Source organism: Paenibacillus sp. BAC0078 (genome assembly GCF_054483875.1).
On sequence record NZ_JBTLRW010000001.1, the window covers coordinates 57,672 to 115,342 of the forward strand.

Consider the following 57,671-nt stretch of genomic DNA (forward strand, 5'->3'; position numbering starts at 1 on the left):
AATGGGATTAGAGAGACAAGTGTCCCTTTTATCATGAAGGGGGCCGGTTTAACGCATGGGGGATTTTATTCGCATTTCGCAAGCAAAGAACAACTGATCGCTGAAACGTGCAGCAGTATTGTAAATGATACAATGGATACTTTGCGGACAGTTGCGCTGGAGGAGAATGATAATTCGAAATTTGATGCGGTTATTAATCAATATTTGAGTGCAGCTCATAGGGATAATATCGAGGGAGGCTGTATTATACCGACGCTGTCTGGAGAAATAGCCCAGTCTTCGGAAGAGATACGTGAAGTATTTAGTCAAGAGCTGGAGCGGTTTATTGACTTCATCTCAGAGATTGCAGGCTGTGACAAGTCTTCCGGTGGGGAAGTGCTCAGTATTATGATTGGATCGCTTATACTCGCCAGAGGTATAAAGGATCCCGTAGTGAGTGACAGCATTCTTGAGTCAGGGAAAAAACAGGCCAAGAGTGTATTGGGACTCCATTGAATTTAATGGAGGAAATTATTGGTCTCCCGTCGAAATCACTATTGAGCTGCTCCGGCATTCAGCCGGACAGCATACATCATTGGGGGAAGGAAATAGAATACCTATGAAAAAAATTGTAATGCTGCTCACCGCCCTGCTGCTCGTAGTAGGATTGGGCTATCCTGCGGGTACCGGACGGGCCGCTGCAGCCGTTGCACCGTCGTATGACGAAATCTCAACGTTTGTAGACGGTAAGCTCATCATCTCGGCGTCCAAGTCAGTGCTTGTCAACGGTTCTTCTTATGTGCCGGTGAAGCTTTTGAATCAGATCCCGGACATTTCTGTTGCCTCTGCAGGCTCTGCTGTAACCATTAGTGGCAGCAAAGGAAGCGCCAAGCTAAGCAAGGACAACTCAGTTCTGTACAACAACTCTAATTATGTCGCCTTCAAAACGCTGCTTAAGCTCGGAGCCATTGACGGCAAATACGCATCCAGTGCGATATCTTTGTTCATCTGGAGTACAGAGGAGGGCAAGACAAAGAGCAATAGCATGCTGTACGCGATCAGTAAGCTTCCTGGAACCATGGGCCTGGTTGTAGGTAAAAAAGTCTATATGTACGGGCATCCAGGAAGCCACTGGGTAACGGACGTCCAGTATGATGAGATTAGCCCGACCTTCACCTTGCAGAATGAAGCAGGAACCATTTGGACACTGGATTTGGATACTTATGAAGACCATACCCTCTACAGCGAAGATATGCTCCAAGCACTGAGGAAGGTCTTTAACGGGCAGCCTGTATGGGCGAGAAACTCGGAAATTGCCAACAGTCCTTATAAGAATATGGAGAAGGCCTCGGTCAAAGACTTCCGCTCCAATCCGAATAACGGAAATTTAGAGATCATCATCCGTCGGGCCAATGGTCAGGAAATCAATATGAAGATAGAGCCGAGCGGGAACCCAGCTGAATACATCACCGGACTTTTTTATTTCAAAAATCCGCGCAATATATTTGACATCAGTGACAAAGCATGGGTGGCTATCCGTGAAGAGAGGGTAATCGTTGGCATGAAGCCCGAGGAGGTTTTCCTTTCCTGGGGCGACGCGGACAGCATTAACGAAGATTTGGGATATCTCGTTTACGGTAACGTGTACTTATACTTCATCAATAACAAGGTCAAATACATTTATCAAATGTAGCTTTAAAGGAACATAAGGTAGCGTAAAAAAGTGACCCTCTTTCGTTGAGAGTCACTTTTTGCATTTCTATCATTATGTTGCTATCGACGCAGCTCACATGATATGTTATCATGATAACCTGATAACGTGTTAACGAACTAAAGCGTATGATACTGTGTGTTACTTACTAGGGGGATTAGAGAGATGAAGAGAAAAGGCTTAATGGTTCTATTAATAGTTATGGCAATTGCAGCAATAGCAGGCTGTTCCAGTTCAAGCGGCCATGACGGCAAGCTGGTAATTGGCATAGATGATAAGTTTGCCCCGATGGGCTTCAGGGATGATAACAATGAAATTGTCGGTTTTGATATTGATTACGCGAAAGCGGCGGCTGAGAAAATGGGTAAAGAGGTTACCTTCCAGCCGATTGACTGGTCGTCCAAGGAATCGGAGCTGAACAGCGGACGCATTGATATGATTTGGAACGGATACACCATTACGGACGAGCGTAAGGAGAAGGTGCTGTTTACAAAGCCTTATCTTGAGAACAGCCAGGTTGTTGTCGTGCTGGCGGATTCATCGTTAACGAAGCTAGATGATCTGGCCGGAAAAGAAGTCGGACTGCAAAGTCTCTCATCGGCTGCCGACGCCCTGAATTCCAGCCCGGTCAAAGCGAAGATTGCGAATGTATCCGAATTTCCGGACAATGTGCTTGCCCTGACGGATTTGAAGTCCAAACGGCTGGATGGAGTCGTCATCGATGAAGTGGTGGCTAAATATTACATGTCCAAGGAACCGGGCACTTACAAGCTGCTGGCTGAATCGCTTGCACCTGAGCAATACGGCATCGGGATAAAGAAGGGCAATGCAGCACTGCTGACTGAGCTGCAGAAGGCTCTGGATGAACTGAGCAGTGACGGAACGGCCGCCGAAATATCCAAGAAGTGGTTCGGAGAGAACAAAGTACTGAACTAAGATTGTTACCCATAGGAGTCGGTTGTAGAAATGAATATGGATTATATTATTAAAATTGCCGGACCAATGCTGGAGGGTGCGCGGACGACCGTTCTGCTGTTCCTGATTGTCATCGTGCTGTCCATTCCGCTTGGGATGCTGGTGACGCTGATGGCCAAGAGCACCATCAAACCGCTGGCCTGGATTGCACACACTTATATTTACGTCATGCGCGGAACTCCGCTTTTGCTGCAGCTGCTGTTCTTCTGCTTCGGATTGCCGCAGATTCCGGTGATTGGTCAGTATCTGGTCATGGACCGCTTCGTCGCGGCCAGTCTTGGTTTTATCCTTAATTATGGCGCTTATTTTGCCGAGATCTTCCGCGGCGGGCTGCTCTCGATTGATAAAGGACAACATGAAGCGGCCAAGGTTCTCGGACTCAGCAAATGGCAGACCCTGCGCAAGGTAATTCTCGCCCAAATGTTCCGAATTGCTTTGCCCGCGGTAGCCAATGAGTCGATTACCTTGGTCAAGGACACCGCTTTGCTCTATGCCGTAGCCGTACCGGAGCTGCTGAATTACGCGAAAACGGCGGTGAACCGTGATTTTACGGTGACCCCATTTGTAGTAGCTGGCGTTATTTATTTGCTGGTGACACTAATACTGACGCTGTTCTTCAAGGCACTGGAGAAACGTTTCAAATTTGAGTAGAAGGGCTGTCCAAATATGAGTAGTATGATTGAAGTCAAACAATTGCAGAAATCCTTCGGCAGTCTCGATGTGTTGAAAAAGATTACCTTTGATGTGAGCCCGGGAGAGGTTGTAGCGGTGATCGGGCCTTCCGGCTCCGGAAAGAGCACGATGCTGCGCAGTCTTGTCCATCTGGAGGAGGTTACCGGCGGAAGCATCTTTATTCACGGCAAGCCGCTGGTGGACAACGGCAGATATGCTAGTGGTGCGGACATAAGAAAGATTACTGCAACTATGGGTATGGTGTTTCAGCATTTTAATCTGTTCCCTCACTTGAGCGTGCGGGGAAATCTGGAGCTTGCCCCAAGAACACTCAAGCGGGAGAGTGTTCAGGATATTACCGCCAAAAGCATGGAATTGCTCTCCAAGGTGGGCCTTGCCGATAAGGCGGACGTGTATCCTTCCATGCTGTCGGGCGGGCAGAAGCAGCGGGTAGCTATCGCCAGAGCGCTGATGCTGAACCCGGACATTCTGCTGTTTGACGAGCCGACGTCGGCGCTTGATCCCGAGCTGACCGGCGAGGTGCTGCGGGTTATCCGCCAGCTTGCAGAGGAGAACATGACGATGATGATCGTCACGCATGAAATGAACTTCGCCCGCGATGTAGCGGACCGTGTATTCTTCATGGACAACGGGGAAATTGCCGAATCGGGAACACCGGAGCAGATCTTCGGCAGCCCGCAGCTTGAGCGGACCCGGACGTTTTTACAACAGGATTAGAAGTAGAAGAATATGAGAATCTGGAGGTGCATGGCGGCGGCTATGCACTTTTTTTGCGGGCTTCTTTTGTATGAGGGTATATTAATCCTGATGACACAACACCAAGTGGTCGCCTATAATCAAAGTGTGACAAAATAGTGTCCATTAACACTACCCGGAAGGATGTTGACATGAGCGAATCAAATCAGGAGTATATCGTAATTTCGGGTGCGAGAGAGAATAATCTTAAGAACGTATCCTTGCGCATTCCGAAGCGGAAAATCACGATCTTCACAGGAGTATCCGGGTCCGGCAAGTCATCAATCGTCTTTGATACGATTGCTGCAGAATCCACGCGATTGCTGAATGAGAACTTCAGCATGTTTGTGCGTAATTTCCTGCCCCGCGTTCCGCAGCCGGATACAGACGCGATTGAGAACCTGAGCATGGCGGTTATTGTAGATCAGAAGCGGCTCGGAGGTGGTTCCCATTCCACGATGGGCACGATTACCGATATTTCTCCTATTCTCCGTCTTCTTTTCTCCCGAGTAGGTCAGCCCTATGTTGGACAAGCGAACATGTTCTCATTCAACGATCCGCAAGGCATGTGTCCTGAGTGTAGCGGCATCGGCCGCAGGCTCGGCGTTGACATGAGCAAAGCGCTGGACATGTCAAAGTCGCTCAATGAAGGGGCAATTCTGTTGCCGGATTATTCGATGGGCGGCTGGGAGTTGAACATGATCTTGCAGTCGGGGGACTTCGATCCTGACAAGAAGCTGAGCGATTATTCGGATGAGGAACTGGAGCAGCTGCTGTACGCCAAGGCAAGGAAAGTGAAGATGGATTTTGCCGGGAAGGCAACGAATATTACAGTGGAAGGCGTCATTGAGAAGTTCACCAACAAATACATCAAGCAGGATGTGAAGATGAAGTCCGAGCGCACACAGAAAGCTGTTGCGCCGTACATCTCCGAGGGTCCCTGCTCCAGCTGTCACGGCGCGAGACTCAGTCAGGCCGCGCTCAGTTGCCGGATCAATGGACTAAATATTGCAGAGCTGTCCTCCATGGAGGCTGGATCGCTTATCCGCGTCATTCGGGAGATTGACGATCCTGCCGCCGCGCCGGTCGTCAAATCGCTGACGGAGCGGCTACAGCATCTGGTGGATATCGGACTTGACTACCTGACGCTGGACCGCGAGACGGATACTTTGTCCGGCGGCGAGTCACAGCGCGTCAAGATGGTGAAGCACCTGAGCGGCAGTCTCGTAGATGTCACTTACATCTTCGATGAGCCTAGTATTGGCTTGCACCCCCGTGATGTACACCGGTTAAATGAATTGCTGCAGAAGCTGCGTGACAAGGGCAATACCGTAATTGTTGTCGAGCATGATCCCGATGTAATCAAGCTGGCGGATCATATTGTCGACGTCGGGCCCCATGCAGGCAGCCACGGCGGTACCATCGTGTATGAAGGAAGCTTCCAGGGACTGCTGGATGCAGGTACGCTGACAGGCAACTATATGAAGAGACCGCTCCAGGTGAAGCACGATTTCAGGCAGCCAACCGGCAAGCTACCTATTAAGGAAGCTACACTTCACAATCTGCAGAATGTGAGTGTGGATATCCCAACAGGAGTACTGACAGTAGTTACAGGTGTCGCCGGCTCAGGCAAAAGTACGCTGATTAACGACGTGTTCCTCAGCCAGCACCCGGATGCGATCGTTATCGACCAATCGGCGATAGGAGTGTCAACCCGCTCGAACCCCGCGACCTACACGGGCATTATGGATGATGTGCGCAAGGCGTTTGCTTCCGCGAACAAAGTGAATCAAGGCTTGTTCAGCTTCAACTCCAAGGGGGCTTGCGAGAACTGCCAAGGGCTGGGTGTTGTGTATACAGACCTGGCATTCCTCGAGAGTGTGAAGCTGCCATGCGAAGTATGCGGAGGCAGACGGTTCAAGGAAGAGGTGCTTGCGTACAGACTGAACGGCAAGTCAATTGCAGATGTGCTGGAGATGACGGTGGAACAGGCACTGGACTTTTTTCAGCTAAAAGAGGTTGTGCGCAAGCTCCAGGCGATGAGCGATGTGGGACTCAACTATATTACACTCGGCCAGCCGCTCAGCTCGCTCTCAGGAGGGGAATGCCAACGCATCAAGCTGGCAAGTGAACTGCATAAGCAGGGCAGCATTTATGTAATGGACGAGCCGACGACCGGCCTTCATATGTCAGATATCGGGCACCTTGTAGAGATCATGAACCGCCTCGTGGACACCGGCAATACGGTGATCGTCATCGAACACAACCTCGATGTGATCAGCCAAGCGGATTGGATTATCGATATGGGTCCGGATGGAGGCAGCAAGGGCGGCCAGGTGGTGTTCGAGGGCACACCTTCGCAAATCATCCATTCGAAGCAGTCGATAACGGGAAGATACTTAATATAATACATTAAAAAAAGGGGCCAAGTCCTTCTCCTTTGACGGGACAAGAACTTGGTCCAAAAAACAGGCTATTTAGCCGAAATAAGTGTACCTATCCCTGTGATAAAGTTTTGCTGCTCGCAGGGATGATTTATACAACCCGCTTGGTCAATGTTCTAGATTTGCTCTGTGCGACTCTGATGAAAATGCCACTTACACGAACAATAATCATTGCAGTAGCCATTAGTATAAAAATCGGTCCAAGCAGATTAAGATCAAAATGGTGTTTTATTGAGAAATTGTAAGCTTCTTGTCCATTGTGCGTGACCCACTCGATTAGAATAACACGCAGAAATACAGGTCCTATCGGACTTCTGGCTGATAAAAAGTCGCTACACATCCAAGCCTGCGGCGGAGTTTACTCTGAAGGTCCTGCCGCTTCCCTTGAGTCCGGTCATAGTTATATTCGCACAATTATGCAGTTCATGGGAGTAGCTGATAATACTAAATTGTTCGTTGAGGGAATGGCGGATCGGCTTTGCGAGGTACTTAGACACCATAAGACTATTCTACTGGACTTGTGTTAAAATAACACCATACTTCACGTTTTCACCACACAAGGAGGCTGCCATGCAACTGATTCATCCCCCAGAGATACAAGCTCGGATTGACCGCCTTGCCGGTCAGGATTTATACGTACACCTTGAAGTCACAACAGGCGCCTACACCAGTCACCTGGACAGTACCCGTCACCCGGCGTCAGCGTTTATATCCAATGCGGTTGTCCGATATACACATGGCTCCATCTCCGGCACTGGTCCATACCGGGTAGGCTTAAAGACAACACAGGGCTGGATTTATGCCGAGGGCCTTACACATGTAGATGAGTCAGAAACCGGGAGACTTATCATGGCTGGGCACGACGATCAAGGAAAGTTAATGGTTGCATTGCAACTAAGCCGGGAAAAGTTCTGATGATAAGCAGAGGAGAAGCCATGAATACTACACGAGCTGAACATCAGCGCATTTTAGTTGTGTTCCCCCATCCCGACGACGAATCATTCGTTGCAGCAGGGACATTAGCAATGTACATACAAAGCGGTGCTCAAGTTACCTATGCTTGTCTGACCTTAGGGGAGATGGGGCGAAACATGGGAATTCCGCCGTTCGCAAACCGTGTCACCTTACCGGGCATCCGTAAGGAAGAACTTACAGCATCTAGCAATGCGATTGGCATCCAAGACTTAAGGATGCTTGGCTTCCACGATAAAATGGTCGAGTTCGAAGACCAGCAATTGCTGGACAATACGGTCAAAGCGCTACTCAAGGAACTGAACCCGTCGCTAGTTATCACATTTTATCCAGGGTATAGTGTGCATCCTGATCACGATGCCACAGGAGCCGCTGTCATCCGGACGATCAGCCAACTCCCGGAGGAAGAACGGCCGCTTGTATACTGCAACGCGTTCTCCAGCAATCACGAGCAGATGATCGGGAAAGCAGATGTAACAGTAGACGTGACCGCATTCCTTTCGAAGAAAATGGCCTCAATTCAAGCACACCGTACGCAATTCCAGGCAGCGGAGCTTGTCGGGAACCGGGAACTGACAGATGAGGAGATCCGGAACCGTTTCGGAACAGAACAATTTTGGACATACCAGTTCGATTAAATCAAAGAGAGCGTCCCTAACCGGGCGTTCTCTTTTAATTTCTCGGCGCTTTACATTAATCAATGATTTCATTTCTATAATTCCGGAATCCCGAGGTGTTTTTTCATGATGTTTTTTAAAGGATTGGATGAAGTGGTTTACATGATGGAACCCGACCTTTTGGGCTATTTCGGTTATTGTATAATCGGTTGAGATCAACATTTCACTGCTTTTCTTAATATGGTACTTAATCAAGTAATCGTAAGCTGTCATATGAATAGTTCTCTTAAAACTGCGATTGCATTCCGAAACACTTAGATGTGCGGACGAAAGAGAAATATTAGAGATTAAGGTTAACCATAATTGTACGCTTTTGATCGAAACCTCATATTCCCATTCAGCAGTACCCTTGATTACGTATGCCAATAAGAAAGAATTTGTATAAGGGTGTACATACTTTTTTTCCATAGTAGGGGTACCGACAAGGATCCCGCCAACAAAACGCGGAAATCGTACGCTAAGGTATAGCTCTGCATCCTCTCTCGGGGTGGTGTAGTACATAGAGTGGCTTTTCCTGGTTCGGGAGCAATACGGCACCCTGAAAGCAGTTTCTAACAGCAATGCCAGCTGGAGAGATTGGATTAGTTATGAGGAGAATTTAGTGGCTACTGGGGAAGTGTAGACAACGAGTAAAAAACTTAAGCCCGCGAGCGACGCGGGCTTTTTGTGTTGAAGGATTTCTCAACTATGCAAACTGTACAGCATGGGCTTACCTAATGAATGACGATTACAAAGCGGAATTACCCAACACTAAATAATGCTCCAAACGGGATTTTGTTGCAGTAAGCGGTATATAGATCATGATCCGTCGATCCGGGTCATTGGGGAATTGAAGGGTGATATGCTCAAACTCTAAAGCTCCAAGAGCGGGGTGACAAAGTTTCTTATACCCATCAAGGGTTCTAGGTGCCTCATGGTACTGCCACATCCGTGTAAAATCGGAACTTACTCGTTTCAGATCGTCGATTAATCTGTCGAATGAAACATCATCCATGTAGCGGGCTCTCGACGTACGGAACTCGGCAACAATTCTCTGTGAGACGGATTCCCAATCCTCTGACCCTTCTCTCCAAAGAGGGTCCGTGAATTGGCGCCAGATCAAATTGTAATCATGCGGCGGCGAGGACCCAAGAATCATAAACACCGCATCCGCGGCTTTATTCCAGGCTATAAAATCCCATCTTCTCCCAATAACATAGGCCGGATTCGGATTTAATTCGTCCAGCATCACCTGAATGGATGGATTGAGCTTCTCTTCAGCAGCAGTCCATTGAGGGGGCAACGACTCTCCGGCGAGCAGAAAGAGATGCCGCCGCTCATTGGGTGTTAGCTTGAGCGCCGAAGCCAGGCTCTCCAGCACGTTCACCGAAGGGCGGATATCACGTCCTTGCTCTAGCCGGGTATACCATGATGGGCCTATGTTGGCGAGCTGAGCAACTTCTTCGCGGCGCAGGCCATGTGTCCGGCGACGATTGCCGGTCGGCAATCCAACATCGAGGGGAGAGATCGACGATCTTAGACTTCGCAAAAAAATACCCAGAGCTATACGGCGTTCACTATCATTCAACGGGAATCCCCCCTTATCCTAGCACTCAGAAACCTACCATAAAGCAGGCTCTCGTCACGAAATCATAGTCAAAGTATACTCAAGGTGATCGATGATATCAATACGCCTAAGGCAAAGGAGAATGAACATGACAAATAGTTCAACACAATTGTTGACGAACAAAGTGATAATGGTTACAGGCGCCGGACGGGGGATCGGAGCTGCGGCAGCGAAATTGTTTGCTGAGCAAAGCGCTTCGGTGATGCTCATCGCTCGGACGGAACACGAGTTGCGCAAAGTCAAAGATGAAATCACGGCATCCGGTGGAAATGCAGATTATTTCACAGCTGATCTGTCAGATGCGAGCAACATCGAGGAAGCTGTCAAAGCGACAGTGGAACGGTATGGCCGCCTTAATGCCGCTTTCAACAATGCAGGCATCGGAGTCACGGTATCCTCGTTGCTCGATGAAAAAGAAGAAGATTTTGACCTGATTCAATCTGTAAACTATAAAGGAGTCTGGTTATCCATGAAAGCCCAAATTAAGGCTATGCTGGAGACCTCGGGATCAGGTGCTATTGTCAATACCAGCAGTGTGGGCAGTCTAAAGGGAAATCCGGGGTTAGGAGCGTACGGGGCATCTAAACGGGGGGTAAACAGCCTGACTCAAACGGCTGCTATTGAGTACGGACCAGTCGGCATCCGTGTCAATGCAATTGCCCCTGGGACCACGATGACGGATATGATTCAGCAATGGGTTTCCATCAACCCTAAAATTATCGAACAAATTAGCGCCAACACGCCTCTCCGACGTCCGGCCGAACCGATTGAGATCGCTCGGGCGGCGGCCTGGTTGCTTAGCGATTATGCATCCTTCATTACAGGGGTAATCCTACCGGTTGACGGTGGGCTAAGTGCCTAAACGCGGCTTGCCCTACCCGGCCAATTAGGTCTGTACCTTAATCGGTGTCTTGTGTATGGTTTCAGTCACCTCTTTAAGTTGTATCGTCCGCTAATGACGTGACTCGGGATGTCACAATCTATCCTCCATGTTGTGAATGTGCGGCTCTATGCAGGGAGCTGGAGTGATTGGATTAGCTATGAGGGGAATCCGGTGGCTGTGGGGGAAGAAGAGAGGGCTTAAACGACATAGCAGTAATTAATCAATGAATACATCGCCATGTGGGCTGCATGCCTTGGGCGTTGTATTTTTATGTTCGAAGTCAACACTTGCTCTATGCAACTATTTTCTGAGTACTTGGAGTAATGCCACATGCCCATCAAGCTAAAATTTTCGAATACCCCAAAATGAAAAAAATCCATCCTTTATTTACAAAAAGAATAGCTTTTTTCGTTTTGGGGGTGTATTAATTTCTTAGCTTGATGGGCATGGGGTACGACCGAGATCATGTAAAAATGGGTTGCATTATGGATAGTATCTCCAACAGCAAACCCATTCAGGTTACTACTGCAACAATATTTACGAAAACAGCGCAAAAAGCGTAACAAGGTAGCCCGATCAGACCCGCGGCAGCCAGATATTTAATGATTCAATTATCGTCTTCTTAGCACAATGACTTGCTCAGTTGAATTTCATGTTCCTCAACATAATTGCGGTAATTTTCACCACTAAAGTAATCAACAATATCTTTATTAATCTCTGGATATAGTTGAATGGAATGCAACTCCGAAATAGGGATCCATTTGACACCAATCTGGTGAGGATCTGGATTTCCAGGAAGTTTGGGATGCGATCCTGATTTCAACTTACATCTAAATGTAACTCCTACTGAATGAGTATCTCCGTAAATGTAGTTGTTTTTCGTTGGTTGATATTCGTAAACAAAAGCAACTGGACCAACTTCTACCTCAACACAAGTCTCTTCTTTTGCTTCCCGTTGCGCAGCTTCAATCAAGCGCGAAGTCTTATCTTTTCCATCATCTATCACATCCAATTAGTATATTGCGTTATGCCAGTTGTCGGAACGGGGCTAGCAGCAATGAAATCAGCGATGGATCGGCTCCATCGCTACGCTATCGTCTCTGTTAGTGGAAATATACTATTGATTCCTTTAGTTTGACCAATGACGTATTACCGCGAATCTCTGGCCCTGATATGTGCGAGGCATGCAATCTTATTGATTTGTAAATGCTATTCTAAAGCCAAGGTCATCTATCTTGAAATTAGGCATGCTTTTCCTCCTAATCGTAGAACCGCAATTATTTTCAATTTCAGCCCAACTGCCTCCCCGGAAGACTCTATAGTTCCCATATCGTTCAGGATCATATAAATCCCAACACCATTCCCAGACGTTTCCAATCATATCGTAAAGTCCCCATGGATTAGGTAGCAGTTTCCCGACCATTTGAGCTGAACCATTGGAGTTTTCTTGATACCATGCAATCTTATTAATTTTTTCATACCGATATCCCTTGGTTCCCGCTTTGCACGCATACTGCCATTCAGCGTCTGATAGTAATCGAAAGCCATTCGCTTTTTTGTTATATACAGTGTTCTCACTTTCATCAGTGAATGTGTAGCATTCAGTCCTATCAAGTATTCTGGACAATTTGTTACAAAAGACTAGCGAATCTAACCACGAAACTTCCGTAATTGGCAGGTTATTCACTTTAGGGTCTACTTCTTGTGTATGCATGACAAAATGATACAACTCCTGTGTTACCGGATATTTCATTACATAGAAAGGTTCAATCGTTTCAGTCCATGTAATAACCTTTTTATCGCTTCCTCTTCCAGGATCCGATAAAGTGTAATCAGAACTAAGCCACTTGTTGAGATTAATATAATCGCGTAATTCGACAGTCCCACCTTCTATTGGTACCATCGAATTCATTAAATTTTCTTGAATGTCAATTTCGTACTTTCCAATTGTCATATTGACCTCTTATCTATTCAATATTTTTTTATAACTAATCTGCCCGTTAGCTCAATGACCAATTCAGTCTAACACTACAAGTTCTCAGTATACAGCTTTATTTTCTACGTTTATCCCATAAACGAACCATATTTGGACAATACATTTTTAATCTGCTGTTGAAAGCAATAGGGGCCACTACGGTTTCTGTAGGGACAATTGGAGAACCTGTTCTGGCCATTTTTCTTGCCTATTTATTCTTGGGTGAGACGATCTCTGGGTTTCAATTCTTTGGTGGTTTGATAACTTTATTGGGGATGGCAGGTTACTTCTGGACGCCTTCTTTAACCCGAAAATTAGAAATCAATGGATGAGGTGGACACTGACATGGCAACGATCGACGATTTTTTGAAACTGGATATTTGTGTTGGAACAATAATCAAAGCTGAATTTTTCGCAAAAGCAAAAGAGTCTCTTAAAGTCGTCAATGTAGACGACTTTTTGTTTTATTATAAATGACTAGATCATGCTAAACATATGACTTGAAAATGAAGGTTTGGCAAAGTGAAAGTGTACTACAATGTGGAAATAACAGAGAGCTATATAATCTGTATAAAAAATAGACAGGAGTGCGGATATATGCAGTACAACAATCCCGTCATACCGGGTTTTCATCCTGATCCAAGTATTTGCCGTGTCGGTGATGATTACTATCTAGTCACAAGTTCTTTTGAATATTTCCCTGGAGTCCCTATCTTTCACAGTAAGGATCTGGTCCACTGGCGGCAGATCGGCCATTGCCTCACAACAGAGCGACAGCTTCCACTTTCGGGTGCATGGAGTTCTGGCGGAATCTATGCACCAACCCTCCGTTATCACAACGGCTGGTTTTACATGGTGACTACTAATGTAAGCGGAGGCGGGAATTTCTTTGTGAAGACACAGAACCCTGAGGGACCTTGGTCGGAGCCGGTGAAGCTCGCGCAAGGTGGTATCGATCCTTCCCTGATGTTTGATGACGACGGCCGCGTATATTTACAGTCTCCAACTACCGGAGCTGAGGGCGATGGTATCTACCAATGCGAGATTGATATTGAAACCGGAGCCACACTGTCAGAGAAACGCTTGATTTGGAAAGGTACAGGAGGAGCTCATCCCGAAGGACCTCATTTGTACAAAATCAACGGACTATATTATTTGATGATCGCCGAAGGGGGAACCGAATATGGACATATGGAAACGATCGCAAGAAGCAATCATCCATATGGGCCATTTGAGCCTTGTCCAAGCAATCCGATTCTCACGAATAGAAGTATGGGGAACGGCATATATGCAACAGGTCATGCGGATTTAATCGAAGCCCATGACGGAAGCTGGTGGGCTGTGTGCTTGGGGATAAGACCGGTATCCTACCCTATGGGACATCATCTGGGAAGAGAGGTTTTTCTGGCGCCTGTGAGCTGGACATCTGATGGATGGCCTATTGTAGGCAATGATACGCATATTGAGCCGGTCATGGATGCTCCCAAGCTGCCTCAAGTGTCATGGCCAGCCAAGCCGCACAGAGACGACTTCAATGATGTGAAGCTGGATATGATCTGGACATTCTTACGTAATCCTGCTGAGGGAAGCTGGTCACTAGCGGAACGTCCGGGATTTCTTGTCTTGCATGGACAAGCAGCAACATTAAATGAAGTGGGGTCACCCACCTTTGTAGGCCGCCGCCTTTGTCACTTTTCCTGCAGAGTGGAGACTAAGCTGGAGTTCGATCCGAAGCACGACGGAGAAGAAGCGGGATTAACCATGTATATGGACGAGAAGCATCATTACGACTTGGCAGTAAAATCCGTTCAAGGCCGCAGGAAGCTAATCTTCCGCCGGACGGTCGGTTCAATGCAGACCATGGAAACCCGCGATTGTCCTGAAGGGGGGCCTATTGTGCTTCAATTCCAGGCCCTGCCCGAGAAATTTGTGGCATCTGTCCGTACCTCACAACAGGATGCAATAGAAATAGGCTGGGGTGAAACCCATCTTCTCTCCACCGAAGTCGCCGGCGGCTTTGTAGGAGTAATGGCAGCCATGTATGCAATCTCTGAAGCGACGGACCCTGCTCCTGCGTCATTTGACTGGTTCGATTATGAGGTGACCGAATAATGCTTCCTTATCGGAACCCGGATCTGCCGCTGGCAGCGAGGGTAGATGACCTCATACTGCGCCTTAGCCGCGAGGAAAAAATAGAATTGATGTGCCAGTACCAGGCGGATATTCCGCGTCTTGGTATACACAAGTATAAGCACGGCACGGAGGGGGCGCACGGGGTAGCCTGGCTGGGAGAAGCAACCGTTTTTCCACAGAACATAGGTCTTGCCTGCACCTGGAATCCCGAATTGCTCAATAAAATCGGCTCCGCCATAGGCGATGAGGCCAGGGTGTACTATCAGCGCAACCCCACCGTTAATGGTCTAACGATTTGGGCACCAACTGTAGACATGGAGCGGGACCCAAGATGGGGCCGTACCGAAGAAGCGTATGGAGAAGATCCTTATTTGACGGGAAAACTGACAACCAGCCTGGTCCAAGGTCTTCAGGGAAACGACCCTTTCTATTACAAGGCAGTCGCAACGTTAAAGCATTTTTATGCCAATAACAATGAAGAGAACCGCGGCAGTGCTTCAGTCAGCATCGACCCGCGCAATAAACGCGAATATTATTTAAAGGCATTTGAACCAGCGGACCGGGAGGGCCGCGCCGGTTCCATAATGACTGCCTATAACGGAGTTAACGGAACTCCATGCAACCTTAATTCTGAAGTGAAAGATATCGTCAAAGGCGAGTGGAGTATGGACGGCTTTGTTGTTGGCGATGCCGGGGACATTCTGGGAACGGTGACAGATCATCACTACACCGATTCTTATGCAAAAGCCGTAGCGGGGTCGATCAAGGCTGGTATTGATAGCATAACGGATGATCAGCCGCTGTCCTTTCAAGCGCTGCGTGATGCACTATATCAAGGGCTTCTTACAGATGATGACCTCAACCGGGCGCTGCGTAACACGTTTCGCGTGCGGTTCCGGCTGGGCGAATTTGATCCTGCAGAGCGGAATCCTTACAGCCATGTTCCAGAGGAGAAATTGTCTTCGCCGGAGCATAGGGCTTTGTCACTTGAAGCAGCCAAAGAATCCATTGTCTTGCTGAAAAATGATGGTGTGTTGCCGCTAAGGCCGAAAACAGGTTCTGTGGTGGTAATCGGGCCTTTGGCTGGTGAGGCTTTCACTGATGCTTATAGCGGAACGCCACCTTACCGTATTACCCCGCTCCAAGGAATTAAAGAAAAAATGCAGGACCATCCGGTTGGATATACAACAGGTGTGGATCAAATTCGCCTACGCTCCGTTACCAGCGGGAAATACGTGTGTATACGTGATCACGAGAATATTCCCGCTGTATTGGCGGCAGATTGCAGCACCGCAGCTGAGGCGGCTGTGTTTGAGTACAATGACTGGGGCTTTGGAAGCTTCACATTACGGGCAATGGACAGCAATAAATATGTCACGGAAAGTGAAAATGGTCTTATGACTGCTACTGCAGAAGCAGTGGAAGGTTGGTACGTCAAGGAAACGCTCAGGTTCGAAGTGCTGGAGAATGGCCGCATCACGATAAAATCATGGGATAACAAACCTATTGTCCTAAGCGACCTTGGGCTTTTAAAAGCAAATGAAGATGACGGCATCGGCGAATTTGTCATTGAGATCGTGCACCACGGGATTGAAGAGGCCATGCACTTGGCAAAAGAAGCAGAGACAGCAATTGTATTTGTCGGCAACAACCCTTATATCAATGGAAAAGAGACGGTCGACCGGACAGAGCTCATACTTCCTCCTGCTCAACATGCACTTATTCAGGCAGTCCGGGCTGTAAATCTAAAGACCATTGTCGTAATCGTTGGCAGCTATCCCTTTGCGATCAATTGGGTAAACAAGCATGTCCCAGCAATCGTATTCACATCACATGCCGGTCAAGAACTGGGCCATGCTGTAGCCGATGTGCTTTTTGGTGATTACAATCCTGCAGGCAGGTTAAACATGACTTGGTACAGCTCGGTGAAGCAACTGCCGAATCTTATGAATTACGACATTATCAAGGGAAAGCGTACCTATCAGTATTTCGATGGAGAAGTACTGTATCCGTTCGGCCATGGTCTTAGCTACACAGACTTTGAATACGGTGAGTTGTTAATCGGCCGTGTGGCCGCCAAGGATAATGAGACGTTCTCAGTTTCTATTAATGTTGGCAATACCGGAAGCAGACCAGGGGACGAAGTTGTTCAGCTCTATATTCGAGCCGAGAACTCGCGTGTCACACGTCCACTGAAAACGCTGATAGGTTTCGAGCGTGTGCATTTACAGCCGGGGGAATCCACAACCATTTTATTTACATTAAAGGAAGATGAACTGGCATTCTGGGACGTAACCCGTGAACGGTATTGTGTGGAGAAGGGGGTGTATACGCTTATGGCCGGGCCATCTTCTTCCAACATTATTTCGCTGGCTTCACTGTATGTGGAAGGAGAGGAGATCCCTGCACGCTCACTTTGGGGACCGGTAAAAGCGGTTAACTATGATGATTACGAGAAGGTTTACATTGATGAATGCAGGGAAGGAGGAGAGAGCATTCGCCCCGTTGAAGACAGCGGCTGGATTGCTTTCCACGACGTAGCTCTGGGCGAATGGCCGGTGAAGTTCATCGCCAGGGTCACAGGTAATATCCGGGGTGGGGAGATCGTCTTAACGCTTAATTCCCCTGGCGGTGATTGCGTTCTTGTCTGTCCCGTTCTGCCGACTGGTGGAACTCAAGCTTGGACGACTGTGGAATGTGAGGTTCCATCCAGGCTTGTCCCAATAGAACGATATAAGGTTTACCTGCACCTCAAGGGCGATGTACAGATCAGCACTTTTTGTCTGAAATGACTTCTGGCAAACAGAGAAATGCCGGCTGAAGCATCGGTTATTGCATTTTACGAAATGCTTTCGGCGTTACACCGTAGCTTTTTTTGAATTGGCGGGTGAGGTAATTGCTGTCGTTAAATCCGCACTCGTATGAAATATCTGTAATGGAGCGGTTCGTTTGTTTTAGCAGTGTGCAAGCCCGCTCCAAACGCAGCCGGTGAAGATAAGCAATCGGTGTTGTTTGATAATATGCCTGGAAAATCCGGTTCAAATGTCTGACGGAAATATCTGATTTGGCCGCAATCTCCTCAAGCGTCACTTGGTCCAGATAGTGGTCCTCAATGTAAGAAATTGCACTGGCCAAATGCATCAGACTATTGTCTACCCCTGTCTCCTGATGGTCATATTGCCTGGACAAATAAACGACAAGCTCCATAAACCGTGACACGAGCATGGTTTGATAGCCTTGCTGCTTGGTCTCATATTCTTTAATCATGACCGAAACTAAGGATGACACATATTCAAGGCTTGCAATCGACATGTTCAATTTGCTTTGATATGGATTAATGCTGCGGTAGAACGGTTCCAGAATGAAGAGCGCCTGATAACCGTTCAAGGACCGCAGATCCGGCCCGGCTGACTTCAACATCTCCGGCTTGTACATTACGTTGCAAATTTTGAAATCATGTGGCGCCTTGTAAGCATGAGGAGTTCCGCCGTTCAGGACAAATGCATTCCCTTTCTTGATAAAAGATTCTTCATTATTGACGACATGTGTAGCATGACCATTCAGTACGATGACCAATTCGGAGAAATCCACATGCTGGTGAAGCGAAATCTCCTCCTCATGTCCTCCATATTGAATAAAAAAGGGAAATTTCTCATCGGTCGTAAACCAGTTTAAATATACATTACTCAAAATATTCCCACCCAGTCCGTTGATGTCTATGTCCATATTATGCTGTTTTATGACTTGATAATCAAGGTTTGCAGCAGGAGTAAAAGATAAAATTAATAACGAAAACAGACACTCTTAACACTATAAGGGGGAAATGATGACCATGATTCAGAAATTGCCCAAGAAATGCGGAATAGCGCTGTTAGCAAGCATGCTGCTCCTGTCGGCGGGCTGCAGCAGCACAAAAAACAACACTGCCAATAATGTAAATGACAGCAGCAGCAGCGATGATACCAGCCCAATTACGTTTTCATTTTTTGGAGCTGACGCTAATCCGAACTGGAACAACATGCAGGATGATGTGGGGAAAGAAATTACCGCCAAAACCGGGGTTACTCTTGATGCCGAATTTGATGTAGGCAGCGGCGGCGGACAGGACAAAATCTCTTTAATGGCGGCCAGCGGACAATTTCCCGATATCATCTATGCCAAGGGAGAGCTTGGCAAGCTGGTTGATGCAGGGGGAATTATCGATTTGACCGATCTTATCGATAAATATGCTCCAAATATTAAAAAGGTTATGAGCAAGAGTATGAACCGCATGAAATACAGCAAGGAAAATCAAGCCATTTATTCAATTCCAACCAATGTTGGGGTAGATGAACAGGTTTTTGATGCAACGGGCGGTTTTGAAATTCAGCTTAGAGTTCTCAAGGAACTTGGTTATCCGAAAATTGAAACAGTTCAAGATTATGAAAGCGCCCTCAAGAAATATGTGGCCAAACACCCGACAACCGACGGCCAGCCTACGATTCCTCTATTGTTAAATGCAGATGGCTGGAAGAGTATGATTACCGTAACCAATCAAGCCGCGGCGACTACAGGCGGGGCAGGTGACGGTGAATACTATGTGGTTCCGGAAACTTATCAAACGATGCTTCATTACAAACGTCCGGAAGAAAAAGATTACTTCCGCTGGCTGAATCATATGTATAATGAAGGTTTGCTGGATAAGGATTCCTTTGTGCAAAAGGATGATCAGTATAAATCGAAAATCTCCAGCGGACGCGTGCTCGGCCTTACCTCTGTAGAATGGGAATACCAGGACGCCGAGAATGCTCTGAAGTCAGCCGGCAAAGACGAATATACGTACGCTCATTTGCCTGTTACTATGGGTAAGCAGTATAAAGATAATTCCATGCAGGCCATCGGGGTTGACGGGTATGGCATTAGCATCTCGACATCCTGCAAAGACCCAGTACGTGCCATCAAATTTATTGACTGGCTGTCCTCAGATGAAGGACAGGTACTGCGAAATTGGGGAATCGAAGGCAAGCAGTATAATGTTGAGAATGGAAAGCGCGTCATTCCGGACGAGATCCGTAACCAAAAAGTCAATGATGCAGCCAACTTCGCGAAACAGACAGGCATCGGACTATACTCGATCTTTGGGGTCCGCTACGGGGACGGTGTCAAGGATTCAACTGACAATTACTATACCACCAACTTCCCTGAACAAATCATCGCCAGCTACTCGAATGCCGAGAAGGAAGCTTTAGCGGCTTATAAAGCGAAGACATGGAAGGATCTGTTCCCGGCTGAGAATGAATTCCCAGTCAAAGAATGGGGGGCACTGTATAATATGCAGGTTCCGACAGATGGTGATTATCAGGTCATCTACCAGAAGACGCAGGACATCGTCCACAAACGTATTCCGGAAGCCATTCTCGCTAAGCCTGCAGACTTCGACAAGCTATATGATGCATTCCTCAAAGAAATGAACGACGTTGGAGCAGAGAAAATGGAGAAGGAATATACCGAGCTGGTAAAAGCAAGAGTATCACTTTTTACAGGCAAGGATGTTAAATAATACAAGCAGACATAAGAAAGGCCCTTACCAGTTTGGTGAGGGTCTTTCTGCATGTACTAAATGGGTTGTTTTTTTACAATATTAATATAATTTTCGAGCCATTGTATCGTTACAGTTTCACGTAAAATAGCACCATCTAACACAAGATAATCACCAAAATTATCACTGTCAAGCGGAGGCATGCTATCATAACGTTCTTTATTTTTGCGTAAATGTGCTAGCCTGTCTTGATGTTGAAGCAGTTGATGCTCTAGCAGTTGTAATCGGGTAGCTACATCCAGGTTATTAGAAAAATACATTCTCAGTCTAAACACGTCTTTAGGAGTGGGCTCAATAGGTTCTTCCTTTTTCAACCATTGCAAAAAATCCTTCTTACCCTTCTCCGTAATGGAATACAGCTTTTTCTCTAATACTTCTCCGCTAATTTGAATTTCGTAAACGATCAGGCCCTCGTCAAGCAGCTTTTTTAATTCCGGATAGATCTGACTATGCTTTGCATTCCAAAATTCACCCAGATCTTTACCAAACTCTTTACCTATATCATAACCAGTCATTGACTCTTTATTTAGCAAACCTAAAATGGCATATTTTAAAGTTCTCATATGGCTCTCTTTTCTATGCATGATCTTCGTTTTTGTGTTTAGTATAACATATTTAGCCAGTCAACAATAAAATTGCGCGGAAGAAAGAAAATATGTTTTATAAAACATATAAATAAATACATGTTTGTATTGATATAATTAAATCCACATGCTAATATTAAATCGAATTACGATGTGAATGATTTCACAATGAACAATAAGGAGATGAGAATTGTAGTGGAATTTACAAAAAAGAGATGGATTATCCTGATTGCAAGCTGCTTTATTAACCTGTGTATTGGATCAATCTATGCTTGGAGTGTATTTGCTGCCCCAATGGCAGAATATCTGAGCAGCGTTACAGGAATTCGTTTAACACCGGGAGATTTGGCTATTGCATTTACGATTACAAATTCAGTAGGACCTATCACGATGATTTCAGGTGGCTGGGTTAATGACAGGTTCGGACCAAAGAAAGTGATCTTTGTAGGGGGCCTGTTATTTGGGGGCGGTATGATTTTATCAGGGTTTGCAACGTCTGTAGGCTTCCTGGTATTTGCCTATGGTATTGTACTCGGCCTTGGAACAGGAATGGTCTACGGATGCACAATTAGTAACTCGATTAAGTTTTTCCCTGACAAACGTGGATTAGTTGGCGGTGTAACAACGGCTGCCTATGGATTAAGCTCAGTGATTATACCTCCCATTGCCAATGGTTTAATCAGTCACTCTGGTGTAACAACAGCATTCAAAATAATCGGTATAGCATTCCTTATTATTGTATGTGCCGCTTCATTCTTCATTGAGAAATGCCCATCTGATTTTGTCCCGGCAGGATGGACACCAAAGGCTGTCAATGTTGGCCGTTCGATGAAGAACGACAAAAACTGGAAAGGCATGCTTGCAAGCCCACTATTTTATGTAATGATCTTGCTATTGATAAGTGGAGCTTTTGCCGGACTAATGTGTACATCACAAGCTTCACCTATAGCTCAAAAAATGGTTGGCCTGTCTGCGGCAGCCGCTACGACAGTTGTTTCTGTATTGGCTCTGTTTAACACTGGCGGACGAATTCTTGCAGGCTATATTTCAGACAAAATTGGTCGAATCAATACCCTGGCTTTTGCTTCTCTCTTTTCGGTAGTAGGACTCATATTGCTTTATTTTTCAGGAGAAAGTAGTGTGGCGACATTTTATATCGGTATTTCCGTTATCGGTTTAAGCTTTGGCGCACTGATGGGGGTATTTCCCGGATTTACTGCGGATCAGTTTGGTGCAAAAAATAATAGTGTGAATTATGGAATTATGTTTATTGGATTTGCATTAGCAGGATATTTTGGGCCGTCCATTATGAGGAATGTTTACAGCACAGACAGTAGCTATCAGAGAGCCTTTGTCATTGCGGCCATTTTTGGCATAACCGGATTTATTCTAACATTTGTATACAAGTGGGCTGTCAAGTATCAGGAGAGCGCTGCTAATAAGAATCAGAAAGCTATCATTTAAACGTAAGAAAGAAACATCTACAGAGAAGGAGAATGAAATCATGCAAAGAAAATATCCAAACCTATGCAAACCCATCACCATTGGAAATGTAACCTTCAGAAATAGAATGTTTGGCTCACCTATGGGAGGTACAGATATTACAGCAGACTGCACGATTGGCCCCAAATCCACAGCATTCTACGAATTAAGAGCAAAAGGCGGTGCTGCCTCAGTTACAGTCAGTGAAGTTGTGGTTCATCCCGAAACAGAAGCCTCCCATATGTACCATCTGGATCTGCAGACAGTAGATTCTCTTGCAAGCTTTACTTACACAGCAGATGCTATTCGGCGTCACGGCGCAATTGCCAGTGTGGAATTGTCTCATTCCGGGCAATATGCAGGAACTTATCTGACTGACAAGAATAAGAAGCAAGGACTTGCTCAATGGGGACCAAGCCCCGGAGTCCGTCCAGACGGCAGAGAAGTAAAAGAGCTTACGCAAGAGCTAATTGCTGACATCGTAGCAGCGTATGGCAGATGTGCCGGACTTGCTAAGAGAGCAGGTTATGAAATGATCATGGTTCATGGCGGACATGGATGGTTGATTAACCAGTTCTTTTCACCTTATTTCAACCGCAGAACAGACAAGTATGGCGGATCTTTGGAGAACAGGGTACGTTTTGCACAGGAGGCTCTGGACAGCGTCCGTGAAGCTGTGGGTCCCGGCTTTCCCATAGAGTTTAGAATGAGTGGTTCGGAGTTGTTTGAAGGCGGCTATGATCTGACAGAAGGCATTGAAATTGCCAAATTAATCGAATCTAGAGTTGACTTGCTTCACGTATCTGCCGGAACCTATCAGACAGGCTTTGGAGTCACACACCCTTCGATGTTCCTGCCTCATGGAAGCAATGTATATCTCGCGGCAGAAATCAAGAAGCATGTAAGTGTTCCGGTTGCAACGGTTGGCGGATTAAATGACCCGGCTCAAATGGAAGAAATCATTGCCAGTGGTCAGGCAGATGTTGTTGAAATGGCCCGCGCGCTGTTAGCCGATCCCGAGCTTCCAAGAAAGGTGATGAGCAACCGTGACGAGGATATTATTAAATGTCTGAGATGCTTCACCTGTATGGCGGAACGTGCGGAGACATCGACAAGACGGTGTACGGTTAATCCTTTAATCGGCCGTGAAATGGATGGGACAGAAATATATCCTTCTCCTACTCCGCGTAAGGTTCTAGTAGCTGGCGGAGGTCCGGGCGGACTTTATGCAGCACTTACTGCAGCCAAACGGGGACATAAAGTCATTCTTTGTGAGAAGTCTGACGAGGTAGGCGGCATCTTGAGGGGAGAACAGGCGATTCCGTTTAAATACGAGATGTATGAGTTAGGTATGACTCTTGGAAAATTAGCCAAAGACGCCGGCGTTGAGATTCGTTTGAATACATCTGTTACTAAAGAGTATGCAGAGAAAGAAAATGCTGAAGCATTAATTATAGCTGTCGGTTCGGCAGCAATTGTTCCTCCAATCCCTGGACTTGATGGTGATAACGTGGTCGTTGTTAATGACTACTATCTGGAGAAGGATAAGGTCAGCGATAGCGTAGTCGTATTGGGAGGCGGGCTGGCAGGCTGTGAAGCAGCCATTCACCTTGCCCAGGAAGGTAAATCTGTTCATCTGGTAGAAATGAGAACGGAGCTGGCTCCAGATGCAAATATTAGACATCGTCCGATTATGCTAAAAGAAATCGAAAAGAATAACATTCAGGTTCATTTAGGATTTAAAGGGCTACGTGTTAAGCAGGAAGGTGTTGTTTGCGCTGATCCAAATGGTGAAGAGCATCTTGTTCCAGGCACTTCGGTCATTTGTGCGCTTGGACAGCGGCCAAGAAGAAAAGCAGTGGATGAGTTAATTGATTGTGCACCTTATGTTGCACAGATTGGAGATTGCGTTAAGGCGTCTACGATCACGACTGCGATATATCAGGGATATCATGCTGCGCTTGATATCTAATTTTGGCCATGAGAGAGGAGAGATCCTCTCTCTTTTTTTACTTTGCTGGTAATTCCTGAATGAACGCAGCCCAGAAATGACAACATAAAGAAGTAGTATACATCTCAATTTCCAGAGGAGGATATCTTTTATGGCTCACCAGAAGAGAAGGAACGAAGCTGCCTGGAAGTCACGAAAGCAAGCTCAGCATCCCCATGGTAAAATCAAACCGCTTAAGGAATTGTCCAGCGAATATGAAGAGAAGCATACTACTTGATGAGAAAGGGAAAGACTGCCCGGCGATATTGCCGGCAGTCTTTCTGTATTAAGAATACACGCAGCTAAATCGTGTAAACTCTGCATTGGAATCGGGTTTCTCTCCAGTGGCATACAGACCGATAAGTACACCTGTGAACCCTCCTGCTACTTCTGAGGAGAGATACCTCGTCTGCGCAGTTCCAAGCAAGGTCTCAGTACCTTCTATCTGCACGTAAAAGTGATATTGAGTAGGGGTAGCCCTGACAACCAATGTGGCATGATTGCAATGGCTCAGATCTATAGCTTTTTCAACGGATTTAATTTCTCCGATATTAAGCCGTTCAATAACTTCGTATCCATCTTGATGCCCGCGCAGTGCCAAATCATAGTGGTGGTTTTCATCCATATAGAGCGTAATACCGGCTTCGCCGCTGCTTAGGCTGATTTCACATGAAATGACCGCATTGAAGTCTTTTTGACGAATGCCTATGAATGTCGGGGATGCCGGAACATCCAGCGTCACTCCGGTTCCTGTAAGCTTTACCTTATCGGATTCTAACTGATAATGCTCTGCAGCCGGATGACGAAGATAACACCAGTCCAGATTCCAATCCGTGTTCTCAAACGTAAAGACCTTCTTTTCCTGTTGAAGGATTGTGTCCGCGATACGGTCTGTCTCGAAACTCAAAAGGGTGGTGCCATTATGCCCAGCCGTAAACCAGCCGTCCTCTCCAAAAGTAACCGGGGCTAGAAACACTTCGCGTCCCAAGTGGTGATAAGTAAGATACTGACCCGTTTGCCGGAATCCGAGATGGAAGAGCCACCAATGCCCTTCATGGTCTTGAATCAAATCACCGTGGCCGACTCCCTGCAGCTCGTAACCGCCCAAATTACGATTAGTTAGTACAGGATTGTTCGCATAGGCTTCGAACGGGCCAGTAGCTGAATCTCCCCGGGCATAAGTAATCATATGGCCATATTCGGTTCCGCCTTCGGCAGCCATCAGATAGTATCGTCCATTTATTTTATACATGTGAGGGCTTTCCAAATAACGTCCGCCGGTTCCCTGCCATATTGAACGGCTAGGCGTCAGCTTGCGTCCGGTTTCAATTTCGATTTCACATTGGACAATGCCGCTGGCTCCGAAATCGTCAGTCCCATTGCTCATGAAATACGTTTTACCTTCTTCAAAATATAAATCCGGATCAATTCCCCCTTGATCGACATAAATGGGTTCAGACCATTCACCATAAATATCGTCCGTCCAGATATAGAAGTTCTGACGTGTAGTGTCATTTGTGGTTGTCATGTAGAACCGTCCATTATGGTGACGCAGGGTAGGAGCAAATACACCGCCGGAGCTGTCCACAGTTTCCAGTTGAACCTGGCTTTTTCGAGTCAGGCAATGACCGATTTGGGTCCAGTTGATCAGATCTTTGCTTTCAAAAATCGGAACGCCGGGGAAATACTGAAAGGAGCTGCAAACCAGATAATAGGTATTATTAACTTTGCATACGCTGGGGTCAGGATAAAATCCTTTTATGACCGGATTATTGAATTTCATTTCTCCACCTCATTAATAAATTCATATATACAAGAATTCAGTATGATCTACAACTAACAAGAATTAAACACCATTGAATAAAAACTTTCAATGAAGCAAGGTTGAAGTTTCACATAAAATTTATTAAATTAATATAAATGTGATTTCAATAAACATAGTCAGGAGTTAATGATTATGATCAAAGCAAACGGGGAACAAAAATTCATGCCGTTATATGAAGCATTGGCAAGTGAAGTCAGATGGAGAATTATGAGCCTCATTGCCGACAGAGAAATTAATGTGAAGGATATTGCGGCTAATTTAGAGCTTAGCCCCTCCATCGTTACCATGCACATCCATAAGCTTGAGCAAGCCGGATTAATCGGGAGCCGCAGGGTTCGCCTGAAGGGAGGCACACACAAAATGTGCTTCCTCACAGAAAAACATATCGAGATCAAGCTGCCATCCGCCAGCCAAACCAAGAGGATCAGAGAGCAGACGATTTCAGTCGGTCATTATACCGCTTTTGACGTCCAGCCTACATGCGGGCTTGGTACCCGGGAGAAGGAAATCGGAATTTGGGATGACCCGCGCTACTTTCTCGATCCCGAGCGGGTTCATGCCGCCATTCTGTGGTTCGGGAAGGGATACGTAGAGTACAAGACGCCTAACTATCTGCTTCCTGACCAAACCGCAGAGGCCATCGAAATTTCGATGGAGATTGCCTCAGAAGCGCCCGGCTTGAGCGATCATTGGCCTTCGGATATTCAATTCATCTTTAACGGTGTTGTGCTCGGAACCTGGACAAGCCCGGCTGACTTTGGCAGGGCTGCGCGGGGCAAATATACGCCGAAATGGTGGCATAGAAATGTGAATCAGTATGGATTATTGAAGACGATCCGTATTGATGCCACAGGTACATTTATAGATGAGGAGCGGATGTCAGACGTGACCATCGCAGATATCAAGCTAGCGGAACAATTCTGGACACTTCGTTTCGCAGTTGACGAGAAGGGCGTTAACATTGGCGGATTGACACTTTATGGAGCCGGCTTCGGCAATCATGATCAGGATATTGTAATCCGTGTATTCCTTGGCGATGAAACGCAACAGTAGAGGGAGAGATGCTGCGTATAAATAGGAATAACTGCCACTAATTATGGACAGTATAAGCGTAATCTTTCTTGTAAACCTCCTAGGACTTCTTTTGGCACTTCCCTAACCTTGATATCCCCACCCAGGAAAAGCAGCCAATTTGTTATATCGGTCAGTTCTTCAGGCTTATCTACATTGATAAAAGTCTCTAGAATGGCCGTGGTTTGGTAAGGATTCGTATAGGAAATTGAAACTTTTAGTGGATGGTATTTTTTGAATTGGGCAATCGCTTTTGGACCAAGTTCAAGGACAAGGTTGATTTCTTCTTTCTGCTTACTTAGTTTGTCTAAAATTGTTTTCTTGCTTAGTCTTGTTTTCGCCCTGTAGGGCGTGACATCCGTGAGATGGTCCACAGGAAAAATCTGCTTTTTTTCTTCCTTTAAGTCAAAGCCTTCAATCAGCCAAAGACTTTTTTCACGGTAAAGGTGCAAGAGATATATTGAATAAGACTTGATTACATTATCTTCTTTGGTGGTAATCAATAAATAGCTATCCGAAAGAAGGATTTGGATCAGTTTTTCCAGCATGGGATGGGGGAGGTCCGAAAGATCAAGCAGATCGGGATTATAAGGGTTGGTCCCTTCAAAAAGCAGGATTTGATTTAATAGAAAAAGGTCATCCTGCTGGTTGCTCGAGATGAGTCCCAGTAATTTCTCAGTTAAAGACTGACGGCTCTTTAGATAGGGGAGCTGTTGATTTCTTGTGGCCATAAAGGCAATAAAAAGAGCTTTGACCTCATTATCGGTAAAGCGGACAACGGGAAGGACGGAGTTATGCATGACAGAATAACCCCCGTCCCTTCCAACTTCAGCGACAAGAGGCATACCCATGGCCTCAATCTCTCTGATATCTCTAATTGCTGTCGAACGGGAGATGTTAAATTCCTGCATGATTTCAGAAATTGTAAAATGGGCGCGGTTGTTGATAAACCGCATGATGATATTAATCCGTTCAACTTTTTTCATCGGGACTCCTAAACAGTATCACTTTTTGACATGATTTAAGATTATCATATACTCATCAAGTGAAGAAGACAAATCATTTGATAATCCACAAAAAAGGAAGGTTTTGAATATGGCAGAATATACCCTGATAGAAAAAGACGGCTTTACCGTTATAGGTTTAGGAACTGAGCTGAAGAGCGATTACACAGACTATGCTGGTATAAATAAGGAAAAGTCAGACTTTTGGCAGGCCGTCAGCCAAGATGGAAGGCTCGATACTTTAAAAGCTATAGCCGCAAATGACTACATTTTTGCTGTGAACGAAGCGGTGAATGGCAAGATGATGCATTATGCCGGCGTCCTGGCAGAAGCAGCAGCGGCACCGGAAGAAGCCCGAGTCATTCAATTTCCTAAGGGAGAATACCTGGTTGTTAAAGGAGAAGCACCGACGGCTGATGAATTAAATAATAAGCTTGCCGGCGTTGCCTTTGGTCAAGCCTTACCGGAAGCAAAGAATGTTGCCTATGTTGGCGCGCCTAATACATCGGTGGAGATGGGGCAGCGGAACGGCTTGGTTTTTGGTGAAATGTGGATTCCTGTTGTAAGGAAATAAAGAGATAAAAGGAGGGATTGAATTGTCCTATATCGTTGATTTTAAAAATGTGTCTACGATTGGTTTAGAGTCTTCACCTGTAGCAGAAGCGCTTGCTGGTTTACGTGCGAATGAAGCCCGTTACTTTATGAACAAATACGAGCATGAATTTACGGTTGTACCTGCCAGCGAAAGCCAGGAGACCCTTGACTATGTGAATCAAATTTTGAAAAAAGAACGTGATATTGAGTTTGCAGCCAAACCTTTAGAAACGTCACGGTTTCAGGTGGAAAATATTAAAATGGCCTACGTCTTTTATGAGGATGGTCTTTCGGTCAACGTCATGTATACGGTTGATGACCCTAAGAAGCGGGCCGTTGGTTTTAAGCTTTCCGAGGGGATGGAGATACCCAAGGAGTTAGAAGAAAAGTTTAAGTTTGCAAGACAAAAGTCCAAGCTAGCTGGAACTATTCGGGGCTCGTTTTTTGTAATTAAAGGTGAATATTAAAAGTTAAACCGCGAGTCCAATTTACGGTTCCAAATCAAGGGGAAATGTAACAAATGAAACCATCTGTACAAAAAGTTCGCGATTTAACTTTGGTACGAAGAGCGGGAAGCCGATTGCTCGTCATAGGCTGTGACTCCAGCGCAAGTATCGGAAACAAGCCAATGGATGCTGTGCAGACTCCGCCGGATATCGTCGGCTATTATACAGCCCGGGTTGCGGTTATGGAAGTTCTGTCCGTATGCGCAGACATTCTTACGGTAGTGGATACCTTAGCTGTGGAAAAGTATCCGACAGGAAGCGAAATTATCCGCGGAATACAAAGACTGCTGGACGAGGCTGGACTCACTGAGGCGCATTTGAATGGCAGCACGGAGGACAACTTCAAATCGTGCCAGACAGGCGTAGGAATTACTGTTATCGGGGAAACCGATGAGGAACGGCTGAAGCTGAAGCGGTCGCTTGCCGGTGACTGTGTGGTTATGCTGGGGGAACCGCTGATTGGGAGTGCAGTATTGGAGCAAGGGGCAAGAATATGCAGCATCCGGCAGCTCCAGTCACTTGTAGCCTCACCTGAGGTGCATGAGATTCATCCGGTTGGCTCTAAGGGGGCCGGGTATGAGGCAGAGCTTCTGGCTGAGCTGAACGGCTGCAGTTTTCAGGCAGTACCAGGGATCACGGAAAAGCTAAATGCTTCAGGAGGCCCGTCGACGGCGGTGATTTTCTCTGCCGCAGAGGAACAGCTTGAATTCATCCAATCCGAAATTGGCGGTGAGCTGGAGATTATCGGTCGTTTGCTTCCCCTCAGGGGATAGAGAAGGCAAAAAAAGAACCTGGAGAAATTCCAGGTTCTTTTATATTGCACATGAACAGACACGATGATATAATCAAATCACGACTGTTGCAAATAAAATTATCAAAACTACTGCATCTTATACTCTAAGTATACTATGGCAGTAAGCTCCTGTCAAATCTTTTTTCTCAATTTAATGGTTAGGAGAGGATATTGAATGAGTACTTTCGTTCTCAGTTTTCAGGAAATGGACAATACGCAGCTTCTGCTCGTTGGCGGGAAAGGGTTAAATTTAGGGGAGTTATCAAAAATTGAAGGAATACAAGTACCTGAAGGCTTTTGTGTTACAACAGCGGGATATCAAAAAGCCATCGAACATAACGAGACATATCATGCTTTGGTGGGTCAACTAACCATGTTAAAAGTAGAAGATCGGGAGCAAATTGGAGAAATCAGCAGGAAGATTCGACAAATCATTATGGAAGCAGAAATTCCTTCCGATGTTGTGAGAGCAGTTACTCACTATCTCTCACAGTTTGGTGACGAACATGCATATGCAGTGCGTTCTAGCGCGACTGCTGAAGATTTACCTCATGCCTCTTTTGCCGGTCAACAAGACACCTATTTAAATATCATCGGCGTCGATGCCATCCTGCAGCATATCAGCAAATGCTGGGCTTCCTTATTTACGGATCGCGCGGTAATCTACCGTATGCAGAATGGTTTTGACCATAGCCAGGTTTATTTATCTGTAGTCGTTCAAAAGATGGTTTTCCCGCAGGCTTCAGGGATATTATTTACCGCTGATCCCATTACTTCTAACCGAAAATTGCTATCCATTGATGCTGGTTTTGGACTTGGAGAAGCTCTGGTCTCCGGCCTGGTATCTGCCGATTGTTATAAAGTGCGGGAAGAGGAAATCGTCGAGAAGAGGATCGCAACCAAAAAATTGGCTATCTATGGACGAAAAGAAGGCGGAACAGAGACCCGGCAGCTCGATCCTAATCAGCAAACGGCTCAAACACTTACAGAACAACAGATTTTACAACTGGCACGCATCGGAAGACAGATCGAAGCTTATTTCGGTCAGCCGCAAGATATCGAATGGTGTTTGGCTGATGAAACCTTTTATATTGTCCAGAGCCGGCCAATCACGACGTTATACCCCATACCTGAAGTGAATGATCAAGAAAATCACGTTTACGTATCCGTCGGTCATCAACAAATGATGACTGACCCCATAAAACCACTCGGATTGTCTTTTTACCTGTTACTAACTCCTGCGCCCATGCGTAAAGCCGGCGGAAGGTTGTTTGTTGATGTTTCTCTTATGCTGGCTTCATCTTCCGGCAGGGATACTTTAATAAATGTCCTGGGAAAAAACGATCCGCTCATAAAAGATGCATTGACGACCGTCATAGAGCGGGGGAATTATATAAAATCGATACCGGAAGATAAGAAAGAACAGAGTTACGGTAAAAGCAATCAAGGTCCGGAGCCTGCGAATTATCAAACACTAAACGATTACGATCCGGCAATCGTTTCTGATTTGATTAAGCGAGGTGAAGCAGCGATCGAAGAGTTAGAACATAAGATCCAAACGAAATCAGGAGCCGATCTATTTGATTTTATCCTGGGAGATATCCAGGAATTAAGGGAGAAGAAGAGCGTGTCTGATCCACAAAGCTTTGGTGTGATTATGACTGCTATGAATGCTTCATCATGGATTAATGAAAAAATGCTGGAGTGGTTGGGTGAAAAAAACGCAGCAGATACGCTGTCTCAATCTGTACCAAACAATATCACTTCGGAAATGGGTCTGGCACTAATGGATGTCGCAGATGTGATACGTCCTTATCCGGAAGTCATTAATTATTTACAGCATGTAAAAGATGATAACTTTCTGGATGAGCTGGTTAAGTTTGATGGAGGAAGGGAAACCCAAGACGCTATCTATGCCTATCTCAGCAAATACGGAATGCGATGTGCCGGTGAAATTGATATTACCAGAACCCGTTGGAGCGAAAAACCAATTACACTTGTCTCCATGATTCTGGGTAACATCAAAAACTTTGAGCCTAATGCCGGAAAACGGAAGTTTGAGCAAGGGCGACAGGAAGCGTTGGCAAAAGAACAAGAGTTATTAGAGCGATTGAAGCAATTACCGGATGGCGAACAAAAAGCCAAAGAGACAAAACGAATGATTGACCTAGTCCGGAATCTCATTGGATATCGGGAATACCCAAAATATAATTATATTAATCGCTTCTTCGTTTACAAGAAGGCTTTAATGAAGGAAGCCGAACAGCTTGTACAAGCGGGTGTTGTTCGTGAAAAAGAAGATATCTATTACCTCACCTTTGAAGAGCTTCACGAAGCTGTACGCACCAATGAATTGGATTACCAGATCATCGGCAAACGAAAAGACGAGTACAGGCTATATGAAAAACTAACTCCGCCACGTGTTATCACGTCTGATGGCGAAATACTCTCCGGCAAGTATAACCGAGAAAATCTCCCAGCTGAAGCTATTGCAGGTCTGCCTGTTTCTTCCGGAGTGATTGAGGGGCGAGCACGTGTCATCTTAAATATGGAAGATGCCTATCTGGAAGATGGAGATATTTTAGTCACCTCGTTTACTGACCCTAGCTGGACACCATTGTTTGTATCCATCAAAGGCTTAGTCACCGAAGTTGGCGGATTGATGACCCATGGAGCAGTTATCGCGCGTGAATATGGCTTGCCGGCAGTTGTCGGTGTAGAAAATGCCACCAAGCTGATCAAGGACGGGCAACGAATTCGCGTGAATGGAACAGAAGGGTATATAGAAATATTGTAATACAGAAGGAGAACCCTTTCAGGTAGTTGAAAGGGTCTTTTCTTGTGATTACAGCAATTCCATATGCAGAATCGGGAATGAATTACCCTGGTCATCCTGCTCAGACCGCCCATATACGCGGAATCCCATATGCTCATAGAAGCCTTTAGCCTGTGGGTTCTGTTCATTTACATCTACGCTTTGTACATCCAGCGCCTGTATGGCATGGGCAACCAGCTTCTTTCCAATGCCCTTTCCCATGGCGTCAGGGCTTACAAACAACATTTCAATCTTATACTCCTGAACGCCTATGAAGCCAAGCGGCTGCTTATCTTCACCGGTATAGGTAATGAGCTGGCTAATCTCCTTGAGACCTTGCAGGACAAGGGGGCGCAGCGCTGCAATGTCCTGTTCGGACAAGAACAGATGTGTATGTCTCACGGATGCTTCCCAGATGCCCAGCAGACAATGGAGCAAGCTTTCATCGCGGGATGGAATGGACTGATTGTTAATCATGGGTAGGCTCCTCGTTTTTGAGTTCATTTTACAGTAATACTTGAACTCTTAGTAGGTTTAATTCTTTTCTATAAAAAATTTTCTATTGCTTTGTTAACCTCATTGTCATGCCCATTAATCAGCTGTCCACACGTATCAAAAATAGCAATGAGCGTTTCCCGAATGAAGGCAGCTACTATAAGCTTCTCTCCAACAATGCTCCAACTTGCTTAGCCATAGTTTGCGGCGGATACGGCATTCCACTTCTAATCCACCATTCAATCACCCCTACATAAGCGGTACCAGCATATTGCAGCATAACATCTTCAGTTAAATCCACATTTCTTCCGCTTTCTCTATCAATCTCACCTTTGAATCCTTCCATAACATAATTAAGAAGCCGGGTTCTAAAAGAGGGAGTTCCTTTACTGGCTAGCATATTTGAAAAAAATAAATAGTTTTTCTCAAAGTACTCAAAAAAAGGTACAAGCCCATTGCTCCAATCCAGCTTACATGCCCATTCATCCATCTCGCCCAATTCGTTCATGTGTGATTCGATCAGTTTATCGAGCAGATCATATTTGTCCTGATAATGAAGATAAATGGTTCCGCGGTTTAGGTTGGCCTGGTCTGCAATATCCTGAATGGTAATCTCATCGAAATTTTTTCTCTCATCAATTCAACTACTGATTCCGATTCGGAATGGGTGCAAATTCCACAGAGCCGTGAGCTTGCCTTGGGCAAAAAAGCTTCAAGTGATAGCGTGAAAGATAACCATCATAAAGCAAGCAACGGGAATGATGGCATCGGCGGGATAGAATGGAATGTAGCCTCGAACCAGACTGGTCAAACATCAACCGAACAGACGCGAGTTGACCGATTTACCGCGACCGGAAGGTATGTAAGAATTGTCTACAACGGATTGCCAAAAGGCTTGAGTGCGGGACATTATTCATTTGAGGTTTATGGAGGTTAATTGGCTAAAATTCAGGGAATTCTTCTGGGTTCACGACCTTATAGCTAAATGAGTCTGGGTGCCGTGCGTGCTGGCGGAGTGATTAGCTGCGTAGGCGTTCCACAGTATGAAGAAGCTCCTGTTGGCTTTGCAAGTCTGTTTGGGCGTAACATCAAGCTTGCGGGAGGGCCGGCACCAACACGTGCGTATATGGAAGAACGATTACCGGATATTCTCGATGGAACACTGGAACCTGGCCGTGTATTCGATGTAACGGTAGATCTTGAGGGTGCGAACAATTGATCGCTGGCTAGATAGACTAAAATATTGTAACCATTAAAGCGTGAAACTTTTAGCTAGGTCGGAGCGTCAAAAGGTTAGGAAAAGAATGTAATCGTCATTCCAGGAGGGTGAATCTGTGAAGAAGTTATGGATTTCTATTTTAGTGGGCTTATTAGCTTTGCCGATGATGCTTCAATCTTCAGTGAACGCTGCTAATTCGCCCATCAGCATTATTATTGACGGAGTTAAATTGTCCACAGATCGGGCACCGGTGATGGTGAACGGACGGACGATGGTACCGTTACGGGCAATTTTCGAAGCCTTTAATGCTACCATCAAGTGGAATCAGAAATCCCAGACGGTAACTGCCACTAAAGATGATACAACGATTATGTTAAAGATTGGCTCAAAGATAGCCACGATTAACAATACAACCGTAACTCTAGATGTGCCTGGTCAAAATTTGAAGGGGAGAACGATGGTTCCTACACGATTCATCAGTGAGGCACTGGGGCATAAGGTGGGGTGGAACCCGGTTGCAAAAGTGGTGACTATAACAACTTCAGGCGGCGCAAGTGGGATTGTAAATCCGGCATCGAATGTGCAGGTAAAGGATGTTAGTGATAATGGTGACGGCCGGGATCTTCAGATCACCTTCATCCAATCCTCCAATGAATCACTGGTGGATCATTACCGGGTAATGATTGTAAAGGCTTGGAGCTCCTTTGGCCTATCGTCTGCAGAAAAGGTAACGTCCTCCAATTACTCCACGGTATTTGTTACAGGCACTAACCCTACGATTAGACTGACAGCTAATTCAAGGGATGTGGATGGTGAACTCATTAGAAGCAATCAAACCTATGCAGCTTATGTACTGGCAGTGGGTAAAGGCAACAACACCAGTGCTCTTTCGATTAGTTCGGCGGCGATAACCCTGAACAATAATACTGTAATAGTTGCGCCAAGCAACGTACAAGTAAATGATGTGAGTGATTATAGTGATGGCCGGGATTTATTTGTAAGTTTCAATAAAGTATCGGATGAGTCCAGGATAAGCTCTTACCGGATTTTTGTGGTCAAAGCTTCTAATTATTCCTCATTCAGTCTAGGGGCAGCCAATGCTGTTATCAGTTCAAATTATACGCAGGTCAACAAAACGGGATCCAAGATCGCCCAAATATTGTCATCCGGAGCCAGGGACGTGGATGGGGCTCTGATTAAGACTGGAGTTAGTTACCGTGTGTTTGTTATGGGGGTAGATAGTGCAAGCAATGCAGCCAATAATTTGTTGTCTGCTGCTTCATCTGCGATTACGCTGTCCTCGGTAAATATCTCTAATTTAAGTGTAAGCGACGTTAGTGACTTTGGAGATGGCCGGGATATAAAAGTATCCTTTAACCACGCTACAGATGAAACGTATATTAGCCAGTACCGAATTCTAATTGTGCCTACAGTTTATTACAACAACTTTAGTCTATCTGAGGCGAATAATGTCTACAGCTCTTATTACACAACAGTGAGCACAACAGGATCTAGCACCAGTCAAGTGTTAGCCTCGTCAGCAAGAGACGTGCGTGGTGATTTGATTAAGAATGGAACACCTTACAGAGTGTACGTGTTAGCGGTTGGAAGCGGGAAAAATTTGGGCACCAATATTCTTTCGACTGACGCACCATTAATTACGTTAACTCTAGACTACAGATTGTCACCTATTTCGAACCTGGAGGTAAGTGATGTGAATGATTACGAAGATGGGCGTGATTTAAAAGTATCCTTTAACCATGCTACAGATGAGACATACATTAACCAGTATCGTATCATGGTGGTCCCTACTTCCAGTTACAGCAGTTTCAGCTTATCCCAGGCGAATAATGTCTCCAGCTCCAATTATACAACAGTGGGCACTTCAGGAAGCAGCACCAGTCAAGTCTTGAAATCGTCCGCGCGGGACGTAAACGGCACAATGATTAAGAGTGGCATCAGCTACAAAATATATGTCTTAACCGTTGGAAGCGGGAAGTATTCCGGCACCAATGTGTTGTCTTCAGAGTCGAATGTAATTACTTTATCTACTAAGCTTCCGGTGAGATCGGTCACCAATGTAACATATAGTGTTGTGGATGATGGAAAAATACTAGTCAGATTCAACCAATCCGCTAACGAGTCCAATATTTCGGAATACAGGATCCTGGTAGTTCCATCCAAGCAAGGTTTTGGTTCAGCGGAAGCAATTGCGGTTAAATCCTCGTATTTTACGTCGATAACTCCTAATGGAACGAATCCTGCAATTGTAGCCTCAAGAAGGGATGTTAACGGTGAATTAATTGTTAAAGGGGTTAAATATAGAGTGTACGTTCTTGCTGTAGCCAATAATAATGGTTTGCAGAATGGTGGTCTTTCAGCTTCAACGGAAGAGTTTGAAATATAACTATAATTAATTAAGACGTAATTATATAAGGAAAAAAAACTTCATTGAGCATAAAAGCTTGATGAAGTTTTTTTTCCTTGTTTTGTATATTCTCTTTACGAAACAATGCTGACCTGGAAATATACTTCCTACCCGTTTCGGATTTTTGAGATGACTAAATTCATTGGTTAGAAGTGTATAGTGGCAACGTCATTTGAAACGAAAAAACGTCACCGGTATGATGAAGCGTCAGGCTGCCTTGATGCAGCTCCGCGATATTCCTCGCAATAGAAAGACCGAGACCGGATCCGACCTGAATGCCTTCGCTGCTCCTTGAAAAATCGACCTTATAAAACCGGTCAAACAGCTTATTTACCTGGTCTTCCGTAAGTGGTGTGCCTTTATTTTGAACCTCAATAGTGATATGTGTACTATGCTGTATCATTCGAACGTGAATCACTCCGGGCTTGAAGGAATATTTTAAGGCGTTCATCAAAAGGTTGTCGATCGCTCTGGCAATTTTTTCGCTGTCCACAAAAGCGCTTATTGGAGAGGCTCCAATCTCTTTCGCAATTTGAATGCCGTTTTCTTGAGCAAGCGGTTCAAATTCAAACAACAATTGCTCTAAAAGCTGGAATAAATCAATTTTCTTTCGATTCAATTGGGTATCGTCGACAGAGGTTAGCCGGGTGTATTCAAACAAATCGTCAAGCAGCTTTCTCAAATGTACAGCCTTGTTGTACGTGTTCTGAACAAAACGTGAATATTCGTCTTTATCTTGGAAAGATTCAGTTTTGAGAAGCTGGATATAGCCGATGATACTTGTAAGAGGGGTGCGAAGGTCATGTGAGAGGCCTGTAATCATTTCCATCCTAGATTGTTCGATTTTGCGTTCCTTCGCGATTTGTTCTTCTAAACGCTCCGCCATTCTGTTGATGTTCATGGCAACATTTCCAAGTTCATCTTGACGATTGACAGTTACGCGATAACCCAAATTTCCTTCAGCGATAATTTCTAGCCCCTGCTCAAGTTTGATCAGGTCCTGTACAATTTTGCGGGTCAAGAATAAAAAAATACTGATGAAACTAACGATAAACAAAGGTGTATTCAGATAAGGGAACAAACGAAGATACCAATCAGATTCCATAGCATTACCAAGTTTAAGTGAAGTCAAAATGAAAACATTGTTTATGTTAATTGAAATTACCAGGCTGATGATCATCCGAATTAGAATATTGAATTGAATCCGCTTTTTATGTTTTGGCTTTTGAGCGCGCTTAGTCAATTTTATAGCCAACTCCCCATACTGTTTTAATGTATTGAGGTTCCCTTGGAGTTTCCTCTAATTTCTCCCGAAGATTGCGAATATGAACCATAACGGTATTGTCAGAATACCCGTAAGGCTCTTTCCACACACTTTCGTAGATTTGCTCCGAGCTAAAAACTTGACCAGGCCGGCTCGCTAACAGCAACAGAATCGCGAACTCCAAAGGGGTTAACGAAATCTCATTTCCTTTCAGTTTTACGGAATGTTTATTTTTATCGATCACCAGGTCTTTGATCAGGATCAGCGATTTGAATTCTTCTTTTCCAATTAATGATTGCCGGCGGAATTGAGCTTTTACACGAGCGATCAATTCCAAAGGGTTAAACGGCTTGACCATGTAATCATCCGCTCCAGTAGTCAAACCGATAATTTTATCAATATCCTCTTCTTTGGCCGAAAGCATGATGATTGGAGTATTTGAAATTTCTCTTATTTTCATGCAGGCAGTGATCCCATCCATGCGTTGCATCATGACATCCAAAATAACGAGATGGACGGGATTTGATTGGATGATGTTCAGCGCTTCCTCGCCATCGGCTGCCTCAATTACATGGTATCCTTCATTACGCAAATATACATGGATCACATCTCGAATATCCGGATCGTCGTCTACAACTAAGATTGTATTCATTTTCTGTCGTATCCTTTCTATTCTTTTTTACGACAAACATAAACGAAAGCGGAAGGAATATTGAGCGGTACAAATTCAATTTTCTCAATAATAAACTTCTCGGAAAGCTGCTTCTTCATTTGTAGCGAATATTGAAAAGCAATAAACAGTCCTCCGGGTTTCAAAGCTTGGTGGATTTGTTCAATCAAAGTATCCCTTAATGAACGCTCAAAATTAAAAAAAGGCAAACCGCTAAAAATATAGTCCAATTGATTTAAGCCTTCCTTCTTCATTGCATCCACTAAAGCAGCAGCGTTCGGGTGGCAAGTGAAGTTCGGATATTCATTTTGTAAATTGCTTCTCATGGTCTGATCCATTTCAAATAACAGCACTTTTGTGTTTTCATTTGCATTTGTTTGAATGTACCGGGTAATCGCACCAGTCCCTGCCCCAAGCTCTGCAACTGCAGTACTTTCTTGCCAAATTGCTTGCTTAACCATCGCGTTGGCTAAAAAACGAGAGCTCGGGATAATACTCCCAACATTTTTAGGGTTTTTTACAAAACTTCTCAAAAACAACAGATTATCATTTGATTTCATTTTATACTCCTCCAGCACTGTTTATTATGATCTGATCCGTTTATTTCAAAACGCTTTCTATTGCCGACCTCAAAATCTCAAGCATGCAGCAATGACAAAATAGGATTTCCAAAAAAAGTTCCTAAACCAAAAAAAATTATCGTCCAGAGCAAGGCGCTCGAGTACGTAATAAGAGCAAATTTTTTATAATGAATACCGCTCAGCCCAATCAGCAAAGGCATAAAATAACGTACAACCGGGATGAACATCCCGATACACATCGCTACATCGCCTCTTTTTCTTAAGATGGATTCGGCTTTTAGATAGTGATTATTGTTCAACAACTTTTTCTTAAATCCGTGACCAAATAACTTTCCTGCACAATAAGCAATCGTGATCGCCGTTAGCAAACCTGCCAGAATACAGATATAAGTAGTCCAGTGATTAATAACGCCTGAGCGACTTAGAATGGCACCAGTAAGGATGGTTATTTCATTGGGGATCGGGACTCCAAATGGCCCCAAGGAAAAGGCGAGAAAAAAGAATAGATAACCATATTGATGGATAAGATCTATCACTGTATTACCGAACATTATTATCAGCTCCTCGTGTCGATAGAGGTATCATAACGAGAAAAACTAAGGAATTGATGAGAGTATTTCTAAAGAAAATCTTAAGAAAACCTGAAGAGTGTGCAGAGGGGAGAGGATGGGGAAGAACATTACAAACATCATAAAGTGATAAAAAAATAAACCTTACGATCATTGTTGAGTATCTTCAACATTGATCGTAAGGTTCATAATAGATTTTCTCTGACAAGACGCACAGAGTGTAATAATTCATTGATTACTTTTTTTAAATAAATTGCTTTCGTATTTGCATCATGTATAAGGTTTGCGTATTCTTCCTGACTATTGTAAGCCCCTGATTTCAAGAGGGTTACATCATTAATGAGACTATTCAATGGTCCGTGCAATCCCGATACAATATCCTCGATCAACTCTTTCTTGGGATGCTCCATTTTACGTTCTTTTCTAATTTCTTGTTGTAAGTGATCCACCAATAAATTGATATTTGCTGCGACTTTATCCAGCTCATGAAAGCTCAAACTGGGGACTCTATAACTTAAATCCCCTTCATTAATCACTTGCAATGCTTGTTTCATTAAAATCATTTTTTTCACGATATGTCGAGTCAACAGACTAAATGAAAGCACAAAGATTATTGTGAAAATAAATGGAATGAGGTAGGCTGCGAAAAATCTGGTAGTAGAATCATCAACAAACTGTGATAAACCAGCAAGAAAATAAGCCAAACAATAAGAGAGAATTAATGTCAAGAAGAATGCAATTAATAAACTGCTGCCGAGATAGATTAAAATTTTCACATAGATATTCATTTATTATAGATGACCCCTCCAATCCACTGAAATTCATCATAAAAACAAATCCTGAAGAACATCGTAGGATATTTCTAAAGAAATTCTTAAGGTGAATTCGACAAAAACACTCCCCTCCAAGTAGCTGGTTTATTTTTAACCTGTCTACATGGAGGGGAGTATATCGCATCTACTTTACCAGTTATTACCTGATACCCGGATGACGTTGAACCCGGGGTTTTTGGTTTCGCCGTAGATCGCGGTTACACCCGGATTATTCACTTTCACGTTAGTGAAGCTTGCTGCGCCGACGGCAGGACCTTGCCCGTCCTCCGCTTTAGCTACCAGCTTGATGCCGTAGCGGGTCGGGTTATTGATCGTAATGTTCTCCAATCGAACGTTCTGCATCGGCAGATTTTCCGGAGATTTCGATTGAATCATCAGTCCGAAGTAGACCGGGTTATTGATATCGACGTTTTTGACAAGGATATTTTTGAAATCGCGGTCTCCGCCGAAGAACCAGATAGCTCCAAAGTTTTGATAATCGTTGATCTTATCATCCGCTCCCACACTGGTCCAGAAATCACCACCTGTACGGTCCAGGGTCACCCCGTCGATGATCGTATCCTGGTTACCGAAGCCTAATGTGTTATATCCAAAGCTTAAGCTGCTAATGGTTAAGCCCGGATAAGTTAGCGTATCAGCGCCGTACAGATTCTGGAATAGATTATTCTCACCTCCATAGATGGCAAAAGCCGCTGCGCGTCTGACATTGGTGGCGGTGAGGTTGGTGTATTTATTGCCTAGATTGTAGGAGCCGCCGGAATCAATCGCGCTGAACAGGGCAAACGAATCGTCGCCAGTACCGCGGGCATAGTTGTTATTGATGATATTATAGGAAGAACCATTGGTCATGTTGATACCGTCGGCAAAAACGTTCTTAATCCGGTTGTTTGTGAACGTATTGTAGGAGGAGTTCACCCCCCAATACAGGCAGATGAAGTGTTCAGCCCAAATATTGTCGATGGTGACGTTTTGCATCCCGTTGCCATCAATGAACTTGCCAGGACCGTCCTGACGGTAGACATAGTTGCCCCAAGCGGATAAATTCTTGATGGTAGAACCGTTTGCGGCCGAACTGATGTTGAATCCGACATCTGTATTCGTCTGATCTTTTGGAGCCACCAGCTTGGTGTGCCATGGACCAGCACCGATGATCTCTGTCGCCCGGCCGTACAAGTAGATTTTGGATGAAATCGTCCACTCCCCAGCCGAAATGAAGATCCCTTTCTTGGACGGGTCCTGCCGGAATTCGCTTAAGGCTTGCTCGATGGACTTGGTGCCGGACACCTGCACATATTTGCCCGGATCCGGATTCGAGGCGGGCGGAGCCACATTCTCAGTCTCGATCATGTCTACGTAGATCCAAGGAATATCTCCGTCGTCTTTCTGAATCTTGATTTTGGTCCCTGCCGGATAAACTTTGTCCAACATGAGCTGGGCATCTTCATAGAGCCAGTAAGCCTTGGACCCTGAATTATCGTATCCAAGCCGTCCGAGCGTTGAAGGTGTTGCGTACACATAAGAGAACTTGGAAGTCACGGTAAAATTGCCTTTATCCGCACCATCCGCATAAATACTAACTGTTCCCGTGCTATTCTCGGCAACAGCATTGCGCAGAACGAAAGCGTTCGCTGGTGAGGGTAGCGTGAATTCTACATATTCACCCGTCTTATCCAGGTAGACCGCCGAACGGCCTGAGGCTTCTCCGGCAAAATCACCCGGTGTAAAGTTCGGGGTGAGCTTTGACCCATTGGTGCTGTTTGCTGAGGATTCTGCCTCCAGGATCGTAAACGGCATGTTGGCGCCGCGGCCGGAATACAGGCTGGACACGCTTTCGTTGTTGGACTGCTTGATAGCTGCTTCATTAGCATCAGCTTCAACTGTGGTCGTTACGGTGTAACTTCCGTTGACGGCTGTCCATGTCCCAACGGTGATGTTTGCCGAAGCTCCTGCGGGTAGGGAACCGTTGTAGGATCCGGTGAGGGTCTTGACAATATCACCTGCAGTGTTCTTCAGTACCACCTTGATTCCATGAGATCCACTCGCGGAAGCGATCGTTCCTTGATTTTTGAGATTGACGGTAAAGGCGACTGTGTTGCCGGTGCTCGGATTGCCCGGTGTCCAGGACGTGGTGGCGATGAGATCGGAGCTTTGCACCTGATCTATGACTAAATGTGAAGTTGAAGTAAGGCTGTTATTCGCGTTGTTTGTTTCAATGACCTTATCATCCTCGTCCACTTTAGCGATGACGGTGTAAGAGCCGGCATCCTTTGCACCAATGTCCGCGGAGACATTCGCCGAAGCGTTTGGCGCAAGTGCAGCGACATGAGCCGTACCAGCCAGCGCAGTACCAAGATAGAAGTTTACACTTGTAGCGGGTGAAGCTACAGCACCAATATTCTGAACGGTTGCCTTTAGAGTTATGACTTGGCTCTCATCTGGAGAAGCAGGCAGCCAGGAGATATCCGTGACCGTCAAATCCGGGTTAGGTGCAGGCGTACCGAAAATTTGGAGTTCGGCGACTTGCCCTCCCGGCGCTCCTGAGTTCGCTGTAATCCGAAGCTGAAGTTTACTCAAGCTTGCGCTGACAGGAATGGTCACGGTATTGTGAGAAGCTGGATCAAATGTATACGAGGCTGCCGGGACCAGGCTTGTGAAGGTCGTGGAATCCTGATTGTGGCCCAGCACCTGGATCGTCTGAGTGCGCGTTGCCCATGCGCTGTCAGGATTTAGCTTGAGTACTGCCGAAGTGACGTTGGCATTGGCACCAAGGTCTAAGGTGAGTGTGCTTGGATGTCCGTTGCCTTCCCAATAGGTGTTTACGTTGTTGTCGTTTGCATTTGAGGCTACAAAAGCAGATGTAGAAGATGAGGCAGTTATTTGCTTGCCGATTGCGAGGTTTGACTCAGTTGTGCCTGAACCGCTACGTGTTACGGAATTGCTTGGTGCGGAACCATTTCCGGCACTGTCCTTGGCAACCACGTAATAGGTCACCGCTATATTCACGGGCTGTGTGTCCTTATAAGTGAGGGTGGAGCCGTTAACGCTGCCTCGAAGCTGGTTGTTGGCGTAAATGTCATATCTGCTAACGCCCACATTGTCGGTCGAGGCGTTCCAGGCGAGGAGAATCGTACCTGAATCCGGCTGCGTAAAAGCTAAGCCTGAGGGCGGCGTAGGAGCCTCATTATCCGAAGTGGAACTTGGGATAAATTGGAGCCAGTTCAGATTGAAACCCGCTCCGCTCGCCAAGACGCGGATGGTTTGCGGCCCGGCCTTAAGCGTAACAATGGCTGAGACGGTCTGCCAATTTTGCCATCCTCCGGTATCCGGTACCTCTGTAACAGCCAGCGTTGCTCCGCCTGATTGAAGCTGAATCCCGCCTGTGGCGGTATTTCCAGCTACCCGGTATTCTACATTATAAGTTCCGGCGCTCTGTACATTTACACTATAGTCCAGCCAGTCGCCGGCATCTATCCAACCTACATTAAGACCGCCACCGGTATCTGCAGCCGGTTCGGTCTGGATGCCGCTCATTGTGGTATAGCTTTCAGCTTCAATTTTCCCGGGGATCGGCGAGGGCTCAACCTGAGGAACCGTACCGTAGACCTCAATCTCGGATAATTGCGCTGCCTGCCAGCCCGTATTCGCAGTTACATGGATACGTACATAACGGACAATGCCTGCAGTGAAGTCAATCGTTACCGTATTTCCGGTATTCGGATCAAACGTGTATCCGGTTGAAGCTTTAAGATTCGAGAAGCTGCTTCCGTCCGTGCTTCCCTGCACGGAAAGGGTTTGCGTACGGCTCTCCCATTGGGCCGGCAGCTTCAGGACAACCTGATCAACGGAGGCCGTGCTGCCGAGATCAACCTGTACCCATTGAGGGAAGGCATGGTTGACACTTTCCCAATACGTACCGGAATTCCCGTCCGTGACATTGGAGGCAACATAAACATCGGCATGTCCGGACGCGGATACGGATGCCCCTGCCGCCAGATTAGGCCGTCCTGCTGCATGAGAGGAGGCAGGAAAGCCAACAGATGCCAGAAGCGTTCCTGCGATTAAAGTTACAATGCACACCCAAGCGATAAATCTTTTTTGGTTATTCACGAATTCAACTCTCCCTTCAGATTAAAGTCCCTTCGATAAATCGCATCTTATGCTCATAACGGAAATGTAAACGGTATCAAGTTAAGACATGTGCCTCCCTTCATCATCAGATCAAGCAAAGAAGTTGCCTATTAATTGTAAAATAGGATGAGATTACATAAATAGGTTTGTTTCTATCGAAGTCATGTGTAGAACTAAGATTTCGCCGATGACCAACCACGAACCGAAACTCCGTAAGATAACACACAAGCTCATGAGAGTTGGACATTTGGCTGCCTTTCGCTTTTGGCTATTCTGTAATTGTACAGAGCAAAAGCGTAAAGGAGAGGAACATTAGCATGCCGAAAATCGCGGACAAATACTTGACGGTAGACCCCTGGAGAGTCGTAGAGGAAGGGTTTGACCCGGACCGCAACCGGGTTTCCGAGTCGATTTTTTCGCTGGGAAACGAATATATGGGGGTCAGGGGCTATCCGGAAGAAGGTTACGGCGGGGACAGCCTGCTGGGGAGCTACTTCAACGGGTTATTTGAAGAGAGCAAAGTTGACGCCCACTATAAAGGAATCATCAGATCGCTACGTTTCATGGTCAACGCGGTGGATTGGCTGTATACACGGATTACGATTGACGGAGAAACCCTGGATTTGGCGGAAAGCCGGTTCAGTGACTACCGCCGGGAGCTGGACTTCAAAAGCGGAGTATATGCGCGGGAACTTGTATGGCACTTGAATAACGGAAAAAGCGTGAAGATCCGGTTCGAGCGTTTTGTGAGTATGACTGTCTCCCATCTGGGCTGCCAACGGATTACGTTCGAGCCGCTGACTTTCTCAGGTATGGTCCAGGTTCGCTCCGGGCTGGACTTCTCCATTGTTCATGAGGATCAGGGGCGCTGTTACTGGGAGACGCTGAATCGGCAAGAAATCGGCGGCATGGCCGCAATCATGGCGCAAACCGTTAATACGAAGAATCGTTTGTTCTCCGCCTTCCGGTTGAGTACAGACGCATTGCTCGACAGTTCGTCCGTGGAAAGCGATCGTTTTATCGGCACCGACGTCTTACTCAAGCTGGAGCAAGGGAAACGCACGACGCTGGACAAGATGGTCATGAATTACGCCGAAAAGGACCACACCCTTAGTCACCAGGACGTTTGGGGGAAGGGGGCTCAGCAGGCGGAGCAGTGTGTCATACTCGATTACGATGAAGCGGCTGCGCGACAGCTGGAATATTGGAACAATGTGTGGAAGGCTTCTGACATTGAGATTGAAGGAGACTTGGAGAATCAGCAGGGAATCCGCTTCTGTATTTTTCAGTTGTACCAGACATACCACGGAGATAACTCCGGCTTCAATATAGGGGCGAAAGGGCTGACCGGCGAAGCCTACCGGGGCCTGGCGTTTTGGGACACGGAGTCGTATTGTCTGCCGTTTTACATTTTCAACAATCCGAAGGCGGCGAAAAGCCTTCTGGAGTTCCGCTATAAATCGCTTCCCTACGCTTTGCAGCGGGCGAAGGAGCTGGACTGCGAAGGCGCGTTCTATCCGATCGCCACGATTGACGGAACGGAAAGCTGCGACTTGTGGCAGCACTCGAACCTTCAGCTTCATGTGGGAACTGCTGTCGCATACGGGATACGTCACTATGTGAATATCACCGGGGACAGAGCGTTTTTATTTGAAAAAGGTCTGGAAATGCTGATTCAAATCAGCCGTTTCTATGCAACGCGAGGGCAGTTTGGCCAGAAGACCGGCGAATTCGGCTATTTCGGAGTCATGGGGCCGGACGAATTCCAACTGATGGTCAACAACAACTGCTACATCAATCTGATGGCAAAAAAACTGTTTGAATACACGCTCGAAATAATCAGCCAGATGCGCATCGCGGAAGAAGCCGCTTTCGAAGCGCTCGCGGAGCGACTCGGATTGATTGCGGAAGAGCAGGCTGATTGGGCGAACAAGGCGGAACGGATGAAGATTCCGCAGGATAAGAAGAGCGGCATATACGAGGAGCATGACGGTTTTTTCGATATGCCGCATCTAGATATCCATGCTATTCCGGTAGAGGATTTCCCTCTGTATTCACATTGGTCCTACGACCGGTTGTACCGGTACGATATGATCAAGCAGCCGGATGTGCTGATGTTCCTGTTCCTGTACAGCGGGCAATTCCCGCTGGAGGTGAAGCGCACAAATTATGACTATTACGAGCCGAGATGTATTCACGAATCCTCTCTATCGCCGTCGATCCATTCGATCATTGCTTCCGAGATCAGCCGGCCGGAGGAAGCGTTCAAGTTCTTCGAGTTTGCTACACGTCTCGATTTGGACAATTATAACCGCAATACCCGGGAGGGACTGCATACGACTTCGATCGCCGCTGCCTGGATGAATATCGTCTATGGCTTCGGCGGCATGCGCTCGGATGGTGAGAAACTCACGTTTAATCCTGATATCCCGGACCGCTGGGAACGATACAGCTTCCCGATTACTTTCCGCGGAACGAAGCTATTCGTGGAAGTCTGCAAGGAATATGTATTGTTCCGTGCTGAATCGGGCGAGCCCGTCGATATTACTGTGTATGGGCAGAACTGCCATGTCGGCTCAGAAGCCGTTAATATCACTATTCCCCGAGTAAAGGTCGGGTGAAGGCGTAATGGAATGGATTATAAGTGAACGGGGCTTCAACAAAGATCGGGTCGCCGCGAGCGGCAATAAGTTCATGATCGGGAACGGGTACATGGGTTACCGGGGCACGATGGAGGAATCTACCCGGGAGGAATTGTCGGCGGTGACGCTGGCCGGTCTGTACGACCGGGTGGGGGATCGGTGGCGCGAGCCGGTGAACGCACCCAATGGGTTGTTTGCACGTCTCGAATGGGACGGGACGCCGCTGAGCGTCCATTCCGCCGGAACCGGGCAGGGTGCGGAAACTGAAGTACTCGAGCATGAGCAGCAGCTCGACATCCGCCGGGCGGTTCACCGCCGCCGTACGGTGTTTCAGGTGGCCGGAGACAGCGAAGCGACGAAACGGCGGGTTACGCTGACGGCAGAGCGGTTTTGCTGCGCGAAGCGGCTGAACCTGCTTGCCGCCCGGCTGACAGTAAAGGCGGATGCAGACGGAGAACTTGTCTTCTTTACCGGCATTGACGGAGAGGTATGGGATATTAACGGCCCGCATCTGGAGCAATTTAAGGTTTCGGAACGGGAAGGCAGCCTGCTGCTGACCGCCTCGACTCATGAGCTTAAGGTACCGCTTGCTGTCGCCGAAACCTGGGAAGGCGCTCCGGGACTACCGTATGAAATAACTTCTAATTCCGGGCTTGGAACAGACTCCATATTCCGGGAAATCCGGATTTCCTGCCGGGCAGGGGAAACGTATACGTTATACAAATACGCGGCGGTGTTCACCGGCCAGGACAACGCGGGAGATCCGGGCATTGCTGCGCTAAGACTATGCCGTGAAGCGGCCGGACTCGGCTACGGGGCATTGCTGAGAGAGCACTCAGCCAAATGGGAAGAGAAATGGAGCCGCACCGATGTGGTAATTGAAGGCGACGAGGAAGCGCAGCTGGCGCTGCGTTACAGCTTGTACCAGTTGTTAATCGTCGCACCCGGGCATTCGGAGCGGTTGTCGATCCCGGCACGGGGCTTGTCCGGCCAGGTATATAAAGGAGCAGTTTTCTGGGATACCGAGATGTTCATGCTGCCGTTCTTCCTGTATACGCAGCCAGAGGTTGCACGCAACATCATGATGTACAGAATTCATACACTGGGCGGCGCGCTGAGAAAGGCTGCGGAATACGGGTATGAAGGAGCCTTTTACGCCTGGGAGAGCCAGGAGACGGGCGATGATGCCTGCACGCTGTTCAACGTGAACGACGTGTTTACCGGACGGCCGATGCGCACCTATTTCCGCGACAAGCAGGTGCATATCAGCGCGGATGTTGCCTGCGGGATTTGGCAGTATTATCGTTTTACCGGGGACGGCAGCATCCTGCAGGATGGCGGAGCGAAGACGATATGGGAATGCGCCCGTTTCTTTTACTCCTATGCTTACTATAATCCGGGAAAGGAACGCTACGAGATGCTCGATGTGACTGGCCCGGACGAGTATCACGAGCGGGTCAACAACAACGCATTCACGAATGCGATGGTAAAACGCACGCTTCGCTTCGCCCTGGATGCGGTCGCCTATTTGCGCGAAGAATGTCCCGACCAATACGAGGCTTTGATGGAGGGGGGCGTAATTAAGCCCGGGCATATCTCCGATTTGCTTGCACGTCTGTATGTTCCGCATCCGGACCCGGCAACCAGACTGATCGAGCAGTTCGACCGCTATTTCACCTTGGAAGATATTACGCTGCCGGAGTTAAAGTCCAGAATTCTCAATAAAAACGAGTACTTGGGCGGCGGAAACGGCTTGGCGACAACGACGCAGATTCTGAAGCAGGCTGATGTGGCGCTGATGCTGCATCTGTTCGAGGATGAATATGATATGGATACCAAACGTGCCAACTGGGTGTTTTACGAGCCCCGGACCGAACACGGTTCGAGCCTAAGTTCCTGCATATACGCTCTGGTAGCTGCAGATATCGGCTCCCCGGACTGGGCATATTCCTACTTTCTCCGCACGGCCACGATCGACCTCACGGGCGACTCCAAGCAATATGTCGGCGATTTGTACATCGGAGGAACGCATCCTGCGGCAAACGGGGGAGCATGGATGGCGGCGGTGCTCGGGTTCGCCGGTATCCGGTTCAATGGGCAGACGGTGCGCCTCAAACCGGAACTGCCACAGAACTGGCATTCTGTGGAGTTCAGCCCAGTGCTGCTGGGCCAGCGGTTTACGGTTCGGGTTAGCACCGATGAAATCTTAGTGAAGGCGATGGCAGACAACGGCCTGGCGCTGGAATTCCGGGCCGGAGGAGAAACAGCCCTTGTTCAGCCGGGAGAAATGGTGCGGTTTGTACTATAGATTAAGGAGTGAGTAATATGCTTGAAACGATGAAAGGCGCTATCTTCGATTTGGATGGAGTCATCGTAGATACGGCGAAATACCATTATCTGGCCTGGCGCTCGCTGGCGAAACGCTTGGGTTTCGAATTTTCCGAGGCGGACAACGAGCGGCTGAAGGGAGTAAGCCGGATGGAGTCTCTGAGTATTCTGCTTGAGGTGGGCGGCTTACAGATGGGAGAAGAAGAACGCAACGAATTGGCGGAGACCAAAAACCGGGAGTATATCGAATATATTTCCCGGCTCGAACCTTCCGAGATTTTGCCGGGAGCATCGGAGTATTTACGGTCGCTTAGAGGCCAAGGTGTCAAAATCGCACTCGGCTCAGCCAGTAAAAATGCGCTATTTATCCTGGACCGGCTCGGCATCACGGAGTTGTTCGATGCCGTGATCGACGGAACGAAGGTGTCTATGGCGAAGCCTGACCCTGAGGTGTTTATAACGGCGAGTGCAGCGCTCAGCCTTGACCCTTCCCAATGCGTCGTGTTCGAAGACGCAGCCGCTGGGGTCCGGGCAGGAAAAGCCGCCGGATGCCTTGTGGTCGGCATCGGAAGCGCCGGCATCCTGGGCGAGGCGGATCGCGTGATTGCCGGGCTGCATGAACTGGTCTAAAGCATTGGGAGACCAGACGTATGGCGATTAACACTGGATAGTGGCAAAAGTAATTCAGGCGATGTTCGAACGCCCATGAAAAGGACCCTAGGGTTTACCCTAGGGTCCTTTTCGCATGGCGAGCCGTATTTTTTTGCTGGCAACCGGTACGAAATCCATTACACTAGGGAAGAAATGCCAAGACGTAAAAGTCCACGCGACAGGTAGCCCTGGAACCGGAGAAGCGCCCATGAAGTGCGTAGGAACGCACATACTTTCCGTTTTGTATTTTTTGCTACACTTAAAGTGTGAGGAGGCAAGACCGTTGAAATCTAAACTCGCCAATCCGCTCAATAAAATGAACGTGAAGCAGCAGTTAATTTTGCTGTTCCTCGTAATCATCATCCCGCTGCTGGTATTGAACTTTTACGGCAATGATCAGGCAGGGAAAATTTTGAAGCGGAATGTCACGAACGCTTATATCGAACTGAGCAAACAAAACTTCCGGCTCATCAACCGCGACATCGAAGCAGTGAACAAGGTAACGTCCACCGTATTTCAAAATTCGCTGCTGCAGCAATTGAATCCGGTTTCAAGCGGAGAGACGGCGCTGGAGCGAGTGAAAAACTACGAAAAACTAGAGAATCTGCTGACGACGTATTCACAGGAGACGGACGAACGTGAGCCGCTGTATTACTCGCTCTACGTTTATGATCCGAAAAACACTTATTTTTTTGCACCGTTTTATCCGGGACCGCAGAAATCAGGTGTGTACTTTTTCTCGGACGAAGAAAAACCGGAGTGGTTCGATGAAGCGGTATCGAAAAAGGGGAAGGGCTATCTCCAACTGATTGAGCATTTATCGCCTCCTACCAAAGGTCAGGGTAACCAGAAAACGCTGGCCTACATCCGGGCAATCAACAGTATTTACCAAAACGGAACGATAGGCGTACTGGTCGTAACGAATCTGGAAGCCCGGGTGGGCGAAGCTCTGCAAACCGTTTCGCTGCCGGATGGTGAACTCTTTTTTACCGATTGGGATAACCGGATATTAACCGCGCGCACTTCCGATCCCAGCACGATACTTGAACTGCCGCCCGAAGCGAGCTCCATTGATTCCGGGGCCGGCGTCAAGGATGTCATTACGAATAAATTTATTTATGTCATCAATCATAATGCCACGCTTCAGCAAAAGCTGGTCTACAAAGTGCCGCTTCAAGCCCTGCTTCAGCAGCAGAATGAAATCAAAAAGCTGATCTGGCTTATATCAATCGTCTATTTTGCCGCCAGCCTGGTCTTCATGCTGTATTTCTGGCGTTCTCTGATGACGCCGATCCAGAAGCTCGTTTATTTCGTAAGACGGTATGAACCCGGCAATGTCGTGCCCGAACCGCCTCAGCGAACCAAGATGGATGAAATCAGCGTGCTGATATTTTCCATTTACGACATGGCCCATCGCCTAAACGATCTGATCCATTACAAATATAAGATGGACTTGAAGCAGAGAGAGTCGCAGTTGCAGCTGCTGTATCAGCAAATCAATCCGCATCTGCTGTACAACACACTCGAGAGCATTTACTGGAAAAGTTCGATGGAGGGGAATAACGCCTCTGCCGAAATGATCAAGGAGCTCTCTAAGCTGATGAAAATCAGTCTGAGCCGGGGAAGGGAGCTCATTATGCTGGAAGAAGAGCTGGAGCATGTATCCGCCTACATTAAGCTTCAGCAGCACCGGCACGATTACCGTTTCAGATTCACGATCGAGATCCCTGCCGAATTGCTCCCAGCCCGGATTCCCAAAATTTCGCTGCAGCCTCTGGTTGAAAATGCGATTATTCATGGCGTGAAGCATATGGGAGAAGACGGGGAAATTCTCATCCGTGCCCGGACTGAGGAAAATGAGATTTACATCAATATCGAAGACAACGGTTATAAACCCGTCGATTACGACTTGATCAACCGATTGTTGGATGAGGAAACACCCGATCCTGCGTTTGGTTACGGCATCCGAAATATTCATCAGCGGATTAGACTTCATTTCGGCAACAATTACGGTTTGTCTTTTGAGGGACGCCCGGGAGGGGGAACGAGGACAACACTTCACTTTCCCCAAACAAACCAGATGCAGAACTAGGTAACCAGGAGGAGTTAACTATGTACAATATTCTGATCGTTGATGATGAGCCGCTCATCTGCCAAGGCTTGGCCGGACTGCTAACCTCTTCAGGACTCGGGATTGGAGGAATTTACACCGCCTATAGCGGACAGGAAGCACTGGACTATATCCGGATGGAGGACATTGATCTGCTTGTGACGGATATCCAGATGGGAGGGATGAACGGTATTGAGCTGATGCAGCAGGCCAAGTTGATTAAGCCCTGGGTGCAGACGATCATCATCTCAGCGCACGAAACATTTCATTATGCCCAAATGGCACTGAGGCTGGGAGCTAAAGATTATTTAATCAAACCGCTGAACAGTGAGCAGTTCCTGGATTCGGTCCGCAACGCTTTGTTAAAAATGGATAAGCCGACGCAGAATATCGACGACTATTTGTCACGGCATGCAGAGCATTTTCATATGGAAAATCCGGTTGCGGAACATAATGAAGGGTTAATCTGGCTGCTTCGGGATCATATCCCCGCCGATGGGGACGGAGAAAAGCATAGCAGGCTGGAGCGGGAACTGGGGCTTCTCGGGCCTTATTTTTCGGTTCTTAAAATGAAGCTGAAGCTGGACAATAAAGGCTCCGGGGAGACGAATAACGGTGAATCGGCCTATTCCGAAAGCGATATAAGGCTGTTCCATTATGCCGTGCTCAACGTAGCCAAGGAGCTGCTGTATACGGAATGGAACGCACTGGCCTGTTATTCAGACCAGTATGAGCTTAGTATAATTCTGCAGTGGAGTGAGTCGGGGTATGCGGAGCTTGACGTGAACAAAATCAACCAGCTGGAAATGATCGGACGCAGTTTGCATCATCATGTGCAGAAGTATCTGGGTATTGGGACCGTCATTGGTATTAGCCAGATCCTGAAAGGTTCGCAGTTCATTAGCTTGCTGAAGCGGCAGGCGGATAAAGCGATTGAATGGGGCCGGGACCTGGGGGATTGTCCTGTTTTTTACTATGGGGATTTCAATTGGCATAACTATGCCCATGACCCTTCCTCAGAAGAACTAACCACGCAGAACAACCGCATCGTCGACAATGCCAAACAATATATCGAGGCCAATTACAATCAAAAGGGTCTGACCATTCATGAGGTAGCGAAGAAAAACCATGTCAGCCCCAATTATTTGAGCTATCTTTTCAAGAAGAACACTGGCTTCAATCTTTGGGAATACGTAATCAAGCTGCGGATGGAGGAGAGCAAAGCGCTCATCCTGAATACGGATCTGCGTCGTTATGAGATCGCTGAGCGGGTCGGATATGAATCGCCGGAGCATTTTAGCAAAATTTTCAAAAAACACTTTGGCGTTAGCCCCACTGATCTGAAAAAATAACATCGAAACACAACAACGGAAGATCGGTTATCATTCACATAGTTTTAGACATGTTCGGTTCCCCCTCCCTTTTCTAAAATAAAAGCTAGACATTATAGAGGAATGAGGGAATCTCATGGAAGAAGCAGTGATTTCACCAGGAAGCATACTCAAGGAACCAGAAAAACGCAAGATAAAGGAACCGGGGAGAAGGCCGTTGTGGAGGAAATACTTGTGGGGGTACATGTTCCTCGTGCCGGCCATCGTTATCTTTATCGTTTTCCTGTGGGTCCCCATCATCAAGGGAATGGTTTACAGCTTCTACAATATTGATTTTGTCAAAGGCAACACATTCGTCGGCTTCGACAACTATATCAAGGTGTTTAACAACCCGGATCTGCTTTTATCTGTAAAAAACACATTATACTTTATGCTGCTGACACTGGTCATCGGTTTCTGGGTGCCGATTGCTGCTTCGATTGCGATTTCGGAATTGAAATGGTTCCAGGGGTTCGCGCGGATCGCAGCCTATCTGCCTTTTGTCGTGCCGGGCGTCGTGCTCTACGGCATGTGGAGATGGATGTACGACCCGGTTGGACCGATCAATGCGGTGCTCGGCTGGTTCGGTGCCGAACCAGTCTCATTCATTTCGGATGGAAGGTTCTCCATGGTTTCACTCGTATTCATGGAAACGTGGCAGCAGTTCGGTTCAGCGATGCTGATCTATCTGGCAGGCGTTCTGAGCATTCCAAGGGATTGGTACGAAGCGGCGGAAATCGACGGTGCGGGTGTATGGAAAAGGATCTGGCACATTACGCTCCCGTCGATACGGAATCTGATCGGTCTGATGTTAATTTTGCAGTTGATCGGGACATCCCAGGCATACCAGTCTCAACTCGCCATGCTCGACGGCGGGCCGAACAAGGCCACGCTGACCTATGCACTTCTTACAGTCAAATACGCGTTCACCCAGCTCGATTATGGCGCCGGAACCGCGCTTGGTGTGCTCATGTTCCTGGTCCTGGGTGTACTTGGCATTATCCAATTCAAGCTGAACAGGGAGGACTACTAAGATGGCAGAGAGAGGTATCCTTTCTTCTTCGGACCTGCAGAAGCCGGGCAATAAAATCGTATATGGCCTCATGATGTTGTGCATTGCGGTGATGGCAGTCACGATGCTGTATCCAATCGCGATGACGATGTTCAACGGGCTAAAATCGAACCAGGAGGTTAACACGTTCCCACCACGTTTTTTCCCGACGGAATGGCATTTCGAAAACTTCGGAAAAGGCTGGAATTATATTGATTTGCCGATGTTCCTCAAAAGCACACTGTTCGTTTTCGGAGGCAATCTTCTGATGACGATTGTGGTGCTCGGTCTAGCCTCCTTCAGTATCTCGCGGATTCGTGTTCCTTACAGCAAGGCGATTTACTTCTTTATTTTAATGACGTTGTTCATTCCGGCCTCCAGCTACATGATTCCGAATTTTGTGAATTTGAAAGAATTGGGGTTACTGAACTCATACTGGGCATTCTGGCTTCCAGCCGGGGCAAATGCGTATTACTTTCTGCTGTTGAAAAACTTCTTCGACGGCATCCACCCGGAAATTTTCGAAGCAGCGCGGATCGACGGCGCCTCGGACCTTACCAGCTACCTGCGGATTGCGGTTCCACTGTCCGTGCCGATCTTCGCAACGCTTTCGATCTTCATATTTTCCACCGCCTGGAACGATTGGTTCTGGCCGTCGCTAGTCATGCATACGGAGGATAAATATACGCTGGCAACCGCGATCTTCAAGTATGTCATCAATGCGCGAAGCCTGGACAGCAGCACTAAATTCTCGATTTTGTTCATGGTAATGATCCCGCCGATTTTCGTGTTTCTTGTGTTCCAGAGATTCATTATGCGCAGCGTAAGCCTGTCGGCGGTCAAGGGATAGGAGAATGGAGATAGCGTTTTCAGATCGTAAAGACACACATGATCCCCATATGAATGCACATCGTCTTAAGTGTGACGGGGCATTAAGATTAAGGTGTAGCGACAACACAAATGGAAAAGGGGAGTTTCAATGCGCAAGTTCACAACACTATTAACGTGTCTGATGCTGACCGGTTCGCTGCTGGCAGGCTGCGGGGGCAATAACAGCAATGAGGACAAAACCTCCAGTGGAGCGGGCAACGGCAACTCGAACAATAGTAACGCCGTAAAGACCGAGGGGCCAACGGAAGACATTACCCAGAAGAAAATAACGATCAAAATCCACTATCCGTTACCGGATGATACCACGCTTCGCGCCCAGGAAGATGATAAGATTGCCCGGTTCCAGGCAAAATATCCGAACGTGACCATTGTTAAGGATGATTGGCAATACAACGTTAACGAGATTGGAGTGAAAATGGCCTCCGATGAAGCGCCGACTTTCTACAACACCTGGGCAACCGAGGCGCAATTGCTTATAGAACGGGGCTGGGTGGCTGATATTTCGGAATTTTGGAATAACTGGCAGTATAAAAATGATATTAATCCAGTTCTGCAAAATCAATTTATCGTTGACGGGAAAGTGTATGGAATAACCCAAAATGGCTACATTACTTCCACAATTGTGAATAAGAAGCTATTGGAAGCAAAGAATGTTAAGATTCCAGCCCTTAATTGGACTTGGGAAGATATGTATAACACTGCCAAGGGAGCGGCGGATCCGAAGAAAGGAATCTCAGGGATCGCACCAATGGCAAAAGGCAATGAAGCAGGCTGGAATTGGACAAATTTCCTGTTCGAAGCCGGCGGAGAGATTCAAGCTGTCAATGACGGCAAGGTTACAACTGCATTCAATACAGACGCAGGTGTCAAGGCGCTTGATTTTTATAAGAAGTTAAAATGGGAAGCGAATGCAATTCCGCAGGACTGGGCGCTTGGCTGGGGAGACGCGGTCAGCTCATTCCAGCAAGGCCGGACGGCAATGGTAATCGCCGGCGCGTTCGATGTGATCCAGCCAGCTCTGAATGAAGGCGGTATGAAGCCTGAAGATGTCATCGCATACCCGATGCCTGCGGCCGAGGCCGGAGGGAAGCATTACGGTATTCTGGGCGGCAATTATCTCGTCATTAACCCGAACGCCACGAAGGATGAGCAGGAAATGGCGTTCCGTTACATCACCTTCGATTATTTTACCGATGATGCGTTGAAATCCGTAGAAGACACGATCCAGGCGCGCAAAGCGGAAGGCAAATATTATGTTCCTACACCGCTTGAATACTTCAGTGAAGATTCTGAATATGCCTCGAAGGTCAAAGCCATATACGATAAGTATGACAATGTGTACAAATATGATCCGCAGCTGTTCGGCCTGCTGGAAGGTAAGCCGGAAGCGCAGTTTGGTACCCAAGACTTTTATGC

Annotated in this window: 46 protein-coding genes and 3 pseudogenes (2 of these 49 cut by a window edge); 33 read left to right on the plus strand and 16 right to left on the minus strand. The window is 46.7% G+C overall.

Annotated elements, in window-relative coordinates:
- The 9 genes and pseudogenes from ACX1DY_RS00275 to bshB2 all read left to right on the plus strand — a co-directional run.
- A protein-coding gene (locus ACX1DY_RS00275; protein ID WP_458962211.1) for a TetR/AcrR family transcriptional regulator crosses the window boundary here: on the plus strand, positions 1–495 show its 3' portion. It extends 75 nt beyond the left edge of the window; only the last 495 of its 570 coding nucleotides appear in the window; the start codon falls outside the window, past its left edge; the stop codon is at positions 493–495.
- A gap of 103 nt (positions 496–598) precedes the next feature.
- Positions 599–1,672 carry a hypothetical protein gene (locus ACX1DY_RS00280; protein WP_458962212.1) on the plus strand — a complete coding sequence of 358 codons (1,074 nt, stop codon included), beginning with the start codon at positions 599–601 and terminating at the stop codon, positions 1,670–1,672.
- Between the two features lie 219 nt (positions 1,673–1,891).
- Entirely contained in the window at positions 1,892–2,626 is a 735-nt protein-coding gene (locus ACX1DY_RS00285; RefSeq protein WP_458962801.1) for an amino acid ABC transporter substrate-binding protein, read from the plus strand.
- A gap of 30 nt (positions 2,627–2,656) precedes the next feature.
- On the plus strand, positions 2,657–3,316 hold the full coding sequence (locus tag ACX1DY_RS00290) for an amino acid ABC transporter permease (RefSeq protein WP_458962213.1): 660 nt from the start codon (positions 2,657–2,659) through the stop codon (positions 3,314–3,316).
- Between the two features lie 15 nt (positions 3,317–3,331).
- Positions 3,332–4,075: an amino acid ABC transporter ATP-binding protein gene (locus ACX1DY_RS00295; RefSeq protein ID WP_458962214.1), complete on the plus strand. Its 744-nt coding sequence runs from the start codon at positions 3,332–3,334 to the stop codon at positions 4,073–4,075.
- 170 nt (positions 4,076–4,245) lie between these two features.
- Entirely contained in the window at positions 4,246–6,501 is a 2,256-nt protein-coding gene (locus tag ACX1DY_RS00300; RefSeq protein ID WP_458962215.1) for an ATP-binding cassette domain-containing protein, read from the plus strand.
- A 335-nt stretch (positions 6,502–6,836) separates the two neighbouring features.
- Positions 6,837–7,064, plus strand: a pseudogene (locus ACX1DY_RS00305) (NAD(P)H-dependent oxidoreductase); the annotation flags it as partial.
- 43 nt (positions 7,065–7,107) lie between these two features.
- The gene (locus ACX1DY_RS00310) at positions 7,108–7,452 is read left to right on the plus strand and encodes a YojF family protein (RefSeq protein WP_458962216.1); all 345 of its coding nucleotides are present in this window, start codon (positions 7,108–7,110) and stop codon (positions 7,450–7,452) included.
- A gap of 20 nt (positions 7,453–7,472) precedes the next feature.
- Positions 7,473–8,147, plus strand: coding sequence for a bacillithiol biosynthesis deacetylase BshB2 (bshB2, locus tag ACX1DY_RS00315; protein ID WP_458962217.1), 675 nt, complete (start codon positions 7,473–7,475; stop codon positions 8,145–8,147).
- A 138-nt stretch (positions 8,148–8,285) separates the two neighbouring features.
- Here bshB2 and ACX1DY_RS00320 read toward each other — a convergent pair.
- Positions 8,286–8,687, minus strand: a pseudogene (locus tag ACX1DY_RS00320) (helix-turn-helix domain-containing protein); the annotation flags it as partial.
- Between the two features lie 226 nt (positions 8,688–8,913).
- Positions 8,914–9,753: a helix-turn-helix transcriptional regulator gene (locus tag ACX1DY_RS00325; RefSeq protein ID WP_458962218.1), complete on the minus strand. Its 840-nt coding sequence runs from the start codon at positions 9,751–9,753 to the stop codon at positions 8,914–8,916.
- Positions 9,754–9,880: 127 nt separating this feature from the next.
- Between ACX1DY_RS00325 and ACX1DY_RS00330 the strand changes: the two genes are divergently transcribed.
- A complete protein-coding gene (locus tag ACX1DY_RS00330) occupies positions 9,881–10,654 on the plus strand; it encodes an SDR family NAD(P)-dependent oxidoreductase (protein WP_458962219.1) in 774 nt (257 codons plus the stop codon).
- Positions 10,655–11,297: 643 nt separating this feature from the next.
- Here ACX1DY_RS00330 and ACX1DY_RS00335 read toward each other — a convergent pair.
- Positions 11,298–11,681 carry an NUDIX domain-containing protein gene (locus ACX1DY_RS00335; RefSeq protein WP_458962802.1) on the minus strand — a complete coding sequence of 128 codons (384 nt, stop codon included), beginning with the start codon at positions 11,679–11,681 and terminating at the stop codon, positions 11,298–11,300.
- 186 nt (positions 11,682–11,867) lie between these two features.
- On the minus strand, positions 11,868–12,629 hold the full coding sequence (locus tag ACX1DY_RS00340; RefSeq protein ID WP_458962220.1) for a formylglycine-generating enzyme family protein: 762 nt from the start codon (positions 12,627–12,629) through the stop codon (positions 11,868–11,870).
- Positions 12,630–12,718: 89 nt separating this feature from the next.
- Here ACX1DY_RS00340 and ACX1DY_RS00345 point away from each other — a divergent pair, with 89 nt between their 5' ends.
- The 4 genes from ACX1DY_RS00345 to ACX1DY_RS00360 all read left to right on the plus strand — a co-directional run bounded on the left by ACX1DY_RS00345 (position 12,719) and on the right by ACX1DY_RS00360 (position 17,575).
- A complete protein-coding gene (locus ACX1DY_RS00345) occupies positions 12,719–12,982 on the plus strand; it encodes an EamA family transporter (protein ID WP_458962803.1) in 264 nt (87 codons plus the stop codon).
- A gap of 13 nt (positions 12,983–12,995) precedes the next feature.
- Positions 12,996–13,127, plus strand: coding sequence for a hypothetical protein (locus ACX1DY_RS00350; protein WP_458962221.1), 132 nt, complete (start codon positions 12,996–12,998; stop codon positions 13,125–13,127).
- A gap of 120 nt (positions 13,128–13,247) precedes the next feature.
- Entirely contained in the window at positions 13,248–14,762 is a 1,515-nt protein-coding gene (locus tag ACX1DY_RS00355; protein ID WP_458962222.1) for a glycoside hydrolase family 43 protein, read from the plus strand.
- Entirely contained in the window at positions 14,762–17,575 is a 2,814-nt protein-coding gene (locus ACX1DY_RS00360) for a glycoside hydrolase family 3 protein (RefSeq protein WP_458962223.1), read from the plus strand. Before ACX1DY_RS00355 ends, ACX1DY_RS00360 begins: the two co-directional genes overlap by 1 nt.
- A 37-nt stretch (positions 17,576–17,612) precedes the next feature.
- Here ACX1DY_RS00360 and ACX1DY_RS00365 read toward each other — a convergent pair whose 3' ends face one another.
- Positions 17,613–18,473, minus strand: a complete 861-nt coding sequence (locus tag ACX1DY_RS00365) for a helix-turn-helix domain-containing protein (protein WP_458962224.1) — start codon at positions 18,471–18,473, stop codon at positions 17,613–17,615.
- Between the two features lie 136 nt (positions 18,474–18,609).
- Here ACX1DY_RS00365 and ACX1DY_RS00370 point away from each other — a divergent pair, with 136 nt between their 5' ends.
- Positions 18,610–20,322: an ABC transporter substrate-binding protein gene (locus tag ACX1DY_RS00370; RefSeq protein WP_458962804.1), complete on the plus strand. Its 1,713-nt coding sequence runs from the start codon at positions 18,610–18,612 to the stop codon at positions 20,320–20,322.
- A 56-nt stretch (positions 20,323–20,378) separates the two neighbouring features.
- Here ACX1DY_RS00370 and ACX1DY_RS00375 read toward each other — a convergent pair whose 3' ends face one another.
- On the minus strand, positions 20,379–20,924 hold the full coding sequence (locus ACX1DY_RS00375; protein ID WP_458962225.1) for a PadR family transcriptional regulator: 546 nt from the start codon (positions 20,922–20,924) through the stop codon (positions 20,379–20,381).
- A 216-nt stretch (positions 20,925–21,140) separates the two neighbouring features.
- Here ACX1DY_RS00375 and ACX1DY_RS00380 point away from each other — a divergent pair, with 216 nt between their 5' ends.
- The 3 genes from ACX1DY_RS00380 to ACX1DY_RS00390 all read left to right on the plus strand — a co-directional run bounded on the left by ACX1DY_RS00380 (position 21,141) and on the right by ACX1DY_RS00390 (position 24,655).
- On the plus strand, positions 21,141–22,409 hold the full coding sequence (locus ACX1DY_RS00380) for an L-lactate MFS transporter (RefSeq protein ID WP_458962226.1): 1,269 nt from the start codon (positions 21,141–21,143) through the stop codon (positions 22,407–22,409).
- Between the two features lie 40 nt (positions 22,410–22,449).
- Positions 22,450–24,399 (plus strand): oxidoreductase, encoded by a 1,950-nt coding sequence (locus ACX1DY_RS00385; RefSeq protein ID WP_458962227.1) that lies wholly within the window; start codon positions 22,450–22,452, stop codon positions 24,397–24,399.
- Between the two features lie 130 nt (positions 24,400–24,529).
- Positions 24,530–24,655 carry a DUF6254 family protein gene (locus ACX1DY_RS00390; RefSeq protein ID WP_458962228.1) on the plus strand — a complete coding sequence of 42 codons (126 nt, stop codon included), beginning with the start codon at positions 24,530–24,532 and terminating at the stop codon, positions 24,653–24,655.
- A gap of 48 nt (positions 24,656–24,703) precedes the next feature.
- Here the strand turns inward: ACX1DY_RS00390 and ACX1DY_RS00395 are convergent, their stop codons facing one another.
- The gene (locus ACX1DY_RS00395) at positions 24,704–26,200 is read right to left on the minus strand and encodes a glycoside hydrolase family 43 protein (RefSeq protein WP_458962229.1); all 1,497 of its coding nucleotides are present in this window, start codon (positions 26,198–26,200) and stop codon (positions 24,704–24,706) included.
- Positions 26,201–26,374: 174 nt separating this feature from the next.
- Between ACX1DY_RS00395 and ACX1DY_RS00400 the strand changes: the two genes are divergently transcribed.
- Entirely contained in the window at positions 26,375–27,295 is a 921-nt protein-coding gene (locus ACX1DY_RS00400; RefSeq protein WP_458962230.1) for an ArsR/SmtB family transcription factor, read from the plus strand.
- Between the two features lie 41 nt (positions 27,296–27,336).
- Here the strand turns inward: ACX1DY_RS00400 and ACX1DY_RS00405 are convergent, their stop codons facing one another.
- Positions 27,337–28,299 (minus strand): helix-turn-helix transcriptional regulator, encoded by a 963-nt coding sequence (locus tag ACX1DY_RS00405; protein ID WP_458962231.1) that lies wholly within the window; start codon positions 28,297–28,299, stop codon positions 27,337–27,339.
- Between the two features lie 109 nt (positions 28,300–28,408).
- Here ACX1DY_RS00405 and ACX1DY_RS00410 point away from each other — a divergent pair, with 109 nt between their 5' ends.
- From ACX1DY_RS00410 to ppsA, 4 genes are all read left to right on the plus strand, one after another.
- Positions 28,409–28,891 carry a GyrI-like domain-containing protein gene (locus ACX1DY_RS00410; protein ID WP_458962232.1) on the plus strand — a complete coding sequence of 161 codons (483 nt, stop codon included), beginning with the start codon at positions 28,409–28,411 and terminating at the stop codon, positions 28,889–28,891.
- Between the two features lie 22 nt (positions 28,892–28,913).
- The gene (locus tag ACX1DY_RS00415; protein ID WP_458962233.1) at positions 28,914–29,378 is read left to right on the plus strand and encodes a phage tail protein; all 465 of its coding nucleotides are present in this window, start codon (positions 28,914–28,916) and stop codon (positions 29,376–29,378) included.
- A gap of 53 nt (positions 29,379–29,431) precedes the next feature.
- Positions 29,432–30,190 carry a hypothetical protein gene (locus ACX1DY_RS00420; RefSeq protein ID WP_458962234.1) on the plus strand — a complete coding sequence of 253 codons (759 nt, stop codon included), beginning with the start codon at positions 29,432–29,434 and terminating at the stop codon, positions 30,188–30,190.
- Positions 30,191–30,385: 195 nt separating this feature from the next.
- Positions 30,386–33,007: a phosphoenolpyruvate synthase gene (gene ppsA, locus ACX1DY_RS00425; RefSeq protein WP_458962235.1), complete on the plus strand. Its 2,622-nt coding sequence runs from the start codon at positions 30,386–30,388 to the stop codon at positions 33,005–33,007.
- 48 nt (positions 33,008–33,055) lie between these two features.
- On the opposite strand, the gene ACX1DY_RS00430 is transcribed toward ppsA, so the two are convergent.
- Positions 33,056–33,502, minus strand: coding sequence for a GNAT family N-acetyltransferase (locus ACX1DY_RS00430; protein WP_458962236.1), 447 nt, complete (start codon positions 33,500–33,502; stop codon positions 33,056–33,058).
- 175 nt (positions 33,503–33,677) lie between these two features.
- Positions 33,678–34,195: pseudogene (locus ACX1DY_RS00435) on the minus strand (TetR/AcrR family transcriptional regulator).
- 325 nt (positions 34,196–34,520) lie between these two features.
- Here ACX1DY_RS00435 and ACX1DY_RS00440 point away from each other — a divergent pair.
- Both ACX1DY_RS00440 and ACX1DY_RS00445 read left to right on the plus strand, forming a co-directional pair.
- Positions 34,521–34,739, plus strand: coding sequence for a hypothetical protein (locus ACX1DY_RS00440; protein ID WP_458962237.1), 219 nt, complete (start codon positions 34,521–34,523; stop codon positions 34,737–34,739).
- 115 nt (positions 34,740–34,854) lie between these two features.
- Positions 34,855–37,146, plus strand: a complete 2,292-nt coding sequence (locus tag ACX1DY_RS00445) for a copper amine oxidase N-terminal domain-containing protein (protein ID WP_458962238.1) — start codon at positions 34,855–34,857, stop codon at positions 37,144–37,146.
- A 160-nt stretch (positions 37,147–37,306) separates the two neighbouring features.
- On the opposite strand, the gene ACX1DY_RS00450 is transcribed toward ACX1DY_RS00445, so the two are convergent.
- The 6 genes from ACX1DY_RS00450 to ACX1DY_RS00475 all read right to left on the minus strand — a co-directional run bounded on the left by ACX1DY_RS00450 (position 37,307) and on the right by ACX1DY_RS00475 (position 45,191).
- Positions 37,307–38,410 carry a sensor histidine kinase gene (locus ACX1DY_RS00450; protein WP_458962239.1) on the minus strand — a complete coding sequence of 368 codons (1,104 nt, stop codon included), beginning with the start codon at positions 38,408–38,410 and terminating at the stop codon, positions 37,307–37,309.
- The gene (locus ACX1DY_RS00455) at positions 38,403–39,083 is read right to left on the minus strand and encodes a response regulator transcription factor (protein WP_458962240.1); all 681 of its coding nucleotides are present in this window, start codon (positions 39,081–39,083) and stop codon (positions 38,403–38,405) included. Before ACX1DY_RS00455 ends, ACX1DY_RS00450 begins: the two co-directional genes overlap by 8 nt.
- 17 nt (positions 39,084–39,100) lie before the next feature.
- Positions 39,101–39,661 carry a class I SAM-dependent methyltransferase gene (locus ACX1DY_RS00460; protein WP_458962241.1) on the minus strand — a complete coding sequence of 187 codons (561 nt, stop codon included), beginning with the start codon at positions 39,659–39,661 and terminating at the stop codon, positions 39,101–39,103.
- Between the two features lie 77 nt (positions 39,662–39,738).
- Complete coding sequence (locus ACX1DY_RS00465; RefSeq protein ID WP_458962242.1) at positions 39,739–40,233, minus strand: DedA family protein; 495 nt, start codon at positions 40,231–40,233, stop codon at positions 39,739–39,741.
- A 203-nt stretch (positions 40,234–40,436) separates the two neighbouring features.
- Entirely contained in the window at positions 40,437–41,039 is a 603-nt protein-coding gene (locus ACX1DY_RS00470) for a hypothetical protein (RefSeq protein ID WP_458962243.1), read from the minus strand.
- A gap of 174 nt (positions 41,040–41,213) precedes the next feature.
- Positions 41,214–45,191: a carbohydrate-binding protein gene (locus ACX1DY_RS00475; RefSeq protein ID WP_458962244.1), complete on the minus strand. Its 3,978-nt coding sequence runs from the start codon at positions 45,189–45,191 to the stop codon at positions 41,214–41,216.
- 338 nt (positions 45,192–45,529) lie between these two features.
- Between ACX1DY_RS00475 and ACX1DY_RS00480 the strand changes: the two genes are divergently transcribed.
- The 8 genes from ACX1DY_RS00480 to ACX1DY_RS00515 form a co-directional block, all read left to right on the plus strand.
- Positions 45,530–47,833: a glycoside hydrolase family 65 protein gene (locus tag ACX1DY_RS00480; RefSeq protein WP_458962245.1), complete on the plus strand. Its 2,304-nt coding sequence runs from the start codon at positions 45,530–45,532 to the stop codon at positions 47,831–47,833.
- A 7-nt stretch (positions 47,834–47,840) separates the two neighbouring features.
- A complete protein-coding gene (locus ACX1DY_RS00485; protein WP_458962246.1) occupies positions 47,841–50,162 on the plus strand; it encodes a glycoside hydrolase family 65 protein in 2,322 nt (773 codons plus the stop codon).
- Between the two features lie 17 nt (positions 50,163–50,179).
- A complete protein-coding gene (pgmB, locus tag ACX1DY_RS00490) occupies positions 50,180–50,812 on the plus strand; it encodes a beta-phosphoglucomutase (RefSeq protein ID WP_458962247.1) in 633 nt (210 codons plus the stop codon).
- 304 nt (positions 50,813–51,116) lie between these two features.
- Positions 51,117–52,925 carry a sensor histidine kinase gene (locus ACX1DY_RS00495; RefSeq protein ID WP_458962248.1) on the plus strand — a complete coding sequence of 603 codons (1,809 nt, stop codon included), beginning with the start codon at positions 51,117–51,119 and terminating at the stop codon, positions 52,923–52,925.
- Between the two features lie 20 nt (positions 52,926–52,945).
- Entirely contained in the window at positions 52,946–54,295 is a 1,350-nt protein-coding gene (locus ACX1DY_RS00500; RefSeq protein ID WP_458962249.1) for a response regulator transcription factor, read from the plus strand.
- 223 nt (positions 54,296–54,518) lie between these two features.
- Positions 54,519–55,346 carry a carbohydrate ABC transporter permease gene (locus ACX1DY_RS00505; RefSeq protein WP_458962805.1) on the plus strand — a complete coding sequence of 276 codons (828 nt, stop codon included), beginning with the start codon at positions 54,519–54,521 and terminating at the stop codon, positions 55,344–55,346.
- A gap of 1 nt (position 55,347) precedes the next feature.
- Positions 55,348–56,214, plus strand: coding sequence for a carbohydrate ABC transporter permease (locus ACX1DY_RS00510; RefSeq protein WP_458962250.1), 867 nt, complete (start codon positions 55,348–55,350; stop codon positions 56,212–56,214).
- A 129-nt stretch (positions 56,215–56,343) separates the two neighbouring features.
- Positions 56,344–57,671, plus strand: the 5' portion of a protein-coding gene (locus ACX1DY_RS00515) for an ABC transporter substrate-binding protein (RefSeq protein ID WP_458962251.1). The gene runs 121 nt beyond the window's last position; 1,328 of the gene's 1,449 nt are visible here — the first part of the coding sequence; it begins with the start codon at positions 56,344–56,346; the stop codon falls past the right edge of the window.

Excerpts from the sequence above, each read along its gene's own strand:
- ACX1DY_RS00370 (WP_458962804.1), top strand. The coding sequence starts at position 18,610 with ATGACCATGATTCAGAAATTGCCCAAGAAATGCGGAATAGCGCTGTTA.
- ACX1DY_RS00455 (WP_458962240.1), bottom strand. The coding sequence starts at position 39,083 with ATGAATACAATCTTAGTTGTAGACGACGATCCGGATATTCGAGATGTG.
- ACX1DY_RS00460 (WP_458962241.1), bottom strand. The coding sequence starts at position 39,661 with ATGAAATCAAATGATAATCTGTTGTTTTTGAGAAGTTTTGTAAAAAAC.
- ACX1DY_RS00510 (WP_458962250.1), top strand. The coding sequence starts at position 55,348 with ATGGCAGAGAGAGGTATCCTTTCTTCTTCGGACCTGCAGAAGCCGGGC.
- ACX1DY_RS00500 (WP_458962249.1), top strand. The coding sequence starts at position 52,946 with ATGTACAATATTCTGATCGTTGATGATGAGCCGCTCATCTGCCAAGGC.
- ACX1DY_RS00505 (WP_458962805.1), top strand. The coding sequence starts at position 54,519 with ATGTTCCTCGTGCCGGCCATCGTTATCTTTATCGTTTTCCTGTGGGTC.
- ACX1DY_RS00295 (WP_458962214.1), top strand. The coding sequence starts at position 3,332 with ATGAGTAGTATGATTGAAGTCAAACAATTGCAGAAATCCTTCGGCAGT.
- ACX1DY_RS00400 (WP_458962230.1), top strand. The coding sequence starts at position 26,375 with ATGATCAAAGCAAACGGGGAACAAAAATTCATGCCGTTATATGAAGCA.
- ACX1DY_RS00280 (WP_458962212.1), top strand. The coding sequence starts at position 599 with ATGAAAAAAATTGTAATGCTGCTCACCGCCCTGCTGCTCGTAGTAGGA.
- ACX1DY_RS00340 (WP_458962220.1), bottom strand. The coding sequence starts at position 12,629 with ATGACAATTGGAAAGTACGAAATTGACATTCAAGAAAATTTAATGAAT.
- ACX1DY_RS00390 (WP_458962228.1), top strand. The coding sequence starts at position 24,530 with ATGGCTCACCAGAAGAGAAGGAACGAAGCTGCCTGGAAGTCACGAAAG.
- ACX1DY_RS00355 (WP_458962222.1), top strand. The coding sequence starts at position 13,248 with ATGCAGTACAACAATCCCGTCATACCGGGTTTTCATCCTGATCCAAGT.
- ACX1DY_RS00485 (WP_458962246.1), top strand. The coding sequence starts at position 47,841 with ATGGAATGGATTATAAGTGAACGGGGCTTCAACAAAGATCGGGTCGCC.
- ACX1DY_RS00360 (WP_458962223.1), top strand. The coding sequence starts at position 14,762 with ATGCTTCCTTATCGGAACCCGGATCTGCCGCTGGCAGCGAGGGTAGAT.
- ACX1DY_RS00300 (WP_458962215.1), top strand. The coding sequence starts at position 4,246 with ATGAGCGAATCAAATCAGGAGTATATCGTAATTTCGGGTGCGAGAGAG.
- bshB2 (WP_458962217.1), top strand. The coding sequence starts at position 7,473 with ATGAATACTACACGAGCTGAACATCAGCGCATTTTAGTTGTGTTCCCC.
- ACX1DY_RS00395 (WP_458962229.1), bottom strand. The coding sequence starts at position 26,200 with ATGAAATTCAATAATCCGGTCATAAAAGGATTTTATCCTGACCCCAGC.
- ACX1DY_RS00330 (WP_458962219.1), top strand. The coding sequence starts at position 9,881 with ATGACAAATAGTTCAACACAATTGTTGACGAACAAAGTGATAATGGTT.
- ACX1DY_RS00290 (WP_458962213.1), top strand. The coding sequence starts at position 2,657 with ATGAATATGGATTATATTATTAAAATTGCCGGACCAATGCTGGAGGGT.
- ACX1DY_RS00350 (WP_458962221.1), top strand. The coding sequence starts at position 12,996 with ATGGCAACGATCGACGATTTTTTGAAACTGGATATTTGTGTTGGAACA.
- ACX1DY_RS00470 (WP_458962243.1), bottom strand. The coding sequence starts at position 41,039 with ATGAATATCTATGTGAAAATTTTAATCTATCTCGGCAGCAGTTTATTA.
- ACX1DY_RS00375 (WP_458962225.1), bottom strand. The coding sequence starts at position 20,924 with ATGAGAACTTTAAAATATGCCATTTTAGGTTTGCTAAATAAAGAGTCA.
- ACX1DY_RS00420 (WP_458962234.1), top strand. The coding sequence starts at position 29,432 with ATGAAACCATCTGTACAAAAAGTTCGCGATTTAACTTTGGTACGAAGA.
- ACX1DY_RS00480 (WP_458962245.1), top strand. The coding sequence starts at position 45,530 with ATGCCGAAAATCGCGGACAAATACTTGACGGTAGACCCCTGGAGAGTC.
- pgmB (WP_458962247.1), top strand. The coding sequence starts at position 50,180 with ATGCTTGAAACGATGAAAGGCGCTATCTTCGATTTGGATGGAGTCATC.
- ACX1DY_RS00430 (WP_458962236.1), bottom strand. The coding sequence starts at position 33,502 with ATGATTAACAATCAGTCCATTCCATCCCGCGATGAAAGCTTGCTCCAT.
- ACX1DY_RS00465 (WP_458962242.1), bottom strand. The coding sequence starts at position 40,233 with ATGTTCGGTAATACAGTGATAGATCTTATCCATCAATATGGTTATCTA.
- ACX1DY_RS00310 (WP_458962216.1), top strand. The coding sequence starts at position 7,108 with ATGCAACTGATTCATCCCCCAGAGATACAAGCTCGGATTGACCGCCTT.
- ACX1DY_RS00285 (WP_458962801.1), top strand. The coding sequence starts at position 1,892 with ATGGCAATTGCAGCAATAGCAGGCTGTTCCAGTTCAAGCGGCCATGAC.
- ACX1DY_RS00405 (WP_458962231.1), bottom strand. The coding sequence starts at position 28,299 with ATGAAAAAAGTTGAACGGATTAATATCATCATGCGGTTTATCAACAAC.
- ACX1DY_RS00385 (WP_458962227.1), top strand. The coding sequence starts at position 22,450 with ATGCAAAGAAAATATCCAAACCTATGCAAACCCATCACCATTGGAAAT.
- ppsA (WP_458962235.1), top strand. The coding sequence starts at position 30,386 with ATGAGTACTTTCGTTCTCAGTTTTCAGGAAATGGACAATACGCAGCTT.
- ACX1DY_RS00410 (WP_458962232.1), top strand. The coding sequence starts at position 28,409 with ATGGCAGAATATACCCTGATAGAAAAAGACGGCTTTACCGTTATAGGT.